The sequence below is a fragment of the Pannonibacter sp. SL95 genome, from assembly GCF_026672425.1.
Classification (GTDB): Bacteria; Pseudomonadota; Alphaproteobacteria; order Rhizobiales; family Stappiaceae; genus Pannonibacter.
This window is the reverse complement of sequence record NZ_JAPPRC010000003.1, coordinates 307523-363710: the sequence shown is the minus strand read 5'-3', so window position 1 is coordinate 363710 and position 56188 is coordinate 307523. Positions and strand designations below refer to the sequence as shown.

Annotated in this window: 54 protein-coding genes and 1 other RNA gene (2 of these 55 cut by a window edge); 23 read left to right on the top strand and 32 right to left on the bottom strand. The window is 63.9% G+C overall.

Going from position 1 to position 56188, the window contains the following annotated elements; translation table 11 throughout:
- The 17 genes from ybgF to OVA12_RS02200 all read right to left on the bottom strand — a co-directional run.
- A protein-coding gene (gene ybgF / locus OVA12_RS02280) for a tol-pal system protein YbgF (RefSeq protein WP_268134102.1) crosses the window boundary here: on the bottom strand, positions 1-726 show its 5' portion. It extends 294 nt beyond the left edge of the window; only the first 726 of its 1020 coding nucleotides appear in the window; the start codon lies at positions 724-726; its stop codon lies beyond the left edge, outside the window.
- A gap of 159 nt (positions 727-885) precedes the next feature.
- Complete coding sequence (gene pal, locus OVA12_RS02275; RefSeq protein ID WP_268134100.1) at positions 886-1377, bottom strand: peptidoglycan-associated lipoprotein Pal; 492 nt, start codon at positions 1375-1377, stop codon at positions 886-888.
- A gap of 192 nt (positions 1378-1569) precedes the next feature.
- Positions 1570-2919: a Tol-Pal system beta propeller repeat protein TolB gene (tolB, locus tag OVA12_RS02270; RefSeq protein WP_268134098.1), complete on the bottom strand. Its 1350-nt coding sequence runs from the start codon at positions 2917-2919 to the stop codon at positions 1570-1572.
- A gap of 32 nt (positions 2920-2951) precedes the next feature.
- Entirely contained in the window at positions 2952-3950 is a 999-nt protein-coding gene (locus OVA12_RS02265) for a cell envelope integrity protein TolA (RefSeq protein ID WP_268134096.1), read from the bottom strand.
- A 6-nt stretch (positions 3951-3956) separates the two neighbouring features.
- Positions 3957-4406, bottom strand: coding sequence for a protein TolR (gene tolR, locus OVA12_RS02260; RefSeq protein ID WP_268134094.1), 450 nt, complete (start codon positions 4404-4406; stop codon positions 3957-3959).
- A 3-nt stretch (positions 4407-4409) separates the two neighbouring features.
- Positions 4410-5117: a protein TolQ gene (gene tolQ / locus OVA12_RS02255; protein ID WP_268134092.1), complete on the bottom strand. Its 708-nt coding sequence runs from the start codon at positions 5115-5117 to the stop codon at positions 4410-4412.
- Between the two features lie 272 nt (positions 5118-5389).
- Positions 5390-5851: a tol-pal system-associated acyl-CoA thioesterase gene (ybgC, locus tag OVA12_RS02250; protein ID WP_268134090.1), complete on the bottom strand. Its 462-nt coding sequence runs from the start codon at positions 5849-5851 to the stop codon at positions 5390-5392.
- Positions 5852-5981: 130 nt separating this feature from the next.
- Positions 5982-8036 (bottom strand): methyl-accepting chemotaxis protein, encoded by a 2055-nt coding sequence (locus tag OVA12_RS02245; protein ID WP_268134088.1) that lies wholly within the window; start codon positions 8034-8036, stop codon positions 5982-5984.
- Positions 8037-8277: 241 nt separating this feature from the next.
- Entirely contained in the window at positions 8278-9324 is a 1047-nt protein-coding gene (gene ruvB / locus OVA12_RS02240; RefSeq protein ID WP_268134086.1) for a Holliday junction branch migration DNA helicase RuvB, read from the bottom strand.
- Positions 9325-9370: 46 nt separating this feature from the next.
- Positions 9371-9991 (bottom strand): Holliday junction branch migration protein RuvA, encoded by a 621-nt coding sequence (ruvA, locus tag OVA12_RS02235; protein ID WP_268134085.1) that lies wholly within the window; start codon positions 9989-9991, stop codon positions 9371-9373.
- A complete protein-coding gene (gene ruvC, locus OVA12_RS02230; protein ID WP_106751431.1) occupies positions 9988-10527 on the bottom strand; it encodes a crossover junction endodeoxyribonuclease RuvC in 540 nt (179 codons plus the stop codon). The genes ruvA and ruvC overlap by 4 nt, the downstream gene beginning before the upstream one ends.
- Before the next feature lie 351 nt (positions 10528-10878).
- Positions 10879-11625 carry a YebC/PmpR family DNA-binding transcriptional regulator gene (locus OVA12_RS02225; protein ID WP_268134083.1) on the bottom strand — a complete coding sequence of 249 codons (747 nt, stop codon included), beginning with the start codon at positions 11623-11625 and terminating at the stop codon, positions 10879-10881.
- A gap of 124 nt (positions 11626-11749) precedes the next feature.
- Positions 11750-12574, bottom strand: coding sequence for a TIGR00282 family metallophosphoesterase (locus OVA12_RS02220; RefSeq protein WP_268134081.1), 825 nt, complete (start codon positions 12572-12574; stop codon positions 11750-11752).
- Positions 12571-13149: a 5-formyltetrahydrofolate cyclo-ligase gene (locus tag OVA12_RS02215; protein ID WP_268134079.1), complete on the bottom strand. Its 579-nt coding sequence runs from the start codon at positions 13147-13149 to the stop codon at positions 12571-12573. Before OVA12_RS02215 ends, OVA12_RS02220 begins: the two co-directional genes overlap by 4 nt.
- A gap of 110 nt (positions 13150-13259) precedes the next feature.
- A non-coding RNA gene (ssrS, locus tag OVA12_RS02210) (6S RNA) lies at positions 13260-13416 on the bottom strand.
- Positions 13417-13489: 73 nt separating this feature from the next.
- Positions 13490-13861 (bottom strand): cell division protein ZapA, encoded by a 372-nt coding sequence (locus OVA12_RS02205; RefSeq protein ID WP_106751435.1) that lies wholly within the window; start codon positions 13859-13861, stop codon positions 13490-13492.
- Positions 13862-13870: 9 nt separating this feature from the next.
- Complete coding sequence (locus OVA12_RS02200; RefSeq protein ID WP_106751436.1) at positions 13871-14167, bottom strand: DUF4164 domain-containing protein; 297 nt, start codon at positions 14165-14167, stop codon at positions 13871-13873.
- Between the two features lie 579 nt (positions 14168-14746).
- Between OVA12_RS02200 and tkt the strand changes: the two genes are divergently transcribed.
- The 11 genes from tkt to OVA12_RS02145 all read left to right on the top strand — a co-directional run bounded on the left by tkt (position 14747) and on the right by OVA12_RS02145 (position 27560).
- Positions 14747-16735 (top strand): transketolase, encoded by a 1989-nt coding sequence (gene tkt / locus OVA12_RS02195; RefSeq protein WP_268134075.1) that lies wholly within the window; start codon positions 14747-14749, stop codon positions 16733-16735.
- A 160-nt stretch (positions 16736-16895) separates the two neighbouring features.
- A complete protein-coding gene (gene gap / locus OVA12_RS02190; RefSeq protein WP_268134073.1) occupies positions 16896-17906 on the top strand; it encodes a type I glyceraldehyde-3-phosphate dehydrogenase in 1011 nt (336 codons plus the stop codon).
- Positions 17907-17996: 90 nt separating this feature from the next.
- A complete protein-coding gene (locus OVA12_RS02185) occupies positions 17997-18620 on the top strand; it encodes a LysE family translocator (protein WP_268134071.1) in 624 nt (207 codons plus the stop codon).
- 23 nt (positions 18621-18643) lie between these two features.
- Complete coding sequence (locus OVA12_RS02180; RefSeq protein ID WP_268134069.1) at positions 18644-19837, top strand: phosphoglycerate kinase; 1194 nt, start codon at positions 18644-18646, stop codon at positions 19835-19837.
- 509 nt (positions 19838-20346) lie between these two features.
- Complete coding sequence (fba, locus tag OVA12_RS02175; protein ID WP_268134067.1) at positions 20347-21414, top strand: class II fructose-bisphosphate aldolase; 1068 nt, start codon at positions 20347-20349, stop codon at positions 21412-21414.
- Positions 21415-21868: 454 nt separating this feature from the next.
- Positions 21869-22510, top strand: a complete 642-nt coding sequence (locus tag OVA12_RS02170) for a thiamine phosphate synthase (protein ID WP_268134065.1) — start codon at positions 21869-21871, stop codon at positions 22508-22510.
- Between the two features lie 331 nt (positions 22511-22841).
- Positions 22842-23813 (top strand): tetratricopeptide repeat protein, encoded by a 972-nt coding sequence (locus OVA12_RS02165; RefSeq protein ID WP_268134063.1) that lies wholly within the window; start codon positions 22842-22844, stop codon positions 23811-23813.
- A gap of 138 nt (positions 23814-23951) precedes the next feature.
- Entirely contained in the window at positions 23952-24515 is a 564-nt protein-coding gene (gene efp, locus OVA12_RS02160) for an elongation factor P (protein WP_268134062.1), read from the top strand.
- 81 nt (positions 24516-24596) lie between these two features.
- The gene (locus OVA12_RS02155) at positions 24597-25391 is read left to right on the top strand and encodes an inositol monophosphatase family protein (protein WP_268134060.1); all 795 of its coding nucleotides are present in this window, start codon (positions 24597-24599) and stop codon (positions 25389-25391) included.
- Positions 25392-25528: 137 nt separating this feature from the next.
- Positions 25529-26524, top strand: coding sequence for a flagellar motor protein MotA (locus OVA12_RS02150; RefSeq protein ID WP_268134058.1), 996 nt, complete (start codon positions 25529-25531; stop codon positions 26522-26524).
- A 4-nt stretch (positions 26525-26528) separates the two neighbouring features.
- On the top strand, positions 26529-27560 hold the full coding sequence (locus OVA12_RS02145; RefSeq protein ID WP_268134056.1) for a peptidoglycan -binding protein: 1032 nt from the start codon (positions 26529-26531) through the stop codon (positions 27558-27560).
- Positions 27561-27833: 273 nt separating this feature from the next.
- Here the strand turns inward: OVA12_RS02145 and OVA12_RS02140 are convergent, their stop codons facing one another.
- Positions 27834-28568 carry a DUF1013 domain-containing protein gene (locus OVA12_RS02140; protein ID WP_268134054.1) on the bottom strand — a complete coding sequence of 245 codons (735 nt, stop codon included), beginning with the start codon at positions 28566-28568 and terminating at the stop codon, positions 27834-27836.
- A 207-nt stretch (positions 28569-28775) separates the two neighbouring features.
- Positions 28776-29789, bottom strand: coding sequence for an NAD(P)H-quinone oxidoreductase (locus tag OVA12_RS02135; RefSeq protein ID WP_268134052.1), 1014 nt, complete (start codon positions 29787-29789; stop codon positions 28776-28778).
- Between the two features lie 171 nt (positions 29790-29960).
- Between OVA12_RS02135 and OVA12_RS02130 the strand changes: the two genes are divergently transcribed.
- Positions 29961-30161: a DUF1192 domain-containing protein gene (locus OVA12_RS02130; protein ID WP_268134050.1), complete on the top strand. Its 201-nt coding sequence runs from the start codon at positions 29961-29963 to the stop codon at positions 30159-30161.
- Between the two features lie 401 nt (positions 30162-30562).
- Entirely contained in the window at positions 30563-31102 is a 540-nt protein-coding gene (gene rcdA / locus OVA12_RS02125) for a protease adaptor protein RcdA (protein WP_268134048.1), read from the top strand.
- Positions 31103-31210: 108 nt separating this feature from the next.
- Here the strand turns inward: rcdA and OVA12_RS02120 are convergent, their stop codons facing one another.
- On the bottom strand, positions 31211-32845 hold the full coding sequence (locus OVA12_RS02120; protein ID WP_268134046.1) for an acyl-CoA synthetase: 1635 nt from the start codon (positions 32843-32845) through the stop codon (positions 31211-31213).
- Positions 32846-32918: 73 nt separating this feature from the next.
- Positions 32919-33686, bottom strand: a complete 768-nt coding sequence (locus tag OVA12_RS02115; RefSeq protein ID WP_268134044.1) for a sulfite exporter TauE/SafE family protein — start codon at positions 33684-33686, stop codon at positions 32919-32921.
- A gap of 247 nt (positions 33687-33933) precedes the next feature.
- On the opposite strand from OVA12_RS02115, the gene OVA12_RS02110 reads away from it, so the two are divergent.
- Both OVA12_RS02110 and OVA12_RS02105 read left to right on the top strand, forming a co-directional pair.
- Positions 33934-35847, top strand: a complete 1914-nt coding sequence (locus OVA12_RS02110; protein WP_268134042.1) for a propionyl-CoA synthetase — start codon at positions 33934-33936, stop codon at positions 35845-35847.
- A 109-nt stretch (positions 35848-35956) separates the two neighbouring features.
- Positions 35957-36748, top strand: coding sequence for an SDR family NAD(P)-dependent oxidoreductase (locus OVA12_RS02105; protein ID WP_268134040.1), 792 nt, complete (start codon positions 35957-35959; stop codon positions 36746-36748).
- 89 nt (positions 36749-36837) lie between these two features.
- Here the strand turns inward: OVA12_RS02105 and OVA12_RS02100 are convergent, their stop codons facing one another.
- Positions 36838-38706: an ABC transporter transmembrane domain-containing protein gene (locus tag OVA12_RS02100; RefSeq protein ID WP_442793799.1), complete on the bottom strand. Its 1869-nt coding sequence runs from the start codon at positions 38704-38706 to the stop codon at positions 36838-36840.
- A 251-nt stretch (positions 38707-38957) separates the two neighbouring features.
- Between OVA12_RS02100 and rpmE the strand changes: the two genes are divergently transcribed.
- Complete coding sequence (gene rpmE / locus OVA12_RS02095; RefSeq protein ID WP_268134038.1) at positions 38958-39182, top strand: 50S ribosomal protein L31; 225 nt, start codon at positions 38958-38960, stop codon at positions 39180-39182.
- A 224-nt stretch (positions 39183-39406) separates the two neighbouring features.
- Here rpmE and OVA12_RS02090 read toward each other — a convergent pair whose 3' ends face one another.
- A complete protein-coding gene (locus OVA12_RS02090) occupies positions 39407-39586 on the bottom strand; it encodes a YdcH family protein (protein WP_268134036.1) in 180 nt (59 codons plus the stop codon).
- 379 nt (positions 39587-39965) lie between these two features.
- Here OVA12_RS02090 and OVA12_RS02085 point away from each other — a divergent pair, with 379 nt between their 5' ends.
- From OVA12_RS02085 to OVA12_RS02075, 3 genes are all read left to right on the top strand, one after another.
- Positions 39966-40172 carry a YdcH family protein gene (locus OVA12_RS02085; RefSeq protein ID WP_268134034.1) on the top strand — a complete coding sequence of 69 codons (207 nt, stop codon included), beginning with the start codon at positions 39966-39968 and terminating at the stop codon, positions 40170-40172.
- Between the two features lie 109 nt (positions 40173-40281).
- Positions 40282-40791, top strand: a complete 510-nt coding sequence (purE, locus tag OVA12_RS02080; protein WP_268134032.1) for a 5-(carboxyamino)imidazole ribonucleotide mutase — start codon at positions 40282-40284, stop codon at positions 40789-40791.
- A 7-nt stretch (positions 40792-40798) separates the two neighbouring features.
- Positions 40799-41896 (top strand): 5-(carboxyamino)imidazole ribonucleotide synthase, encoded by a 1098-nt coding sequence (locus OVA12_RS02075; protein ID WP_268134030.1) that lies wholly within the window; start codon positions 40799-40801, stop codon positions 41894-41896.
- Positions 41897-41918: 22 nt separating this feature from the next.
- Here OVA12_RS02075 and OVA12_RS02070 read toward each other — a convergent pair whose 3' ends face one another.
- On the bottom strand, positions 41919-43304 hold the full coding sequence (locus tag OVA12_RS02070; protein WP_268134028.1) for an MATE family efflux transporter: 1386 nt from the start codon (positions 43302-43304) through the stop codon (positions 41919-41921).
- Positions 43305-43719: 415 nt separating this feature from the next.
- On the opposite strand from OVA12_RS02070, the gene rpsU reads away from it, so the two are divergent.
- Both rpsU and OVA12_RS02060 read left to right on the top strand, forming a co-directional pair.
- Positions 43720-43938, top strand: a complete 219-nt coding sequence (rpsU, locus tag OVA12_RS02065; protein WP_268134026.1) for a 30S ribosomal protein S21 — start codon at positions 43720-43722, stop codon at positions 43936-43938.
- A 148-nt stretch (positions 43939-44086) separates the two neighbouring features.
- The gene (locus OVA12_RS02060) at positions 44087-44950 is read left to right on the top strand and encodes a tetratricopeptide repeat protein (protein ID WP_268134024.1); all 864 of its coding nucleotides are present in this window, start codon (positions 44087-44089) and stop codon (positions 44948-44950) included.
- Positions 44951-44962: 12 nt separating this feature from the next.
- Here OVA12_RS02060 and OVA12_RS02055 read toward each other — a convergent pair whose 3' ends face one another.
- Positions 44963-45631: an RluA family pseudouridine synthase gene (locus OVA12_RS02055; protein ID WP_268134022.1), complete on the bottom strand. Its 669-nt coding sequence runs from the start codon at positions 45629-45631 to the stop codon at positions 44963-44965.
- A 131-nt stretch (positions 45632-45762) separates the two neighbouring features.
- On the opposite strand from OVA12_RS02055, the gene OVA12_RS02050 reads away from it, so the two are divergent.
- The gene (locus OVA12_RS02050; RefSeq protein ID WP_268134021.1) at positions 45763-47577 is read left to right on the top strand and encodes a potassium/proton antiporter; all 1815 of its coding nucleotides are present in this window, start codon (positions 45763-45765) and stop codon (positions 47575-47577) included.
- A gap of 378 nt (positions 47578-47955) precedes the next feature.
- On the opposite strand, the gene OVA12_RS02045 is transcribed toward OVA12_RS02050, so the two are convergent.
- The 7 genes from OVA12_RS02045 to OVA12_RS02015 all read right to left on the bottom strand — a co-directional run bounded on the left by OVA12_RS02045 (position 47956) and on the right by OVA12_RS02015 (position 55668).
- The gene (locus OVA12_RS02045) at positions 47956-49353 is read right to left on the bottom strand and encodes an NAD(P)(+) transhydrogenase (Re/Si-specific) subunit beta (RefSeq protein WP_268134020.1); all 1398 of its coding nucleotides are present in this window, start codon (positions 49351-49353) and stop codon (positions 47956-47958) included.
- 13 nt (positions 49354-49366) lie between these two features.
- Positions 49367-49846, bottom strand: coding sequence for a proton-translocating transhydrogenase family protein (locus tag OVA12_RS02040; RefSeq protein ID WP_198646878.1), 480 nt, complete (start codon positions 49844-49846; stop codon positions 49367-49369).
- Positions 49847-49856: 10 nt separating this feature from the next.
- Entirely contained in the window at positions 49857-50996 is a 1140-nt protein-coding gene (locus OVA12_RS02035) for a Re/Si-specific NAD(P)(+) transhydrogenase subunit alpha (protein WP_268134018.1), read from the bottom strand.
- 75 nt (positions 50997-51071) lie between these two features.
- Positions 51072-51353 (bottom strand): aa3-type cytochrome c oxidase subunit IV, encoded by a 282-nt coding sequence (locus tag OVA12_RS02030; RefSeq protein ID WP_198646879.1) that lies wholly within the window; start codon positions 51351-51353, stop codon positions 51072-51074.
- A 125-nt stretch (positions 51354-51478) separates the two neighbouring features.
- Positions 51479-52870: an ABC1 kinase family protein gene (locus OVA12_RS02025; protein ID WP_268134015.1), complete on the bottom strand. Its 1392-nt coding sequence runs from the start codon at positions 52868-52870 to the stop codon at positions 51479-51481.
- A gap of 54 nt (positions 52871-52924) precedes the next feature.
- Complete coding sequence (locus tag OVA12_RS02020) at positions 52925-53848, bottom strand: heme-dependent oxidative N-demethylase family protein (RefSeq protein ID WP_268134013.1); 924 nt, start codon at positions 53846-53848, stop codon at positions 52925-52927.
- Positions 53848-55668 carry a M3 family oligoendopeptidase gene (locus tag OVA12_RS02015; protein WP_268134011.1) on the bottom strand — a complete coding sequence of 607 codons (1821 nt, stop codon included), beginning with the start codon at positions 55666-55668 and terminating at the stop codon, positions 53848-53850. Before OVA12_RS02015 ends, OVA12_RS02020 begins: the two co-directional genes overlap by 1 nt.
- Positions 55669-55893: 225 nt before the next feature.
- Here OVA12_RS02015 and OVA12_RS02010 point away from each other — a divergent pair, with 225 nt between their 5' ends.
- Positions 55894-56188 carry the 5' portion of a sigma-54-dependent transcriptional regulator gene (locus OVA12_RS02010; RefSeq protein ID WP_268134009.1) on the top strand. Its footprint extends 1229 nt past the window's final position, so the window shows 295 of its 1524 coding nt (coding positions 1-295); the start codon lies at positions 55894-55896; its stop codon lies beyond the right edge, outside the window.

Below are 56188 nucleotides of genomic sequence, written 5' to 3'. Positions count from 1 at the left end.
ATCGAGGAAGGCACGGAACGACTGTTCTGCCGCGACATAGTCACCGCTGAGGGCATGGGAATAGGCCGCGTCATAGTCGGTGCGCGGATCGCCGGTCAGACCAAGACTGGCCATCTGGCCTGCCATGGGATCCGGCCGCGAGGTTACTCCCGGGGGCGTCAGTGTTCTGGCGCCACCGGAGGTCGGGTCGACAATAGCGGTCTGGCCACGGGCAAGCGCCGACAGGTCGAGCGGGCCACCGGCACCGGGGAGCGTCGCCACCTCACCAGACTGACCTTCGGCACCCGGAAGCTGACCCAGCGTACCGGTTGCCGGTGCAAGACCGCCACCGGCGACGGCGCCTTGAGACTGGGACTGAGGCTGGCCGGGAACCGGAGCCGCCGGCAGACCGGCCGATGCGCCGGGGGCAGCGCCCTGCGGCTGAACCGCAGGGGCTGCGTCCGAACGCTTGCCGGACTTCGGCGCGGACTCAAGTTGCTGGAACCGGTACTCGTTGTCTTCCTGCATGCGGCGAAGCTGCTCCTGCAGTTCGCGCATCTGGAAGGTCAGCTGCTCGATCTGGCCGTTCAGGCGGCGCATCTGCTCTTCCATGTCGTTGAGGCGCACCTGCGCATCACCGCCACCGCCGCTGTTCCCGCCAAACAGCTGGGCATTTGCCTGGGGCGCAAAGGCGCTGACCATGCAAACGGCGGCCAGGGCCGCAACAAGCGTCTTCCATTTCACCATGCTTTACCTCCGGTCTGCCTAAGGCACCCGATGGATAGCACAGGGCGCGCGGACTTCGGCCAAAATTTGACGCGCTGCGCTGACGATGCACCGCAGATGCAAAAAGGGCGCAACCTTGCGGCTGCGCCCCCTTGCAAAAGACCGGAAGGCCTTGCCGGATCAGGAACCGGCGCTGTTCAGGACGGTCACAGCGCGGCGGTTCTGCGACCAGCAGCTGTTGTCGTTGCAGACGGCGACCGGACGCTCCTTGCCATAGGAAATGGTGCGCAGGCGCGAGCTGGCGACGCCGCGCGACACCAGGTAGTCGCGGGCGGCCGTGGCGCGGCGGGCACCCAGGGCGATGTTGTACTGGCGCGTGCCGCGCTCGTCAGCATGGCCTTCGATGGTGACCATGTACTTGCCATAGGTGCTCAGCCACTGGGCCTGCTTGTCCAGCGTGCCACGGGCCTGAACGTTGATCGTCGACTGGTCTTCTTCGAAGAAGATACGGTCGCCAACGTTGACAACGAAGTCCTGGCTGGAGCCCGGAGTGGCTGCGGCGTTGCCGTCCAGGCCGTCCGGCTTGGTCTGTGCGCAAGCGGCCAGCGTCAGGGCAAAACCGAAGACCGCTGCAATGCGCGCCCCGCGAGTCATGATACCCGAATTCAACATCTCTTCGCTCCTCGTCCCCACCGTCCCCCGACAGGGTGAACGCAATCTATATTGGGTTGGTTAACAGCCGGTACGCGATCAGGGTTAAGACTTGGTCAACGCCCCGTCCGCGCCCGGCATTTCTGCAGCATTTCTGCCGCGCTCAAGAGCTGCCGCCATGGCGGCAGTTTTCCATTTGTCCAGAACCGCCGCTCAGTCGATGAGCGGCGACCAGGACGGATCCGAGGCAAAGCCCGGGGTGTCGATGCGCTGCTCATTGTAGCCGGTCAGGTCCACGGTCCAGACCTGCGGACCGCCATTGGCGCCCGGAGCATCGCGGAAGAAGGTCAGCACGCGGCCGTTCGGTGCCCAGGCCGGGCCCTCGTTGTGATAGCCTTCGGTCAGGATACGCTCACCCTTGCCGTCCGGCTTCATCACACCGATCATGAACCGGCCCTGATGCTGTTTCGTGAAGGCGATCAGATCGCCGCGCGGCGACCAGACCGGCGTCGAGTATCGGCCAGGGCCGAAGCTGATGCGCTGCGGGTTGGAGCCGTCAGAGCCCATCACATAGAGCTGCTGGGTGCCACCACGGTCGGATTCGAAGACAATCTGCGAGCCATCCGGGGAATAGGACGGGCTGGTGTCGATGGCCGGCGTGTTGGTCAGGCGCGTGGTCGCGCGGGAGCGCAGGTCCATCAGGAAGATGTTGGCGTTGCCGCCCTGCTGCAGGCTCATTACGACGCGCTGGCCGTCCGGCGAGAAGCGCGGCGCAAAGGTCATGCCCGGGAAGTTGCCGACGATCTCGCGCTGTCCGGTCTCGATGTTGAGCAGGAACACGCTGGGATCATTGCCCGTATAGGCCATGTAGGTGATTTCCTGGGTCGTCGGCGAGAAGCGCGGCGTCAGCACCAGTTCATCCCCGCGGGTCAGGTAGCGCACATTGGCGCCATCCTGGTCCATGATGGCCAGACGCTTGACGCGCTTGTTCTTCGGACCGTTCTCGTCAACGAAGACGATGCGCGTGTCGAAGTAGCCCTTTTCACCGGTCAGACGCTCATAGATGGCATCGGCGATGATATGCGCCAGACGACGCCAGTTTTCCTGGGTGGTGAAGAACTGCTGGCCCAGCATCTGCTCGCCGGCGAAGACGTCCCAAAGGCGGAACTCGGCGCGCAGACGGCCATCTGCCTGGCGGGCCAGCGAACCGGCCACGAGTGCCTGCGCACCAATGGTGCGCCAGTCACCGAAGCGCGGCGAGGAATTGGCGGTGATGCCCTTCTCGATGAAGCTGGCCGGATCGAGCGGCTTGAACAGGCCCGAACGGCGCAGGTCATTGGCGATCACGGCGGTCAGTTCACGGGCGAGCTGCGCATCGGCACCTTCCGGAGCAAAGTCCGGCAGCGCAATCGGCAAAGGTTCGACGGTGCCCTGGGTAATGTCGATCTCGATCAGGGCCTGTGCCGGGGCAACAGGGGCAAGGCTGGCGAGGGCAAAGAGACAGCCGGCCGCAGCTGCCTTGATCCAGGCAACACACCCGGTCTTGGTGCGAAGGTTTCTCATGGGCAACAGGGCTCCAGGTTCACGTTTCATGCTCAACCTCCCAGCATTTCGCGGGGGTCGAAATTGATGATGACTTCCTTCCAGGCGTCGTATTTGTCGACCGGCAAGGAATAAGGCGCGCAACGCATGACGGCGCGGATGGCGCTGTCCGACGCGGCGCGGAACGACGGGTTGCCGCTGGAATTGAGGATCTTCGGCATGCCCTGCACCTCACCGGTCTCGTTGAGGTTGAACTGCAGGCGCACCTTGAGATCCTCCGCTCCGACAGCGCCGGACGGCGGGTTCCAGCAGCGCGAGATCTGGCCGCGCAGCGCATCAAGCTCCGACACCGTCATCTTGACGTTGTTGTTGCCATTCTTGCTGCCAAGCGAGGCGCTTTCCTTGTTCGCGGCAGATCCGCCACCGGACGGATCGACCTTGTTGAGCAAGGCGCTGATCTGGTTCGGATTGAAATCCTGTTCCTTGGTCGGCTGCGCCTGCGCGGTCTGGGTCGGCTTCACCGGTTTGGGCGGCGTCGGCTTCGACTTCGGCGTCACCTTGACGGGCTCGAACGGCTCGGCTTTCGGCGCTTCCTCGACCGGCTTGGCCTCGGCAACCTTCGGCTTTTCCGGTGCCGGCGTCGGCGGAGGCGGCGTCTCGGCCGGCTTCGGCGGTTCCGGCTTGGGCGGCGTCGGCTCCGGGGGTGTCGGTGCCGGCGGCGGGGCAGCCGTCGGTTCGGGTGCCTTTACGGCCTGGTTTGTCGGACGCGGCGTCGGCGGTGTCGGCAGCTCAACCTTGGACTCACCCGGCGCCTTGTCAGGCTCAGCCTTGGTGTTCTTGGTTTCCTTCGACGTCGACTCGCTCGGCTTTTCCTTCAGTTCGGCCGTCTTCTCGCCCTTGTTGAGCTGAGTGAACTCGCCGATCGGCACCAGATCCACCGGCAGCGACTCCACCGGCTTGGTCTCAAAACCTTCCACGGCCGGGAGCCCGACGAGCGCCCAGATGCAGATGGCCACGTGACCAGTCAGCGATGCAATCAGGCCGGCACGCATGAGGCGTCAGGACCCTTCTTCAATGGTCACAAGTCCGAGGCGCTTGAACCCGGCCGCATTGATGCGCGCCATGAGCTTCATCATGGTGCCGTAGTCAGCATCCTTGTCGCCGCGCACATAGATGCGCTCTTCGTAGCCGTTGGCCGCGATGGCGGTCAGTTTCGGCACGATTTCCTCGATCGGGATCTCGGTGTTCTGGATGTAGATCTGTCCAGTCGAGTTTACGGAGATCGTGATCGGTTCCTTGTCACCCTCAAGCGGCTTTGCCGCCGTTTCAGGCAGGTCGATCGGCACGCCGACCGTCAGAAGCGGCGCGGCGACCATGAAAATGATCAGAAGCACAAGCATCACGTCCACGAAGGGCGTGATGTTGATTTCGGCGATCGGGGCGGCCCGTCGTCCGCGGCGTCTGCGGCCACCGCCGCCTCCACCGCCCTTGCCCATACTCATCCCCATGGCTTACATCCGCTCGTCGATCTGCCGCGACAGGATCGCGGAGAATTCGTCGGCGAAGCCTTCCATGCGCGAGGCCAGCTTGCCTGCGTCTGTCTGCAGCTTGTTGTAGGCGATAACCGCCGGGATAGCCGCGACGAGACCAATGGCCGTTGCGAACAGCGCTTCGGCGATGCCGGGCGCCACGACAGCCAGGGAGGTGTTTTCGGACTGGGCGATGGCCTGGAAGGCCGTCATGATGCCCCAGACCGTGCCGAACAGGCCGATGAATGGGGCTGCGGCACCCACGGTCGCCAGAACCAGAAGCTGGGATTCCAGCCGCTCGCTCTCGCGCTGGATCGTCACGTCCATGACCCGGTCGATGCGCTGCTGCAGGCTGTGCAGCGCCGGGCGCGCGCCTTCGTGGCTGCGCTTCCATTCCCGCATCGCAGCAACGAACAGCGCCGCCATGGAATGGTTGGCCCGGTTGGACAGGGTCTTGTACAGCTCCTCCAGCGACTGGCCAGACCAGAACACGGTTTCAAACCGCGACATCTGGCGCTTGGTGCGCGTGTAGAGAAGCGTCTTGTCGACGATGATCGCCCAGGTCCAGACCGACGAGGCCAGCAGGCCGATCATCACGAGTTTGACGACGAAGTGCGCCTGCAGGAACAGGCCGATAAACGACACGTCGCCATGCTGCGCCGCCATGGTCGTCTGGGCAATTTCATTCATCGATAGTGGACCTCTCGGCCGTGAAGTTGTCGTAGGCGGTCAATTGCGCCGGCAAGACCGTCACTCCGGCGTTTGGGGACAAGTTCCCGGACCGTGGCCTTCCTGACGGCTGAATTTGGCAAAACTGGGACTGCGCAGTGCGCGCAGACGGTTTTAAGTGCGATGATTAAGGTTACCACCTTGTTAAAATCACCGCATTGCAACAGCAAAAACGGAAAATCGCAGGAAATAGTCCATAAGCAGGCAAGCGATGACGAGGGAAGCCGTTGAAACTACTCGCCGTCTGGCGAGATCGCAGCCAGCCTTGCAGCCAGTGCAGAGGGGAGCCGCGTTGGCCGGCCATCGGTTGAAATAACAGCGACGGTGACGTCTGCCTCGGCCAGAATCTCGCCCTTGCGCAGGGCTTTTTGCTGCAGCGCGATGCGCGCACCGCGGGCTTCGACCAGAGTGGTCACAATTTCGAGAACGTCATCGATCCGGGCCGGCCGGAGATAGGACAGGTTCAGCTGTCGGACCGCGAAGGCGAGTGCCGCGCCATGGGTACCATCAGCCAGCTCCGCGTGATGAACGCCGCAGAGCCGAAGAAAATCAGAACGGCCGCGCTCGAAGAACCGCACATAGGAGCCGTGATAGACGAGGCCAGTGAAGTCCGTGTCCTCATAATAGACGCGAACGGGAAGCACGTGGCTTCCCGCAACAAGACGACCGGCGAGGTCATTCCAGTGCTGTGGCATGTCGGCCCCTTCCAGCGAGTGCATTCGCATTAAGCGCCGCAGGGCAGACATGCAAGACCCCGCCGCAGCGGGGTCTTCAGATGTCTTGGGCGAACCAGCGCAGCGCCGGATCCCGTTGTCCGGGTCAGGCTCAGGCCGCAGCGACCTGCGACAGGAAGCGCTCGACCGACTGGCGCAGCGTGTCCGCCTGCCGCTTCATGGCAAGGGTTGCCTCGCGCATGGTGTCGGCTGCAGTGGAGTTGTCGGTGATGTCGGCGTTCAGCGTCGCGATTGCACCGGTTACCGCCATCGTGCCACGGGCAGCCTCGGCAACGTTGCGGGAAATTTCGCCGGTTGCAGAGCCCTGTTCGCGGACGGCGCCAGCGATGGAGGCGGTGTAGGTGTTCACCTCTTCCATGGACTGGGTGACTTCGCCGATCTCGTCCACGGCGTCGGAAGTCGAGGCCTGGATCGCTGCGATCTGGGCCGAGATTTCCTCGGTCGCCTTGGAGGTCTGGTTGGCCAGTTCCTTCACTTCGGCGGCAACGACCGCGAAGCCACGGCCAGCCTCGCCAGCGCGGGCCGCCTCGATGGTGGCGTTCAGGGCCAGGAGGTTGGTCTGCTCGGCGATCGCACGGATGAGGTCGACAACCTCACCGATCTTGTTCGCCGCCTGGGCAAGGCCGGCGATCTTCACGTTGGACGACTGGGCACTGGCCGTGGTGCGACCCACGACATCGGCAGTGGTGGCAACCTGACGGGCGATCTCGGCGATCGACGCATTCAGCTCTTCGGTCGCAGAGGCCACGGCCTGCACGTTGCCAGATGCGTTTTCGGAGTCCATCACAGCCTGCGAGCCACGGCCGGCAGCAGAGGCGGCACGGGACGTGAGGACGCTCGACAGTTCCTCGACGTGGACGAGGTTTTCCTCGACTGCGCTCAGCACCGACTGGGCCTCGTGACGGAACTCGTTGATCATCGCGTCGATAGCCTGCTCGCGCTGCTCACGGGCGATGTGGCCGGCACGACGCTCCTCAGCAAGGCGTTCACGCTCGATCGAGTTGTCCTTGAAGACCTCGACGCAGCGGGCCATCTCGCCGATCTCGTCCTTGCGGTCGAGAGCATTGACCATAACGGTAAGATCCCCATCGGCGATCTTGCGCGCGGCACCCGACAAGGTCTGCAGCGGTGCAAACATGCGGGCCGTCAGGAACCAGATGACCGCTACAATCGGCAGCAGCGCCAGCACACCTGTAAGGATCGCGCCAACCGTGATTTCATGGGCTGCTTCAGCCAGCTCCGCTTCGGAAACCGCCGAGCCGACCGCGTAGGACGTGCCCATCAGATCGCTGGTCTCGGTCGAGAACTGGAACGACGTGTCGTCGATGGTGATGGTATCGCCGCCCGTGGAGATATTCGCGAGCGGAGCAGCCATGCCCGTCACTTCACCGCTGTCGAAGATCGCAACAGTACCGTTCGGATCGACCAGCAGCGCATGTTCGGTCTCGCCAACGCCGCTCGCCTTGACGATCAGCGGGATCAGCTTGTCCATGGCAATCTGGTAGCCGATGATGCCGAAGAAGCGGTCATGCGAGAAGACAGGCGTCGCGAACAGCAGCTCGACCTTGCCTTCCGCGTTCACGCGGAAGCCAGAGGTGGTAATGGCAGGCATACCCGCGGACGAACGGTCGGTGGCAGCCAGCAGCGGTGCCACAGCAGCCTTCAGTGCAGACTCCGACAGTTCCGGTGCGCTGAGATTGCGCGCGAACTCCTCGCCCTTCTGGTAGGTGTAGATGACGTTGCCATCCACATCGACCAGCATCAGGTCGCTGAACAGGCCCTGACCAATCAGGTTGCTCATCGCCATGTGGATCGGCTTGTGATTGTTGGCATAGAAGTTCGAAACCTGCGGCTCGATCAGCTTGTGGCGTTCGCCGGCCGGGTTCGGATTGTCATCGACGAAGATCTTGCGCAGCTGCTCGGTGTGGTTCTCCTTGAGCACCTTCCAGCCTGCGGTCATTTTCATCATCGCATCCTTGGCATCGGACACCGATGCAAAGAAGCGGGCGCTGTCCTGGCGCTGAGCCAATGCCAGCGAAAGGGTCTGGCTCTTGCCAAGCGTCGCGCTATTCAGCGCGCGCTGTGCCTGTTCGTCGGCGACGCGGCCAGCAAGTTGAGAGGTGACCAGCACAGTGGCCGCACACATGACGGATGCTCCGATGAAGAACATCAGAGCCATCTTGTTAGACAAGCGATTTAAGATCATAGCAGCGTTCCCGCCCTCCGGTTTTGTTAGACGGTGGCGGAAAGTCACAAAAAAAGGCTTAATTGGACCCAACTGTATCCGGATTTCTGACTAGCATTTGAAACAGTTAGACTGACAGTGCCGCAGGTCCCGGCGAAAAAACGTCTACTTTCCGAACGTTATCGCATATCGCAATGCAAGATCAGACGTCCGCCTCATCAGAAAAAAGTCCGAGTTGAGGCGCATCCGGCCGTGGCGGAACCGCCAAACCAAGATGTCGGAAGGACTGTGGCGTCAAAATTCGTCCACGTGGTGTACGTTGTATGAATCCATTCTGGATCAGATAGGGTTCAACGATTTCCTCGATCGCATCGCGCGGCTCAGAGAGAGCGGCCGCAATTGTCTCGATCCCGACAGGGCCGCCACCGAAGTTTACGGCAATCTGGGTGAGGTAACGGCGGTCAAGACTGTCGAGACCGGCGCTGTCGACTTCCAGTTGGGACAGGGCTCTGTCGGCCATGGCCCGGTCGACCGTTTCCATGCCGGCATAGACAGTAAAGTCGCGCACCCGCCGCAGCAGACGGCCGGCAATACGCGGTGTGCCGCGCGCGCGCATGGCGATCTCGCGGGCGCCGTCCGGTGCCATGCCGATGCCCAGCAGGCGGGCGCCGCGGTTGACGATGTGCTCCAGTTCCTCGACCGTGTAGAATTCCAGCCGGACGGGAATGCCGAAGCGATCCCGCAACGGTGTGGTCAGCAAGCCGAGACGCGTTGTGGCGGCGACGAGCGTGAACTTCGCCAGATCAATCTTCACCGAGCGTGCGGCCGGGCCTTCACCGATGATGAGGTCCAGCTGGAAGTCCTCCATCGCCGGATAGAGTACTTCTTCCACCGCCGGGCTGAGGCGATGGATTTCGTCGATGAACAGCACGTCGCGTTCTTCAAGATTGGTCAGGAGCGCAGCAAGATCGCCCGCCTTGGCGATGACGGGACCAGACGTCGCACGGAAGTTGACGCCAAGCTCGCGCGCCATGATCTGGGCCAATGTCGTCTTGCCGAGACCGGGAGGCCCGACGAACAGCACATGATCCAGCGCTTCACCACGCGCCTTGGCCGCACCGATGAACACCTTGAGATTGGCGCGCGCCTGTGCCTGGCCGACAAACTCGTCCAGCGACTGCGGCCGCATGGTGGTGTCGATCTCGTCGCCCCGGATCTGCGGGCTGACCAGCCGTTCGCTGTCGTCCATACGCCTTCACTCTCCACGCCGCGGCAGCACGCCGGCGGCAAACCGGTTACTGGACTGCCAGTTCCTTGAGGCCAAGGCGGATGAGGGTTTCCGTGGTTGCCCCCTCCCCGGCCGATTTCACGGCCTTGGCCACCGCCGCGCTCGCCTGCGCCGGGGCATAGCCCAGATTGCTCAGCGCCGATACCGCCTCGGCCACCGGACGGGCGGCAACATTCTCGCTGACCGTCTGGGCGACGGCCAGCGTATCAGCGTCCAGCGCCGAATATCCCGGCGCCTTGTCCTTCAGCTCGATGACGAGACGCTCGGCAACACGCTTGCCCACGCCTGGCGCGCGGGACAGCGCGGTCTTGTCGCCGAGAGCAATCGCGGTCGCCACATCGCTCGCCTTCATCACACCGAGGACGGCCAGGGCGACTTTTGCGCCAACGCCTTGCACCGTCATGAGAAGCCGGAACCATTCGCGCTCCACCTCGGAGGCAAAGCCGTAGAGACGGATCATGTCCTCGCGAACGATGGTCTCGATGAACAGCACGGCCGCCTCGCCCGCACGCGGCAACTGTTGCAGCACGCGCGAGGGGCAGAAGACCTGATAGCCAACACCATGGACATCGAGGATCAGGTGGTCCTCGCCGAAACTGTCGATGGTGCCCTTGAGCTTGCCGATCATGCTGCACCTCTCGTCGCTGCGGCGATCTTTGCCGCCACTTTCGATTCCATGCTGGCCGCTCCGCGGTGATGGGCGTGACAGACGGCAATCGCCAGCGCGTCCGCCGCATCGTCGCTGTCGAACCTCGCCTTGGGAAGCAGGATCTTCACCATGTGACGGATCTGGTCCTTTTCCGCGTGGCCGGTGCCGACCACGGTCTTCTTCACGAGGTTCGGCGCGTATTCCGAAACCGCGAGCCCATGCAACGAGGGCACCAGAAGGGCGATGCCGCGCGCCTGACCAAGCTTCAAGGTCGCGCCGGCATCCTTGTTGACGAAGGTCAGCTCGACGGCGGCCTCATGCGGTGACTGGGCATGGATCACCTGCTGTAGGCCGTTGTGAAGCTGAACCAGCCGCTCGGCCAGATCGTTCTTCTCGCTGGAGGTCACGGTGCCGGCCGCCACGAAGGTGAGCTTGTTGCCCAGCGCCTCAATGAGACCCCAGCCGGTGCGGCGCAGACCGGGATCAATCCCGAGGATTCGAATCGGATGTATCATAGAACAAAGCGGTAACAAAACTCGCGCCCCGACGCCAGCACAGACGGTCAGAGGGGAGGAAGACGGCTTGTTTTTCGAGGATGGGCGCTGCGGAGACCGGCACACCCACAGCCGTGCAGACAACCTCGACAGACATCCCCGCCTTGTGCGGGGATCGATGCAGCCTCGGGTATCAGCTTCAATCTTTGGCGGGGGCGGGCGCGGTGTGGATCCCCGCACAAGGCGGGGATGACCGCGGGGAACGTGTTGGGGGCAACACGCGCGCAATCAATGTGATCGGCGAGCTTGCGCTATAGACCCAAAAGGAATGGCGCCGGTTGGACCGGCGCCATCAAAAGCATGAAAAGGCCGTCAGCCGGCGAGGCTGGCCATGGTCTCTTCGTCGATGTCGAAGTTGGCGTAGACGTTCTGGACGTCGTCATCATCTTCGAGGAGACCAACGAGCTTCATCAGGGTCTGGGCCTTTTCGGCATCGACCGGGATGAGGTTCTGCGGCTTCCAGATGATCTTGACGGACTCAGGCTCGCCCAGCGTCGCTTCGAGCGCCTTGGACACATCGCCCAGATCCTCGAAAGCGCAGATGATGGTGTGGTTTTCGGCATCCGACTGAACGTCTTCCGCTCCGGCCTCGATGGCCGCTTCCAGCACGGCTTCCGCAGCACCGGCCTTGGCCGGGTAGATGATCTCGCCGACCTTGTCGAACATGAACGACACCGAACCGGTTTCGCCCATCGCTCCGCCGCACTTGGCGAAATAGGAGCGCACGTTGGGAGCGGTGCGGTTGCGGTTGTCCGTCATCGCCTCGACGATGATCGCAACGCCTCCGGGGCCATAGCCCTCGTAGCGGATTTCGTCATACGATTCGGCATCACCGCCCTGCGACTTGTTGATGGCCCGCTGGATGTTGTCCTTGGGCATCGACTGGGCCTTGGCGTTCTGGATGGCCAGACGCAGGCGCGGGTTGGCAGCCGGATCGGGATCACCATGCTTGGCGGCAACGGTGATTTCCTTGGAAAGCTTTGAAAACAGCTTCGACCGGACCGCATCCTGGCGGCCCTTGCGATGCATGATGTTCTTGAACTGTGAATGTCCGGCCATGATCTTCCCGGCAGTTGTGCTTGGCTCACATATGGAGAATGCGCAGCTTATAGGGAAACCGCGCAAGAAAATCCAGCCACCCCACCCACGCCCGTAGAGCACAGGGGCGGTGGTGCGCTATCGGTCAGGACAGCCAGAACGAAGGGAACACCGGATCCAGACGTCCGCCGATGCGCAGGGGCGAAATGGCGGTGGCAAGCCCCGTGCGGTCGTCCGTCTCCACGGCAACACCGCAAATCGTCGCCTCGCCCAGGGCGGGAGTGAAGCGGGCACCCGGCACCTTGCGCAGGAAACGGTTCAGCGGCTCGTCCTTTTCCATGCCGAGCACGCTGTCATAGTCGCCGCACATGCCGGCGTCGGACAGATAGGCAGTGCCGCCGGGCAGGATCTGGTGATCGGCCGTGGGCACATGGGTGTGCGTGCCGACAACAAGGCTGACACGACCGTCCAGGAAATGCCCCATCGCCTGCTTTTCGCTGGTGGCTTCCGCATGCATGTCGATGACGATGGCATCGGCGACAAGGCCGAGCGGGCAGTCGGCGATGGCCTTCTCGACGCCGGCGAAGGGATCGTCGAGCGCATCCATGTACACCCGGCCCATCACATTGACGACGGCAACACGGGCACCATTGCGGGCGGTGAAGAGATTGACGCCCCGGCCCGGCGTGCCGGCGGGATAGTTGACCGGGCGCAGGAGGCGCGGCTGGCGCTCGATGTAGACGAGGGTTTCGCGCTGGTCCCAGATGTGGTTGCCGGTGGTGACCACATCAGCCCCGGCATCCAGCACGTCCTGCAGGATTTCCTCGGTAATGCCAAAGCCGGAGGCGGAGTTCTCGCCATTGACGATGACGAAATCGAGATGGTGGTCCGACACCAGGCCCGGCAGGGCATCAATGACCGCATTGCGTCCGGCGCGGCCAACCAGATCCCCCAGGAAAAGCAGTCTCATGCGCCCTCGCGCTCGTTGAACCAGGTGAGGCCACGCTCCGTCAGGATCGCCTCAAGCTTCTGGTCATGCGGTTCAGTCGGCACGTGATCCACCTCCTGCGCGGAAAACGCAAGTCCGATCCTGCGCACGGCGTGGCCCGCAGCCTCGAAATCGGCGATCGCCGTGTCATAGAAGCCGCGGCCATAACCAAGACGCCAGCCATTGGCGTCATAGGCCGACAGCGGCATCAACAGCACATCCGGGCGCAGTTCGGGCGAAGCTTCATCGGGAACGATGGTGCCGAAACCGGCCTTGACCAGCGTCGTCTCCCGGTCAAGCCGGCGGAAGACAAGGCGCGGGCCGACGACGACCGGCAGGCAGAGCGCGTGACCGCGCTGGCCGAGCGCATGCATCAGCGGGCGCGGATCGATCTCGTCACGGATGGGCCAGAAGCCGGCGACAATCGCGCCGGGCTGAAGCTGCAGCGCATCCACCTTGTCGCAGAGTGCAAGGGAGGCCTCGATGCGATCGGCAACGGCGAGGGCGCTGCGCCGGTCCAGGGCAAGTTTGCGCACGGCGGCCTTGCGCGCGGCCATTTCGGTTTCAGCCCGGGTTTGGGACGTAGAAACGGGAGCCAAGCAGCCTCCAAGAGGGCAGAGCGACAGGGCCGGCAAAGCGACAGGGTGTGACGCAGGACTATGGAAAGTGCGTAGCCACAACATCCGTTGGAAGTCGCAATCCCGGGAAACCTACTAAGTAGGTGGGCGCCGTGTGCCCAGGCCCACGAGCCTGGACAAGTACAGCTCCCTAAGGAGTGCGTAAGGCCCCGGGGATATGGTTCCTGACGAGAAGCGCAGCCACGCCGATCAGATATAGACCCAGCCTGCCGCCATTACCAGCCCGGCTGCTGCCAAGCCGGTGAAGCATCTGGATAAGTCACTCTTCCCGCAGGCTGCGGGTCAGGCCGTCGGCAAGGTTTTCGATCCGCCGGGCGGCCTCATCGATCCGCGCCACCACGCTGGCCTCGCTGCGGTTGAGATGCTCCAGCGCCTGCATGCGGGCCTCGCGCGCGCTCGCCAGTTCCTGCTCCAGATGGCGGATCTTCTTTTCCATCTCGGAGAGTTCATCGACCACCATGATGCCAGCCATGACGGTCAGGCGCTGGTCGCCGATCTCGCCGAAGCTGCGGCGCAGGTCCTCGATGCAGCTGTCGAAACGCCCCGCAAGGCCGATCAGGCGTTCTTCCTCGCCGTCGTCGCAGGCCATTCGAAAGGCCCGGCCGTTGATGGTGACTGATATCTGCGCCATGCCTGCCGCTCAGCCTCCGTGCGCTTCAAGAACGGAGCGGATGGACTCCATAGCCGAAACCAGCCGGCGCGACACATCGCGGTTGGCTTCCTCAAGACCGTTGGCCCGGCCCTCGGCGCGGTCCAGCGCGGCGGCAAGTTCCGAGCGGTCCTCGCCGAGCCTCTGCAAATCTTCCTGCAGCGCATTCAGCGAGCGGTCACTGTCGAGCCGACGACCAACCGCCGTCTCCAGGTGTCCCAGAGCCGTCGTCAGGCGCGCCAAGGCCGCTTCCAGTGAATGGCTCTGCCCCGAGCCGTAATCCGCCATCCGCTTGTATCCACCTTCACAGCCAGTCGGGAGGGCCCGGCTGCGCAACGCCCAAAATCACGGCCTTCGGTTCCTGGTGGTCTTCATGCCATGCATGGCACTCGTCATTTTCGACGGATGTCAGGCGCATAAACTGACCGTCCCGAATCCGGGGTGTAACCCGGGAGGGGGCCGATCGCCACCAAGCGCACAAAAACTAAAGCAAACTGCGAGCGCACCGCAATAAGGTCATGAACGAACTTAACGGTTTTGAAATGCCTCCCTGTCGCTCCTGTAACTTTACGCAAGGCGCGAATCCGCCGTCAATGGCGCATTCGCGGGGTTTTTGGGGTTCTCCCCTGCACTTGCCCCGGCGTTAGGGTTTTGTTCGCCTTTGTTGACACGAACAAGGTTCCTGTTATTTGTCGGGCTCCCTCGACCGGCCTCCCCAAGGCTGCCCGGACAAGTCAGGCCGCCAGGCGTGCTCCGTCCTCCCGGACCGGCCCATGGCAGCAGGGCTGTGAGTCGCGCGCCGTGGCCGGAAGGACGCGAACCTCTCAAGCCGGCGTGATGCGCCGCTTCCTAAGCAACGGGATGAACATGACCGATCTCGAAAAGCACCACCGGATGGCCAACGCGATCCGCTTCTTGGCCATGGATGCGGTGGAAAAGGCCAAGTCCGGTCACCCCGGCCTGCCCATGGGTGCGGCCGATATCGCAACGGTGCTTTTCACCCAGGTGCTGAAGTTTGATCCGACGGCGCCGAACTGGGCTGACCGTGACCGCTTCGTGCTGTCGGCCGGCCATGGCTCGATGCTCCTCTATGCCACGCTGTACCTGCTCGGCTACGAGGACTTCCCGCTCGACCAGATCAAGAAGTTCCGCCAGATCGGTGCCCGCACCGCCGGTCACCCGGAATTCGGCCACGGCGCCGGCATCGAGACGACCACCGGTCCGCTCGGCCAGGGCCTTGCCAATGCCGTCGGCATGGCCATCGCCGAGAAGCTGCAGGCTGCCCGCTTCGGCGAAGCGCTGGTCGATCATTACACCTACGTTCTGGCCGGTGACGGCTGCCTGATGGAAGGCATCAGCCAGGAAGCCCTGACGCTGGCCGGCCACCTCAAGCTGAACAAGCTGATCGTGATCTGGGACGACAACGGCATCTCCATCGACGGCAAGATCGATGTGACCGATTCCACCGACCAGATCGCCCGCTTCGAAGCCTCAAAGTGGAACACCATCCGCGTTGACGGCCATGATCCGGTTGCCCTCGCCGCCGCCTTCCGCAAGGCGCAGGACAGCGACCGCCCGACCCTGATCGCCGCCAAGACCGTGATCGGCTTCGGCTCGCCGACCAAGGCCGGCACCGCCAAGGTGCACGGCTCGCCGCTCGGCGCCGACGAGATCGCGGCCACCCGCAAGGCCCTGAACTGGCCGCACGAACCGTTCGAGATCCCGAGCGACGTGCTGGACGCCTGGCGCATTGCCGGCCTGCGCTCCGCCCACGCCCACAAGGACTGGGAAAAGCGCTTTGCCGCCGCGGACGCAGAAACCCGCGCCGAATTCGAGCGCCGCAACCGCGGTGACCTGCCGGCTGCCCTGAAGCCGGCGCTGATGGCCTACAAGCAGAAGCTGGCCGACGAGCGCCCGACGCTCGCAACCCGCCAGGCGTCTGAAAACGTACTGACCGTCATCAACGAGGTGGTTCCGGAGACCATCGGCGGCTCCGCCGACCTAACCGGTTCGAACAACACCAAGACGGCCCAGACCAAGCCGGTCACTCCGGACGACTTCTCCGGCCGCTACATTCACTGGGGCATCCGCGAGCACGGCATGGCCGCCGCGATGAACGGCATGGCGCTGCATGGCGGCATGATCCCCTACTCCGGCACGTTCCTCGTGTTCGCCGACTACTGCCGCCCGTCGCTGCGCCTCGCTGCGCTGATGGAACAGCGCGTCATCCACGTGATGACCCACGATTCCATCGGCCTCGGTGAAGATGGCCCGACCCATCAGCCGGTCGAGCACTATGCCTCACTGCGCGCCATCCCGAACCTGAACTTCTTCCGCCCGGCCGATGTGACCGAGACGCTGGAGTGCTGGCAGCTGGCCCTTGGCGCAAAGAAGACGCCGTCGGTGCTTGCCCTGACACGCCAGGGTCTGGTTGCCCAGCGCAAGACCTTCGAGGAAGAGAACCTCTGCGCCCGCGGCGCCTATGTTCTGGCCGACACGGAAGAGACCGCAGACGTCACGATCTTCGCCTCCGGCTCGGAAGTCGAGATCGCCATGGACGCCCGCGCCAAGCTGGAAGCCGAAGGCGTTTCCGCCCGTGTCGTCTCGGTGCCGTGCTTCGAGCTGTTCGAAGCCCAGTCGACCGACTATCAGGCGGCCGTCATTGGCACGTCCAAGGTCAAGATCGCGGTCGAAGCCGGCATCCGCATGGGCTGGGATCGCTTCATCGGCAATGACGGCGTGTTCGTCGGCATGACCGGCTTCGGCGCCTCCGGCCCGTACAAGGAACTCTACGCCCACTTCGGCATCACGGCGGACGCCGTGGCGGCTGCGGCAAAAAAGCGGCTGGCCGCCTGAGGCTGACTGCATCACAGGTTGACTGACGTGCCCGCCCTGCGTGGGCACGTCCCTCATGCGGGATGGAGCCCTTCCATCCCTCGGACGGCCGGGACCCCATGGTGGGACCGGTGACTGAGCGCCTGACAGAATGGCGCCACGCTTGCTCGGGGAGTGTCTCATGGTGACGAAGGTTTCTATCAATGGCTTTGGCCGCATCGGCCGCAACGTGCTGCGCGCGATCGTCGAATCCGGCCGCACCGACATTGAAGTCGTGCACATCAACGACCTGGGCCCGGTTGAGACCAACGCACATCTGCTGCGTCACGATTCGGTCCATGGCAAGTTCCCGGCGACCGTCACGGTCGAAGGTGACAGCATCCGCATCAACGGCGGCAATCCGATCAAGGTGACCGCGATCCGCGATCCGAAGGACCTGCCGCACGCAGCCCTCGGCGTCGACATCGCCATGGAATGCACCGGCATCTTCACCGACAAGCCGAAGGCCGAGGCGCACCTGGCCGCCGGTGCCAAGCGCGTGCTGGTCTCCGCTCCGTCCAACGGTGCAGACAAGACCATCGTGTTCGGCGTCAACCATGACGCGCTGACCGCCGCTGATCTGGTCGTGTCCAACGCCTCCTGCACCACCAACTGCCTGGCTCCTGTTGCCTATGTCCTCAATGCCGCCATCGGCATCGAGAAGGGCTTCATGACCACCATCCACTCCTACACCGGTGACCAGCCGACCCTGGACACCATGCACAAGGACCTGTACCGCGCCCGCGCTGCCGCGATGTCGATGATCCCGACCTCGACCGGTGCCGCCAAGGCCGTCGGCCTCGTGCTGCCGGAACTGAACGGCAAGCTGGACGGCGTGTCCGTTCGCGTGCCGACCCCGAATGTCTCGGTCGTGGACTTCAAGTTCATCGCCAAGCGCGCCACCACTGTCGAAGAGATCAACAGCGCCATCCGCGATGCCGCCAACGGCAAGCTGAAGGGCATCCTCGGCTTCACCGACGAGCCGCTGGTCTCCATCGACTTCAACCATGACAGCCACTCGTCCATCTTCCACATGGACCAGACCAAGGTCATGGATGGCACCCTGGTGCGCGTCATGAGCTGGTACGACAACGAGTGGGGCTTCTCCAACCGCATGTCCGACACGGCGGTGGCGCTGGCCAAGCACATCTGAGGATGACGGCCGTCATGGCCCATCTGATGTGATGCGAGGGCGGGTGCCGGTTGCGGCACCCGCCCTTTTTGCGCGATGCGGGGGCATTTGATGATTGAACTTCTTGCCGTGATTTCGCTGACCATTGTGGTCGCTGTCGTTCCCGGCCCCGACTTTGCCGTGGTGCTGCGCAACGCGCTGATCGGCGGGCGCCTCGCCGGCATCATGACCGCGCTTGGCATTGGCCTGGCGCTTGGCGTGCATGTGACCTATGCGCTGGCCGGCATCGGCCTGCTGGTGTCCCAGTCGATCCTGTTGTTCAACCTGCTGAAACTGATCGGCGCCGGCTATCTGGTGTTCCTCGGCATCAGCATGTACCGCAGTGCCTCGCCAGATGTTCCCACGAGCGGGGCAAAGGCCGGCATGGCGCCGCTGACCGCGCTGCGCTGGGGCTTCCTCACCAACGTGACCAATCCGAAGGCGACCATGTTCGCCTTGAGCGTCTTCCTGCAGGTGACCTCGCCGGAGACCCCGCTCTGGACCCAGATCGGCTACGGCGTGATCATGGCGAGCGGCGTGTTCGCCTGGTTCGTGCTGGTCACCCTGTTCTTCACCCTTGCCCCGGTCCGGGCCCGCTTCCTGAGCATGAAGCTCTGGATGGAGCGGTCCTTCGGCGTCCTCCTGACGCTGTTCGGCATCGGGCTTGCCGTTTCCACCAATTCCTCCCGGCCGTGATGGCCCCGCAACAGGAGTTTTCCATGTCTTTCAAGACCATCGACGACATCAAGGATGCCGCCGGCAAGCGCGTTCTCGTCCGTGTTGACCTCAACGTCCCGATGAAGGACGGCAAGATCACCGACGACACCCGCATCCGCGCCGTTGCTCCGACGATCCGTGACCTGTCGGCCATGGGCGCCAAGGTGATCCTGCTCGCCCATTTCGGACGTCCGAACGGCGAAGTCGTGGCCGACATGAGCCTTGCGCCGGTTGCCCCCGCTGTTGCCGCCGTCGTCGGCCGTCCGGTCGCCTTCGCCAGCGACTGCATCGGCGCCGCTGCTGCTGACGCCGTTGCAAAGCTGGGCAACGGCGACATCCTGCTGCTGGAAAACACCCGCTTCCACAAGGCAGAAGAAAAGAACGGCGCGGACTTCGCCAAGGCGCTGGCCGAAAACGGTGACGCATACGTCAATGACGCCTTCTCCGCAGCCCACCGCGCCCACGCCTCGACCGAAGGTTTGGCCCACCTGCTTCCGGCCTTCGCCGGCCGCTCCATGCAGGCAGAACTGACCGCTTTGGGCGCCGCGCTCGGCCAGCCGAAGCGTCCGGTTCTGGCGGTTGTTGGCGGCGCAAAGGTGTCCTCCAAGATCGACCTTCTCGAAAACCTCGTCGGCAAGGTTGACCTGCTCGTCATCGGCGGTGGCATGGCCAACACGTTCCTCGCCGCCAAGGGCGTCAACGTCGGCAAGTCCCTGTGCGAGCATGACCTCGCCGAGACCGCGCGCAAGATCATGGCCGCTGCCGAAAAGGCCGGCTGCGAGATCGTGCTGCCGGTGGATGCGGTCGTTGCCCGTGAGTTCAAGGCAGGCGCTGCCAACGAGACCGTCGGCCTTAACGCGATCCCGGCGGATGCAATGATGCTGGACGTTGGTGCTGCCTCGATCGAGACGGTCAAGACCAAGATCGACGGCGCTGCCACGCTGGTCTGGAACGGCCCACTCGGTGCGTTCGAGATCGAGCCCTTCGACCGCGCCACGGTTGCCGCCGCCCAGCACGCGGCCGCCCGCACCAAAGACGGCAAGCTGCTGTCCGTCGCCGGTGGCGGCGACACGGTGGCAGCGCTGAACCACGCAGGGGCAGCGGGCGACTTCTCCTACGTCTCGACGGCAGGCGGCGCCTTCCTGGAATGGCTGGAAGGCAAGGAACTGCCGGGCGTCAAGGCACTCGGCGCCTGAGCGGGACTATTCGAGAGGCGGTCCATCGGGCCGCCTCTTTTTTTGGGGGGACTGCTCAAGTCTCGATCGGCACTTTCGATCCCTTTGGGCAGCCTGACGGTTCGGATTCCTGTGAAGAAAACCCACGCCCTGAGGTCATCCCCGCCTTGTGCGGGGATCCAGGTCACGAGCTCTGGCGCAACGGCAACATCCGAGGGCTCTGCAAGTGTAGATCCCCGCACAAGGCGGGGATGACCACCGAGGGGACATTGGGTCCAGCCGCCTCCCAAATGAGCCGAACCGCGTCACTTTTTCGCCTTGGCTGACCCATATATTTCAAACATCAAATTAAATCTGTTGCCAAAAATCGCTCAAGTTTCAGCATTTTAATTGATTTATGTCTCCGGGGGCCATCTTCCAAATCCGGAGTGTTTTGTTAGAACCACGCAGGGCTTTGACGCAGAGCGACATCAGGATGGTGGGCAGGCTTACTGCAGACACCATCAGTCGCCGGACGACGGGAGTTAATCATGGCACGTATTACGCTTCGCCAGCTGCTCGATCATGCTGCAGAGCATGACTATGGTGTACCGGCCTTCAACATCAACAACATGGAACAGGCGCTTTCGATCATGGAAGCGGCTGATGCCCTTGACGCGCCGGTGATCATCCAGGCTTCGCGCGGGGCCCGCTCCTACGCCCATGACGTGATGCTGAAGCACATGATGGACGCGGTCACGGAAATCTACCCGCACATCCCGGTCTGCGTGCATCTGGACCACGGCAACGAACCGGCGACCTGCATGACCGCGATCCAGGCCGGCTTCACCTCGGTGATGATGGATGGCTCGCTGAAGGCTGACGGGAAGACCCCGGCTGACTGGACCTACAATGTCGGCGTGACCAAGACCGTTACCGACATGGCGCATCTGGGCGGCATCTCCGTCGAGGGCGAACTGGGCGTGCTTGGCAGCCTGGAAAGCGGCATGGGCGAGGCCGAAGACGGCCATGGCGCCGAAGGCCAGCTCAGCCACGACCAGCTCCTGACCGATCCGGAAGAAGCGGTGAAGTTCGTGCGCGAGACCCGCGTTGACGCGCTGGCCATCGCCATGGGCACCAGCCACGGCGCCTACAAGTTCACCCGCAAGCCGGACGGCGCGATCCTTGCCATGCATGTGATCGAGGAAATCCACCGCCGCCTGCCGGAAACCCACCTGGTTATGCACGGCTCGTCCTCGGTTCCGCAGGACCTGCAGGACATCATCAACCAGTACGGCGGCAAGATGCCCCAGACCTGGGGTGTGCCGATCGAGGAAATCCAGCGCGGCATCAAGAACGGCGTGCGCAAGATCAACATCGACACCGACAACCGCATGGCGATGACCGGCCAGATCCGCAAGATCCTGGCCGAGAACCCGGGCGAGTTCGATCCGCGCAAGTATCTGAAGCCGGCCCGCGACGCCATGACCAAGCTGTGCAAGCTGCGCCTCGAAGCCTTCAACACCGCCGGCCAGGCCTCCAAGATCAAGAAGGTCCTGACCCTCTCGGAAATGGCCACCCGCTACAAGAGCGGCGCGCTCGACGCCAAGATCGCGTAAGCGGTCAGCGCGAAGGTCAGACAGTCATGAAGGCCGGGGCAGTGCTCCGGCCTTTTTTGTTTTCTATGTCACTGCAGCCATTCTATCGTCATTCCGGACAAGGTGAGCGACAGCGAACCGCAGATCCGGTATCCAGCGCTTCTGTGCGAGCGTGAGCGAGCGCATATCGGATTTGGCGTTTCTGCAGCTACCGGGTCTTTTTTGTCGCGCTCCGCGCGGCTGATCTATGGATTCCGGATCTGCGGTTCGCTCGCGCTCACCTTGTCCGGAATGACGGCTGGAGGTTCCGCGATTGGCCGCCAGTTGCAATGCGAGGACTTGCCCTCACAGACGCTTTTCGCCCGTCCACCGGTTCAAACGCAGAACACGTGCTTGCGTCGTGCTTTTGCCGTCTTTAGGGACATAGGTATGATCCCTGCGCCCCGATGAGGGGTGCCAACTGACGGATGACGCCGTGAACCGCCCTCGCCTTTATCTCATCACTCCGCCGCAGTTTGACGTCGCCGAGTTCCTGCCGCGCCTTGAAGACGCGCTCAGCGGCGGTGATGTCGCCTGCGTGCTCATCTACCAGCCGGAAGCCAACAGCCGTGACCTGCAGGAGACGGCAGCCAAGCTGGTTCCGGTGATCCAGAAGGCAGGCGCGGCCGCCCTCGTCTACCGCGACACCCAGGTGGCCGGGCGCACGGGCGCCGATGGCGCACATGTCGACACCACCTTCGAGGACATCAAGCTGGCGCTGGAAAGCCTGCAGCCGGCCCGGATCGTCGGCGCGGGCGGCACCAAGCTGAAGCATGAGGAAATGGAGATCGCCGAAGCCGGGGTCGACTATCTGATGCTCGGGCGCCTGGACCTTGAGGAAAAGCCGGAAGCCCATGCCAAGACGCTGGAGCGGGCCGAATGGTGGGCCGAGCTGTTCTCCACGCCCTGCGTCGCCCTTGGCGGCAACGACCTTGCAACGCTCGGTGAAACCGCCGCAACCGGCGCGGACTTCGTTGCCCTCAAGGATGCCGTCTGGCACCATCCGGACGGGCCGGCGGCCGCTGTTCGCGCGGCCAATGTGATTCTCGAGCAGCATCCCTTCGAAGAGGAAAGCTGATGCCTGAGGCTTTTGCGCAAATGGGCAAGGCACGTGCGGCAACGCCCGCGCGCCGGCTGGCAGGCAGGCCAAAACGGCCCGGCTTGCCCTTGCAGGGACTGCTTGCCCTGACCCTGCTGGCAGGAACCGCCCTGCCCGCCCTCGCGCAAACCGCCGTTCCCACACCCAAGGCACAGGCAGAAACGCCGACAGCCGCCCCAGCGACCAGCACTGACGCCGGGGCCACTCCGGCAAACGCGCCCACCGCTGCGCCTGAGAGTGCACCCGCAGCCGCGCCTAGGCAGCGGGACCCGAGGCGCAAGGCCAGCCCGCCGCGACGGAGGCTGCACCAGTGGCCGAAGGCCCCGGCAGTTCTGCCGAGCCCACAGCGCCGATCCCGCCGCTGCCGACCCTGATCGATGCCGGGGCTCCGCTGATGGAACCCGGTGAACCGGCCACGGCCGATTTTGCCTATGGCGTGTTCCAGCGCGGTCTCTATCTCACGAGCCTCGCCGTTGCCACGCCGCTGGCCGAACAGGGCGACAGGGCAGCTCAGACGCTGCTCGGCGTGCTGCACGAGACCGGCCTTGGCATTGCACAGGACAAGAAGAAGGCGGCCGAGTGGTATGAACTCGCCGCCAATGCCGGAGATGTTGCCGCAACCTACCGCCTCGGCCAGATGTATCTGATCGGCGACGGCGTGACCGCCGACAAGAAGAAGGCGGCCGACCTGTTCGAGAAGGCAGCTGCCGCCGGCAACCCGGGCGCGATGTACAATCTGGCCATCCTCTATCAGGAAGGCGAAGGCCGCCCCTACAACGAGGCGGAAGCCAACCGGCTGCTGCAGAAGGCCGCCGAACTGGAGGACGTCGAGGCGCAATACGCCCTCGGCCTGCAGTTCCTGGAAGGCAACGAGACCGTGCGCGATCCGATCAAGGGCGCGAACTGGCTTGGCCGTGCCGCCCGGCGTGGTCATCTGTCGGCACAGGTCTATTACGGCATCCTGCGGTTCCAGGGACGGGGCGTCGAGCCGGACGAAAAGGAGGCTGCCGACTGGTTCGAGCGCGCCGCCATCGCCGGCAACCCTGTCGGCATGAACCGCCTGGCGCGGATCTATGCCTTTGGCCGGGGCCGCGATGTCGACCCGGTCGAGGCAACGGCGTGGCACTACGTGGCCCGCGCCATCGGCCTGTCGGATCTCGAACTCGACGGCTATGTCGGCTCGCTCGACAAGGAAACCGTCGACAAGGCGATGAAGCGCGCCGAAGAACTGAGCAGCTCGCTGATCCCCAAACAGCAGGATCCGGCGGCAGCCTCGCCTTAATCCGGTTCCGTCGCGGCTTTTTTCCTTGAATCCGGGCCCGTTTTGTGGTGGACAGGCGGCTCGTCGGCACCGGCGTGGCTGAATGGCCATCGCATGCGGCAGCCGCCCGTATTCACGCCCCAAGCAATCGGTCGTCAAATGAAGATCAACGGTAACGAGATCAAGCCCGGCAACGTTCTGCAGCACCAAGAAACGCTGTGGGCTGTGGTCAAGGTGGACCACGTCAAGCCCGGCAAGGGTGGCGCGTTCGCCCAGGTTGAGATGAAGAACCTCATCGACGGCCGCAAGCTCAACGAGCGCTTCCGTTCGGAAGACAAGGTCGAGCGCGTTCGCCTGGAACAGAAGGACTTCCAGTTCCTGTTCGTCCAGGAAGACATGCTGATCTTCATGGACACCGAAACCTACGAGCAGCTCGAGCTGCAGAAGGATTTCGTTGGCGACCGCGCAGCCTTCCTGCAGGACGGCATGATGGTCACCGTGGAAATGCACGAAGACCGTCCGATCGGCATCAACCTGCCGCAGTTCGTGACCCTGTCCATCACCGAGGCCGATGCCGTGGTGAAGGGCCAGACCCAGTCGTCGTCCTACAAGCCGGCCATCCTTGAAAACGGCGTGCGCGTGCTCGTCCCGCCGTTCATCACCGCCGGAGAAAAGATCATCGTCGACACCACCACCGTGGAGTATGTGCGCCGCGCCGACTGACGCTGCGCCTGTTCCAGTTTCAATTTGTTCAGGGTTCAGCGCCATTCTGGCGCTGAACCAATTTTTATCCGGCAGAATCCCATGGCGCGTACAGCTCTTCTCAACGTGATGGTCCAGGCAGCAATGAAGGCTGGCCGATCCCTCGTGCGCGACTTCGGTGAAGTCGAAAACCTGCAGGTCTCGCGCAAGGGCCCGAGCGACTTCGTCTCCGCCGCCGACCGGCGCGCCGAAGAAATCATCCGCAACGAGCTGACCAAGGCACGGCCCGGCTACGGCCTGCTGATGGAAGAAAGCGGCGAAGTGGAAGGCGATGACGGCCAGCACCGCTGGATCGTCGACCCGCTCGACGGCACCACCAACTTCCTGCACGGCATTCCGCTGTTTGCCATTTCCATCGCGCTGGAACGTCAGGGACAGATCGTCGCCGGCGTCATCTTCAATCCGGTGATGGACGAGCTTTACACCTGCGAACGCGGCCGCGGCGTGTTCATGAACGACCGCCGCCTGCGCGTGGCCACCCGCAACGCCCTGCCCGACTGCCTGATCGGCACCGGCCTGCCGTTCCTTGGCCGGGGCGACCATGGCCGCGCGCTGAAGGAACTGCGCCACGTCATGCCGGAAGTCGCCGGCATCCGCCGCTGCGGCGCCGCCGCGCTTGACCTTGCCTTCGTCGCCTCCGGCCGCCTCGATGGCTTCTGGGAACACGGCCTCAATGCCTGGGATATGGCAGCCGGCCTCCTGATGGTGCGCGAGGCCGGCGGCTTCGTCTGCGACGTCAACGGCAAGGACACGATGCTCGAAAGCGGCTCGATTGTCGCGGGCAACGAGTTCGTCCGGGCACAGCTTTTGAAGCTGCTCAAGAACGCCGCAGACTGAGCGGCCAGCCCGCCCTCAGCCAGGGCGGGCATTTACCCGTGATTAACCTTTTGTCAGATCGCGATTAACGGTTTTCAAGCGCTTGGAAATCGCGCTATCACATGGGCCATCCGCAACAGGCGAAAGCTTGGCAGCTCATGGCCCGTGATTTCGACCCTTACAGCCTGTCCAGCCCGAAGGCATACCTGTCGATCATGATCATCTTCCTGGTGATCATCGCCTTCATCGCCTTCATTCTGAACCAGCAGATCGCCGTCGCCTTCATGAGCAGCCCGGGCCTCAACGGCCTGATCGTGCTCACCGGCGTGTTCGGCATTTTCCTCACCTTCGGCCGCGTCATCCGCCTGTTCCCGGAAATCCACTGGGTCAACGGCTTCCGGATCGGCGATCCGGGCATCGAAGTGCGCCGCCCGCCCGTTCTGCTTGCTCCGATGGCGACGCTGCTGGGCAACAAGGTCGGCGAAATGGCGCTGACACCGGCGACGGCCCGCTCGATCCTCGATTCCATCGGCATGCGTCTCGACGAGGCGCGCGAGATCGCCCGCTACATGACCGGGCTTCTGGTGTTCCTGGGACTGCTCGGCACCTTCTGGGGCCTGTTGCAGACCGTGGGCTCCGTCAGCGCGACGATCCAGTCGCTGGATGTGGGCTCGGGCGATGCCAACACGATCTTCAGCGACCTTAAGGCGGGCCTCGAAGCGCCGCTGTCGGGCATGGGCACCGCGTTCTCGTCCTCGCTGTTCGGCCTCACCGGCTCCCTGGTGCTTGGCTTCCTCGATCTGCAGGCCGGCCAGGCGCAGAACCGCTTCTACACCGAGCTGGAAGACTGGCTGTCGACGGTCACCGCCATCGAGCCCGAGGACCGGACCGTTCCGGCCAGCGGCGCACCGGCCGATCTCGACAAGCTGCAGCTCACCCTCGAGCGGCTCAACCGGGCCATCGAGGAAGGTGGCGGCAAGGCGGCAAACCAGGCCATGGCGAACCTCGCCGAAGGCATCCAGGGTCTCGTCAAGCACGTGCGCTCGGAACAGCAGATGATGCGGGAATGGGCTGAGACACAATCGGCGCAGCAGAAGCGCATCGAAACCCTGCTGACCTCGATTTCCGCCGCCTTCGACCGGGCCAAGGAGTAAACCGATGGCCTCGTCGCGCGGGCGCCGGCGCGTCCAGGAGATGGACTACTGGCCGAGCTTCGTGGACGCCCTGACCACGCTGCTTCTGGTGCTGATCTTCCTGTTGTCCATCTTCATGGTGGCGCAGTTCTTCCTCAGCCAGCAGCTCTCCGGCCGCGACAGCGTCCTCGCCCGGCTGAACGCCCAGATCAGCGAGCTGACCGAATTGCTCGCGCTGGAACGCGCGTCCAGCGCCGAGCTGGAAACCACCATCGCCACCCTGCAGAACAGCCTTGGCGATCTCACGGCAGACCGTGACCGCCTGTCCAGCCTGCTGGAAGCGCGGGACGGCGCTGCGGCCAGTGCGGGTGGCCAGCTGGCAACGCTGGAAGGCGCATTGGACGAAGAGCGTCAGATCAGCCAGCGCGCGATGGCCCAGGTTGAGCTGCTGAACCAGCAGATTGCTGCGCTGCGCCGGCAACTGGCCGCAGCCAATGCCGCACTGGAAGCCTCCGAGGCCAAGGAAACGGAAAGCCAGGCCAAGATCGCCAGCCTCGGCCGCCGCCTCAACGCGGCCCTGGTGCAGCGGGTGCAGGAGCTGAACCGCTACCGCTCCGACTTCTTCGGCCGCCTTCGCGAGATTCTGTCGCAGCGCTCCGACATCCGCGTTGTCGGTGACCGGTTCGTGTTCCAGTCGGAAGTGCTGTTCCCGTCCGGCTCCGAAGAAATCAACCCGAACGGCCGCGGGGAACTCGACAAGCTGGCCGCAGCCATTCTTGAGCTGGAAAGCCAGATCCCGTCGGAGATCACCTGGGTCCTGCGCGTTGACGGCCACACAGATGCCGTGCCGCTGTCGGGCACCGGACGGCTGCGCAACAACTGGGAACTGTCCGCCGCGCGCGCCATCTCGGTGGTTCGCTACCTGATCGAGAAGGGCGTCAGCCCGAAGCGCCTGGTGGCCGCCGGCTTTGGCGAGTTCCAGCCGCTGGAGCCTGGTGACACGCCGGACATCAACGCCCGCAACCGCCGTATCGAGCTGAAGCTGACCGAGCGCTGAGCGCGTCCAGGACTGATCGAGAGCCGGTTCTGCGTTGCAACCGCGCACTGGCGTCATCCCCGCCTCGTGCGGGAATGACCGCTGCGGAGTGCGATTGGCGCTTTTTGACAGCGACCTTTACGCAAACGAGTGTGCCCTGCTCGCGTGGATATGGTTCCGGGTCACCCCGGACGAGCAACGCAAGATCCGGGGTGACATCGGAGGGGATGTCAAAGACAACAAAAAAGGCCGCCGGAAACCGGCGGCCTTTTGCATGTCGCGCGTCTGATCTGCTCAGAAGCGGAAGTCGTCCTCGTCCTCGTCTTCGTCCTTGCGGGACTTCTTGAGGGAGTTGAGCTTGGCGAAGACGGCATCGGCGTCGATCGCCTCTTCCTCTTCACGCGGGCGACGGTCGCGGGTGAAGGCGGCAGCGATTGCCTCGTCGCTGGTGGTCTCTTCGACCGGAGCCAGCAGTTCGCTGTAATCGGTCTCGGGACGCGGCGGGGCGTTCTTGGCGGCCTTCTCGACTTCCATGTCCAGCTCAAGCTGGGAGCACAGGCCAAGCGTCACCGGGTCGGACGGCGTCAGGCTGCTGGAGTTCCAGTGGGTCCGGTCGCGGATCGCGGCGATGGTCGGCTTGGTCGTGCCGACCAGACGCATGATCTGCGCGTCCTTCAGTTCCGGATGGTTGCGCACCAGCCAGAGAATGGCATTGGGGCGATCCTGACGGCGCGACACCGGCGTGTAGCGCGGGCCACGGCGCTTGTTCTCCGGCACCACGACCTTGGAACCCTGCAGCTTCAACTGGTAGTTCGGATCGCGCTGCGCGCGTTCGATTTCCTCACGGCCGAGCTGACCGGTGATGATCGGATCGAGACCCTTAATGCCCTGGGCGGCCTCGCCGTCGGCGATGGCTTTCACTTCCAGCGGATGCAGTTTGCAGAAAGCTGCAATCTGCGTGAAGCTCAGCGACGTGTTGTCTACGAGCCAGACGGCCGTCGCCTTCGGCATGAGCGGCGTGTTCGACATCGGCTAAAGTCCTCCGGGCGGCTTCCTCGCCTGGCCGGGCGAAAAAGCGATAGTCCTATCGAATTGATGGGGATTGAGCACAATATACCGGCTGGCGCAGGGAAACGCAAATCCCTGAGCCAGGCATCCGGCCGATTTGTTACCGTCCAGTCATCTTTTTCTGCATCTTCCCCGGCGCAAGCGGCGGGTGGACATGAGTGGGCCGGTTCAGGACACCGTCAGGACGATCTTGCCGATATGGCCGGAATCTTCCATCCGCTGATGCGCTTCACTGGCCTTCTCGAAGGGGAAGGTCGAATCCATCACCGGCCGGATCGCACCCGATTCGAGCAGCGGCCAGACGTTTGCCTTCAGCGCCTCGGCAATTGCAGCCTTGAAGGCCCCGTCGCGCGGACGCAAGGTCGAGCCAGTGTGCACCAGGCGCTTGATCATCAGCCGGTTGAAGTTGATTTGCTCGGCCGGGCCGTTGAGATTGGCGATCTGGCAGATGCGCCCCTCGACGGCAGCCGCCTGCCAGTTTCGCTCGACATAGTCACCGCCGACCATATCGAGAATGACATGAACACCCTCCCCGCCGGTGATCCGGGCGATCTCGGCAACGAAGTCGTGGGTGTTGTAGTTGATCGCATGGTCCGCACCGAGCGCGCGGCACGCCTCCGCCTTGGCGTCATTGCCGACTGTGGTGAACACCTCGGCCCCGAAGGCCTTGGCCAGCTGGATGGCCGTGGTGCCGATCCCGGATGTGCCGCCATGGACGAGGAAGCGTTCGCCGGCCTTCAGGCCGACCCGGTCAAAGACGTTGCTCCAGACCGTGAAGAAGGTCTCCGGCAGGGCAGCAGCCTCGACCATGCCGAGGCCGGCGGGAATAGGCAGCGCATGGCGGGCGTCGACCGTCACATATTGCGCATAGCCACCGCCAGCGACGAGCGCCGTGACCGCATCCCCGATGCTGTGACCGGTGACACCCGGACCGATGTCTGCAATCCAACCGGAAACCTCGAGCCCGGGCAGGTCCGATGCCCCTTTCGGTGCCGGATAGAGACCCATGCGCTGGAGCACATCGGGACGGTTGACCCCAGCGGCGGCGACCTTGATCAGGATCTCGCCAGCCTGGGCGACCGGAAGGCGGCGCTGTTCGGGGGCGAGCACATGCGGGCCACCGGGCGCGGTGATGGCAATTGCGGTCATCATCTCAGGCAGAGTGGCCGGAATGCTGGTCATGCGTCATCTCCGCAAGTCGTGAGTGAGCCCCATCTAGCCTTCCGTCAGCGGCCGGGGCAAGCTTGTGCCATGCCAAGATCCCTCAGGCTTTGGGCGCAGCTCACGAACTCGTGAATGCAGGACGACCGGAACCGGGACAACACGGATCAGGATGACGGCAGGAGGAGCGACATGGAAGACCTGGAACCAAGGCAGAGCCTGTCAACGGAACGCCCGCGCGCGGGCGATGATCTCGCGCGTCTGTCTGAGACCGAACTGACTGAAAGAATTGAGATATTTACGGCAGAGATTGCCAGGCTGCGCAGCGAACTGGAGCGCCGGGGCGGGGTCCGGTCAGCAGCGGAAGCACTCTTCTCCAAGAAATCTAGTTAAATCTGCGAATGATGAAGATGACGAAGCAATTGTGAGCCATTTTGGGTCAGTTTTTGCTTAGAATTTTAGTTATTTACTTATTATTAAGCTTTCCAAGAGATAACTATGGGTATCCAGTCATCTGGATTTTGAGTGGCTCCTGTCCACTCTGTTTGACGCCTCCCTGTTAACGACTTTGAGCCGCGGGTTCCGCGGCTCTTTTTTTTGCGCTACTGGCAAGGTAAGGTTAAGCGACGATCCTGAGCCGGCAGCCACATGACCGGCGACGTTTCGCGGCATCTGGCACGACAACTGGCACGGCAGTTGCAATTCATGAGCCGATAGGTCCATCCGTCCCATATCAGGACAAGGTGGCAGAAGGTTCCGAAAGGAGCCGGGTTTCAGTAGAAGGCGTTAAACCCATGACCGACGACTCGAAGAAGCTTTTTCCCGTGCCGGAAACAGTCAGCTTTGCCGACAGGCTTGCCGCATCGCAGAAGTTCCAGGCCCTGTTCCAGGAAGGCATGGCTCTCGTTGAAGAGACCGCGAGCTACCTCGACGGTGATGGCCGTTCCGAATCCAAATCGCTCGACCGGCCGGCCTCGCTCGCCTATGCGACCGAATCCATGCGCCTGACCACCCGTCTGATGCAGCTGGCCTCCTGGCTGCTGTTGCAGCGCGCCGTCAACGAAGGCGAAATGACCTCCGACCAGGCCGGCAGCGAAAAGAACAAGGTTCGCCTTGATCGCCTCAGCTCCTCGACGGGCGGCACTGCTTTCAATGACTTGCCGGAGCGTCTGCAGGATCTCGTCGTGCGTTCCGTGCGCCTGCAGGAACGTGTCCAGCATCTGGACGCCATGCTGTACCCGCGTGAAGACGCCGTGGTGCAGGATGCGCCGGCGGAAAACCCGGTCGCCCAGCAGATCGACAAGCTGTTCGCCGCCTTCGGCCGCGCCGGCTAAACGAACGCCCGACAGCCGGCCCCGCCGGTGCGAATGGTCGACGCCTTCCCATTCGCGCCGGGCCAGCTGACGAGGCTGCCGCCTGAGTGGCAGCCGGTCAGAAGGCTCTCAGAGCCCCCTCGCGCGTTCCCGCAAGGCGTATTTCTGGATCTTGCCCGTGGATGTCTTCGGAAGATCGCAGAACACGACGGTGCGCGGTGCCTTGAAATGGGCCATGCGCTCGCGGCAGAAGGCAATCAGCTCCGCTTCGCTGACACTCGCCGACCCTTTCAGTTCCACAAAGGCACAGGGTGTCTCACCCCATTTCTCGTCCGGGCGCGCCACGACTGCAGCGGCCTGGACGGCTGGATGCTTGTACAGAACGTCCTCGACCTCGATCGAGGAGATGTTCTCGCCGCCCGAGATGATGATGTCCTTTGAGCGGTCCTTGAGCTGGATGTAGCCGTCCGGGTGCATGACGCCAAGATCGCCGCTGTGGAACCAGCCGCCTTCAAAGGCCTCTGCGGTTGCCTCGGGGTTCTTCAGGTAGCCCTTCATCACCACATTGCCGCGGAACATGACTTCGCCCAGCGTCTGGCCGTCGCGCGGAACCTCAGCCATCGTCACCGGATCCATGACCGTCAAACCCTCGAGCGCGACATAGCGCACACCCTGCCTTGCCTTCAGCGCTGCGCGAGCATCCGGGGCGAGATCCTCCCATTCGCCCTTCCAGTCATTGACCACGGCCGGTCCGTAGACCTCGGTGAGGCCATAGAGATGCGTGACGTTGAAGCCGGCGTCCTGCATGGCAGCCAGCACCGACTCCGGCGGCGGCGCGGCGGCCGTGAAGAACTCGACCACGCGCGGCAGCGGCCGCTTGTCGCTCTCCGGTGTTCCCAGCAGCGTCGACATGATGATCGGCGCGCCGCACAGATGCGTCACCCCTTCGTCGGCAATCAGGTCCCAGATCGCCTTAGCCCGCACCCAGCGCAGGCAGACATGGGTGCCGGCCACCACCGACAGGGACCAGGGGAAACACCAGCCGTTGCAGTGGAACATCGGCAGGGTCCAGAGATAGACCGGATGCCGCCCCATCGCCGCCGTGAGGATGTTGGCCTGGGCCAGCAGATAGGCGCCGCGATGATGATAGACGACGCCCTTCGGGTTGCCGGTGGTGCCCGATGTGTAATTGAGCGCGATGGCGTCCCATTCGTCACCCGGCAAGGACCAGGCGAAATCCGGGTCGCCGGTTGCCAGCAGCTCGTCATAGTCCAGCGAGCCAAGCCTTTCGCCGGTCTGCGGATAGACCGGATCGGAATAATCGATGACGACGGGCTTCACCCGGGCAAGTGCCAGCGCCTGCTTCATCACCGGGGCAAACTCCCGGTCAGTGATCAGAACCTTCGTCTCGGCGTGATCGAGCTGGAAGGCGAGAACGGCTGCGTCCAAGCGTGTGTTGAGCGAATGCAGCACACCGCCCGCCATCGGCACGCCGTAGTGGGCCTCCAGCATCGGCGGCACATTGGGCAGCATCACCGTGACAGTGTCGTTCTTGCCGATGCCGAGGCGTGCCAGCACGGACGCAAGACGGCGGCTGCGTGCAAGGAACTCGGCATAGGTCAGGCGCTGGTGCCCATGCACAACGGCAATGCGATCGGGATAGACATCGACGGCACGGGCGAGAAAGCTGAGCGGGCTGAGGGGCGTGTAGTTGGCCGGCGTCCTGTCGAGGTCGTGGTCATAGGGGCTGCCAGTGGCATGCATGGTTGTTCCTCCCGGGTGTTGACGCCATCAAAGCGCCCCCGGGCCGACCGCGCAATCCGCCATCAGGCTGATGTCATCCAATCAGCTGACGGATCCCGTCGTAAACCAGCTTGCATCCGATCACGGTCATGGCGGCATAGATGACGCCGTAGAAGGTTTGCGGCTTGACGCGTTTGACGAGCCAGACGCCTGCGAGCGTCGACAGGGGCGCAAGGGGTAGCAGCACGGCAGCAGTGGCGAGATTGCGCGCGTCGAACTGGCCGAGATAAAAATAGGGCACCAGCTTCACCGCATTGATCGCGGAAAAGAAAATGACGGCCGTGCCGGCAAACAGCATCGGCGCCAGGCGCAGCGGCACCATGTAGAGCTGGAACGGCGGACCGCCGGTGTGACTGACGAAGCTGGTGAAACCGGACACCGCGCCCCAGAAGGCACCGGCCAGCGGGCGATGGCCCCGCGCCACCTGCGCAGCTTCTGGCTTGGGCCGGAAGCGTTCGGCCACAAAGACGAGGCAGAGCACGCCGACAAGCAGGGTCACATGGGCATCCTCGACCAGCGAGGCGGTGGCCCAACCAAACGCGACCCCGGCGACCCCGGCGGGCAACAGCAGGGCGAGGGAGCGGCGGTCATAGACACCGCGATAGGCAAACAGACCGATCAGGTCCATCACGACCAGGATCGGCAGCAGGATCCCCGCCGCCTGCACCGGCGGGATGGCGAGCGCCATCAGCGGAACCGCAAGCATGCCGATGGATCCGCCGAAGCCCCCCTTCGACAGGCCGGCCAGAACAACCGCAGGAACGGCGACGGCATAGAACAGGGGATCGGCAAGGGGCAGCATCAACGGGGTCCGGGAAAGCACGCCAGGCGGAGAAAAGGGCCATGAGGGCCCTGATCCTTGCAGCATATCCAAAGGGGCTACGTAAAGGCCCGCCCCTGCGAATGTCTTAGGGCATCACCCTTTTTTGCCCCTTGCGCCTGATCGCGGGCAGGCACACTCTTGCCTAAATACAAGCATGCCGCTTCGGCAGGTCGCAACATGTGCCAGCCGGTGCAGGCCCGGAAAGTCCGGGGAGGACACGAGGGACATGAGCAGCCGTTACCATGCGACCTATGCAGCCTGGCAGGCAGACCCGGAAGGTTTCTGGGCGGACGCTGCCAGGGGCATCGACTGGTTTCGTCCCCATGACAAGGTGTTCGACCCGGAACTTGGCGTCTACGGCCGCTGGTTCCCCGGAGCCACGACCAACACATGCCACAACTGCCTCGACCGACACGTCGAACAAGGACGGGCGGATCAGGCCGCATTGATTTACGACAGCCCCATCACCCAGACCCGGCGCACCTACACTTATGAAGAACTGCTTGACCACGTTCAGGCCATGGCTGCGGCCTTGGCCGACCGTGGAATCGGCAAGGGCGACCGGGTCATTCTCTACATGCCCATGATCCCCGAGGCCGTGATGGCGATGCTCGCCTGCGCGCGCCTCGGGGCGATCCATTCGGTCGTGTTCGGCGGCTTTGCCGCAAACGAGCTGGCCACCCGCATCGACGATGCGACCCCGAAGGCGATCATCTGCGCCTCCTGCGGTCTCGAGCCTGGCCGCACCATTGCCTACAAGCCGCTGGTCGACGCAGCCATCGACCAGGCCACCCACAAGCCGGACCATGTTCTGGTCATCCAGCGCCCGCAGCTCGCCGCAAGCCTTGACCGGCCCGGTGACGTTGATCTCGGCGTTGAAATGGGCAAGGCGCTGGCTGAAGGACGCAAGGTGCCCTGCACCCTCGTCGAGGCGACTGACCCGCTTTACATCCTCTATACCTCCGGCACCACCGGCCAGCCCAAGGGCGTGGTGCGCGACACGGGCGGCCACATGGTGGCGCTGAAATGGTCGATGGAGAACCTCTACGGCGTCGCCCCCGGAGAGGTGTTCTGGGCCGCGTCGGATGTTGGCTGGGTCGTCGGGCACTCCTACATTGTTTACGCCCCGCTGCTGCACGGCTGCACGACGGTGGTCTTCGAAGGAAAGCCGGTAGGAACGCCGGACGCCGGCGTTTTCTGGCGGGTGATCTCGGACCACAAGGTCGTCGCCCTGTTCACCGCACCAACCGCCTTCCGCGCCATCAAGAAGGAAGATCCCAACGGCAAGCTGATCGGCGACTATGACCTCAGCCGTTTCCGCACCCTGTTCCTGGCCGGTGAACGCGCCGACCCCGACACGATCCGCTGGGCGGAGGAAAAGCTGCAGGTGCCGGTGATTGACCACTGGTGGCAGACCGAGACCGGCTGGGCCATCGTGGGCAATCCCGTCGGGCTCGGCCAACTGCCGGTCAAGCATGGCTCGCCGACGGTCGCCATGCCCGGCTATGACGTGCGCGTGCTGGACGATGCCGGACATCCCCTCCCCGCCGGCACCCTCGGCAACATCGTCGTCAAGCTGCCGCTGCCACCTGGATGCCTGCCGACCTTGTGGAACGCGGATGCCCGGTTCCGCTCGGCCTATCTCGAGGAATTCCCCGGCTACTACAAGACGGCAGACGCAGGGCTGATCGATGACGAGGGATACCTGTCGATCATGGCGCGGACCGATGACATCATCAATGTCGCCGGACACCGCCTGTCGACGGGCGCCATGGAAGAGGTCCTGTCCGGCCATCCGGACGTGGCCGAATGCGCCGTCATCGGCATTGCGGACCAGCTCAAGGGCCAGCTGCCCTGCGGCTTTGTCGTGCTCAAGTCCGGTGTCCATCGCAGCCATACAGAGATCGAGGCGGAACTGGTCAAGCGCGTGCGCGATCTCATCGGACCGGTGGCCGCGTTCAAGATCGCCATCACCGTCGACCGGCTGCCCAAGACCCGGTCCGGCAAGATCCTGCGCGGAACCATGCGCCAGATCGCCGATGGTCAGGATTACCGCATGCCGGCGACCATCGACGATCCGGCGATCCTGACCGAAATCGAAGCGGCCCTGAATGCCCATGGGGTCCGCACGAAGGCCTGAGGACACTGCACGGCGGGCCATCGACAGGCCCGCCGCTTGACCCTATTGTTCCGGCAAAGCTGCCTTGCAGCTCCCGCCCCGAACCCTGGTCAACTACGAGGAAATCCCCTTGTCCCTCACCAACAAGGTCGCCATCATCACCGGCGCAGCCCGCGGCATCGGCTTTGCCATTGCCAAACGCTTCCTGCACGACGGCGCCAAGGTCGTGATTGCCGATGTGGACGATGACGCGGGCGAGGCCGCAGTCGAGGAACTGAAGGGCCTTGGCGACATCATCTATGTCAGCTGCAACGTTGCCGAAAAGCTGGACGTGCGGAACCTTGTTGCCGAGACCCTGAATGCCTTCGGTGACATCGACATCCTCGTCAACAACGCCGGCATCGCCATCGGCTCCGACTTCCTGACGCTGGAAGAGGCTGATTTTGACCGCGTGCTGCAGGTGAACCTGAAAGGCGCTTTCCTGGTGTCGCAGGCCGTCGCCCGCCACATGGTCGAGAAGGTCCAGGCCGGCGGCACCGCGGGCGCCATCGTCAACATGTCCTCGGTCAATGCGGTTCTCGCGATCCCCTCGCAGATCCCCTATTGCGTCTCCAAGGGCGGCATGTCGCAGCTGACCAAGGCGACCGCGCTCGCGCTTGCTCCGCATGGCATCCGCGTCAACGCCATCGGCCCTGGCTCGATCATGACCGACATGCTGGCCTCGGTGAACTCCGACAAGGCGGCGCGCAACCGCATCCTGTCGCGCACGCCGCTGAGCCGCGTCGGCGAGCCCTCGGAAATCGCGTCGGTTGCCGCGTTCCTTGCTTCTGACGATGCGTCCTACATCACCGGCCAGACAATCTTTGTCGATGGTGGCCGTCTGCCGCTCAACTACACGGTCGCAGTGCCGGACGCCGACTGATCCGGCGTCCCGTCTTGCTGTCCCCTGCGCGATGCGCAGGGGTTAAGCAACTGACCTTCATGGCAGTCGATGGTCAGTAGGTTTCCGGCTTAGTAGGTTTCCTGCAGGGCGCGTGCGCCCGTTTCAAACTGGAGACGGGCGAGCCGCGCATACAGGCCATCTTGCGCCACCAGATCGGCGTGGCTGCCGCTCTCGACGATTTTGCCCTGATCCATGACAATTATCCGGTCGGCCTTCAGCACGGTGGCGAGCCGGTGCGCGATGACAAGCGTCGTGCGGCCCTGCATGAGCTGCTCCAGCGCCTGCTGCACCAGGGTCTCGCTTTCCGCGTCCAGGGCGCTGGTGGCCTCGTCCAGCAGCAGCACGGGCGCGTCCTTCAGGACGGCGCGTGCGATGGCGATCCGCTGACGCTGGCCACCGGAAAGCGTGATGCCGCGCTCCCCCAGGACCGTGTCATAGTCCTGCGGCAGCGCCGCGATGAAGTCATGTGCCAGGGCGAGGCGAGCGGCTGCTTCGATCTCTGCCCGTGACGCCCCGGGACGGCCGTAGGCGATGTTGTCGGCAGCGCTGGCACCAAAGACCACCGTGTCCTGCGGCACCAGCGCAATGCGCGCCCGCACGGCCTCGGGGTCCGTTTCTCGCAGATCCACGCCGTCCAGCAGGATGCGGCCGCCGGTCGGATCGTAGAAACGCATCAGAAGGTGGAACAGGGTCGACTTGCCAGCCCCGGACGGTCCCACGACGGCAACCGTTTCGCCGCGGCGGATGTCGAGATCGATCTGGCGCAGCACCGGAATGGCCGTGGGCGTGCCCAGATCCTCAGCGGCCGGGTCCTGCCGGTTATAGGCAAAGGCCACGGCTTCAAAGCGGATCTCCCCACGCGGCGGCACCGGCAGCGGCAAAGGCCGCGCCGGAGCGGCGATGGCCGGCTGGATGCGCAGCAGCTCGGCCAGACGCTCGGCTGCCCCGGCAGCCTGGGAGATTTCTCCCCAGACCTGCGACAGTTCCCCGAGCGCGCCGGCAGCCAGGATCGAATACAGCAGGAATTGCCCCAGCTGACCGCCCGTCATCCGGCCGGAGAAGACGTCACCCGCTCCGATCCAGAGCACGGCGACGACGCTGGAGGAAATGACGAGAATGGCAAAGCCGGTGAGGAAAGCCCGCGCTCCGAGCGCGCCGCGTGCCGCCCGGAAGGCGGTATCAATGGCCGATCCATATCGAGCAGCCACCAGACGCTCGGCCGTGAAGGCCTGCAGCGTGCGGACGGAGCCCAGCATCTCGGAGGCAAAGGCCGAGGCATCGGCCAGCGAGTCCTGTGCCAAACGCGAGCGCTTGCGCACCATGCGGCCAAAGCCGATCAGGGGCAGCACGATGATCGGGATCACCGCCAGCACGATCACCGACAGGCGCGGGCTGGTGTAGACCATCAGCGATACCGCCCCGACGAACATGACGAAGTTGCGCAGCGCAATGGAGGCGCTTGACCCGAATGCGGCCTTGATCTGCGTCGTGTCCGCCGTCAAGCGCGACAGGATCTCACCGGACCGGGCGCTGTCATAGAACGCCGGGCTGAGCCGCGTGAGATGGGCAAAGACATCGGCTCGAACGTCGGAGACGATCCGCTCGCCGACCCACATCACCAGGAAGAACCGGCTGGCGCTGGCCAGCGCCAGCGTGGCCGCAACGCCGATCAGAACAAGAAAATAGGTGTTCACCAGCTGCGGATCATCCGCACCAAACCCGTGGTCGATCATCTGGCGCACGGCCATCGGCAGCACCAGGGTCGTCGCTGCAGCGCCGACAAGGGCAACGAGCGCACCCGCGACCATCAGCCGGTAGCGGCCAAGATAGGGCAGCAACTGGGCCAGAGGACGCAGGGACCGGCTGCGATTTTCGGTCTTCGGATCAGACTTCTGATCTGGCTTCGCCGTCGCGGCTGCGGGGTCTGCGGTGGCCAAGACGGGACACTCCACTGAACGCTGTTTGTCTCTGGCTGGAGAGGTGGCGCATCGGCCGCAGAATTCCAAGCGGAAAAAGGCCGAATTGCGCAAACACGCGCCCTTGTTTTGCCAGCCGTCTTACGATATAGCAGCGCCTCATGTTTCAAAGGGCTGCCCTTGCGCACGCGCGCGGTCAGCTCAGCACTCAAGACACGCATCTCGCCGGCCGGCCGTTCGGGGCTAAGGGCAGGTGCTGGAAAGGACCGGCGATGAAAGCGAACATCCATCCCGACTACCACTCCATCAAGGTCGTCATGACCGATGGTACGGAGTACATGACCCGCTCGACCTACGGCAAGGAAGGCGACACCCTGGCTCTCGACATCGATCCGATCTCCCACCCGGCCTGGACCGGTGGCGAGCGTCAGATCATGGACCGTGGCGGCCGCGTCTCGCGCTTCAAGAACAAGTTTGCGGGCTTCCTCGGCTCGTAAGCCTGTTGCCGGCGGCATCGCCAGCGCAGTTTCAAAAACCCTCGCAACAGTGTTGCGGGGGTTTTTGTTGTCTGCGGAGGAGCCCGACGTGGCACCAGACCAGACGCCTGGGATGGAAAAACCCCGCCTGTGGCCAGACGGGGTTTTCGGAAAGCGACTGTGAGTGAAAGCTTGGCGCGCTCGACCAGCATGATCGGCGGCGCCGGGATCGGCAGAGGTGCACCTCAGTGCACCGTATCATCGCCTCGCAGTTTCTGAATTTCGTCCTTGAGCCGGAGCTTGCGGCGTTTCATATCGGCCACTTCGAGATTATCGACACTCGGGTGCAGAAGGGCCGTCGCGATTTCCCGCTCGAGAGCGGCGTGACGGCGTTCCAGTTCTGCGATGTGCGACTGCATTGACATGGATGATGCTCCTTGTCTTATTGGCTCTAACAACAAGATGGTGCCACATATTTTGCCGGCTTGTCGAATGCATTAATGAGGGACAGCCCCGCATTTGCTGCATATCGCACTGCAAAACGAACCGAACGATTACGTAAGGTTTACGATCACGCGATGATTTTGACCTTGTACATGACGCAACGCTCAAGCGCGTTGCGCCGCCTTGTGTTCAATAACCATGTGTTAGCCGCAGGTTCGACAAATTGGGCTCGCCCGATGTCGGCCTGCGGTGTACGGTTTCGCTGTGAATGGCAGCACAGCCACGTGTAATTCGCCGGAGAAGGACTTCAGTCCGGCCGGCACTGACTGCGCGGCACGTGAATTGTGTCTGGGGAGTGCAATGTCGGAAGCCAATGAAAAAGCCTTGCGGGTGGAACTCGCCCAGCTGCGCCAGGAACATCGCGACCTCGACATGGCTGTCCAGGCGCTGGCGGCGACCGGCAGCGCCGACGCCCTGCAACTCCAGCGGCTTAAGAAAAAGAAGCTGATGATTCGCGACCGGATCGCGGCCATCGAGGACCAGCTGTTCCCGGACATCATCGCCTGAGACGACTGGCAGCTTTTTGCAGCGCAGCAGCGCCCCTGCCCTTGCGCCACGCCAGCCACTCCCTATAATCCGCGCCTTTCCGGAACCCGCGTCAAGCGAAGGAGATGCAATGGCAAACGGGAGCGCCGAGGCCGCCGCGCCAGTCGCGATCATCATGGGCAGCCAGTCCGACTGGCCCACCATGAAACATGCCGCCGAAACCCTCGACCGGCTTGGCGTCGCCTATGTGGCCCGCATCGTTTCCGCCCATCGCACGCCGGAGCGCATGTTCGATTTCGCCAAGGCCGCGCGCGGCAATGGCGTGAAGGTGATTATCGCAGGCGCCGGCGGTGCCGCGCACCTTCCCGGCATGACCGCCGCCCTGACACCGCTGCCGGTGTTTGGCGTACCGATCGAGTCGCGCACCCTGAAGGGCGAGGACAGCCTTCTGTCCATCGTGCAGATGCCAGCCGGCATTCCCGTCGGCACCCTCGCCATCGGCAAGGCCGGAGCCGTCAATGCCGCCCTGATGGCCGCATCTGTCCTGGCTCTGACGGACATGGGCCTTGCTGACAGGCTCGATGCCTTCCGCACCGCCCAGACCGAGGCAGTCGCCGACTTCCCGACCGACGAGGAATGATCCGACCATGACTGACAGTGCAGCGCGCATCCTCGCCCCGGGTGACACCATCGGCATTCTCGGCGGCGGGCAGCTCGGCCGCATGCTGGCGGAAGCTGCCTCTGCTCTCGGCCTGAAGGTGCATGTCTTCTGCCCGGAAGCAGGCAGCCCCGCCTTCGACGTTGCAGCTGCCCACACGCTTGGCGCCTATGAGGACACCGCAGCGCTCGACGCCTTCGCCGCTCAGGTCGATGTGGTGACCTACGAGTTCGAGAACGTGCCCGGCCCCACAGCTGCACATCTTGCGGCGCGCCTGCCGGTCCGCCCCGGTCCGAAGGCCCTCGCCGTGGCACAGGATCGCCTCAGCGAGAAGGACTTCCTGTCGGCGGCCGGCATCGCGCTGGCTGGCTATGCCCGCATCGACAACCTTGCTGATCTGGACGCAGCGCTCGCCCGCTTTGGCGGCCAGGGCGTGCTGAAGACCCGGCGGTTCGGCTATGACGGCAAGGGACAGGCGATGATCCGCGATGCCGCCAAGGCCGGTGAGGCATTCGCGGCACTGGGCGGCAAGGACCTGATTCTCGAGGCGCTGATCCCCTTCGTGCGCGAAGTGTCCGTGGTAGCCGCGCGCAGCGTGTTGGGTGAGGTCGTTGCCTATGACATCACGGAAAACCACCACGAGCACCACATTCTGAAGACCTCCACCGTGCCGGCAAACGTGGGCTCGGCAACGGGCAATGCGGCGCGTGCCATTGCCGGAACGATCCTGACCGCCCTCGACTATGTCGGCATCATCGGTGTGGAAATGTTTGTCGTGGGCACGGGCGCCGACGAGCACCTGCTGGTCAACGAGATCGCCCCGCGCGTGCACAATTCAGGTCACTGGACACAGGACGCCTGCCTGGTCTCGCAGTTCGAGCAGCACATCCGCGCCGTTGCCGGCTGGCCACTCGGCAAGGCGGAGCGGCACAGCGACGTGGTGATGGAGAACCTCATCGGCGCGGAAGCGGACGACTGGGCCAAAATCCTGGCCGAACCCAATGCGCGCCTGCACCTCTACGGCAAGGCGGAGAGCCGCCCGGGCCGCAAGATGGGCCACGTCAACCGCATCACGCCGAAGCGCTGAGACTGGTCTTGCTGCCGGCCGCTCAGACGGCCGGCAGCAACCCCGCTTCCTTGCGGCGGGCAAAGCGCCAGATCGCCATGATCGCGGTCGAGGCCAGCCCGCCAGCCAGACCCCACCAGATGCCGACGCCGCCAAGACCAAGCGGAAACGCCAGGACGTATGACAGCGTCATGCCAATGGCCATGTAGCCAACCAGCGCGTAGAGCAGCGGCGTCATCGTGTCGCCCAGACCGCGCAGGATGCTGCCGCCGGCCACCTGGGCCCCGTCAGCAATCTGGAATACGGCCGCGACCCCGAGCAGGCTGACGGCAATGGCGAGGACTTCAGCCGAAGCCGGATTGTCGAAGTCGAGGAACAGCGAGACGATGGGACCAGGAATGGTCCAGAAGGCGATGGCCGCCAGCGTCATGAAGCCCAGGGTCAGCCATAGGGCCGTCCAGCCGGCGCGGGCAATCCCGTCCAGATCCCGCTGCCCCGCTGCCAGACCCACCCGTGTCATGCCGGCCTGCGAAATGCCGAGCGGCACCATGAAGGTGATCGAGGCGATCTGCAGGGCGATGCCATGGGCGGCCAGCGGCAGGGTGCCGACCCAGCCCATCATCATCGTCGAGCCGGTGAACAGGAAGCCCTCGGCCACGATGGTCAGGCCGATCGGCGACCCCATGCGCAGGATCTGGAAGAACACTGGCCAGTCACTGCGCCAGAGCCGCCCGAAGACATTGAACCGGCGCAGGCGCGGCTGGGTGACCACATAGGCGGCGAGGATCGAGAACGCCAGCATCTGCGTGCAGAAGGAGGCAATCGCAGCGCCTTGCAGCTCAAGCCGCGGGAAGCCGAAATGGCCGAAGATCAGCACGTAGTTGAGGATCGCATTGAGCACGGCGCCGCCGATCGTTGCCCACAGCACGATCTGCGGCCGGTTCATGACGGTCACAAAGGCGCGCGTCGCCATGATCGCCAGTGAGGGCAGCATGGTCCACTGCATGATCCGCATGTAGCCAGCAGCGAGGTCCGCCAGTTCCGGTGTCTGGCCAAGCAGGATCAGGATGTCGCGCGTGAACCACAGCACGGTCCAGACAGGAAGGCAGTAGAGCGCCACTGCCCAGAGGCCCATGCGTACCGTTCGGCGGAGGTCCCGCGGGGCCTTGCGGCCAAGCGCCTGGGCGGCAAGCGGAATGATGGCCTGGGTCATGCCCATGCCGAAGAACCAGAACAGGATGTAAAGGTTGTTGGCCAGCACCACAGCGCCAAGCTCGACCGGGCCGAGCCAGCCGACCATGATGATGTCAGTCGTGTTGATGGCCATCTGGGCGAGCTGCGCGCCCGCAAGGGGCAGACCGAGGGCAAGCGTCGGGGCAATGTCGCTGCGCCAGAGCGAAGACAGGGTGAGGGCGGGCTTTGTCGACACGCGCGGGCTCCAGGGTCGGACGGATGCGCGGCACCGCTCGTCCCGAGCGGGCAGACAGCAGCGTCTGACCGGCGGAAACAGGCAGTGGGTCCGGCATTTGCCGAGGGCGGGGCAAGCGGACAGCACACCAAAAAGAAACGGAAAAACAATCCGGGCGATCAGAGGTAGATCGTTTGGCGATCCCTGTCCAGCCTGCCGAGCCTCTGACTGCTGCTGAAAAAGACAGGGGTGCCCGGCGGCAACGTGGTTCATGGCGCAGCGGGCTGGCGTCGTTAGATAGACAAATCTGCCGTTTTCTGGTAGTGACGCGCGCGTGAGCTTGAGGGGCCATCAGCGGCAAGTCCTCTTGCTTTCAATCATGTTCGACAACACGCGGGCACGAGGATGCCGGCTGCGGTAGGATGGGATTACACGCGTGCAGGTTCTGGTTCGCGACAACAACGTTGATCAGGCGCTCCGGGCGCTGAAGAAAAAGCTGCAGCGCGAAGGCGTCTTCCGGGAGATGAAGCTTCGCGGCCATTATGAGAAGCCTTCGGTCAAGAAGGCGCGCGAGAAGGCGGAGGCCATCCGCCGGGCGCGCAAGCTGGCCCGCAAGCGCGCACAGCGCGAAGGGCTGCTTCCCGGTCGCAGCTGAGGGCTTGCTCTCCAACGTCATCTTGCACCATGACGTACCGACCGGTCGGGCTGCCGACCGGTCTTTTCGTATCTCGATTCGGGACAGCCATTGCCAAACGGACGGCGACGCGGCACCGTCCTTCTGATTTCTCCCGTGTGGATGACAAATGACCCAGACGCTGTGCCTTCCTCGCTCCCATCGTGCCCCGGCCCTTCGCCGGTCTGGCCTGTTCGCGCTCGCCCTTGGCGCTGCCCTGTCCCTGGCGGGCTGCCAGACCTCGGACATCTACAACGGTGTGCCGATTGACACCGCCGCTGGATCAAGCGCGAACATTGCTTCGCTGACGGAAGTGATCAAGGTGAGCCCGGGCGACGCCAATGCCTACAACACGCGTGGCGTGGCCTATGGCAAGGCCGGCAAGCTGGATCAGGCCATGCAGGACTTCAACACCGCGCTGAAGCTCGATCCCAACAGCTATCAGGCCTATGCCAACCGTGCGCTTGTCGAGCGCCGGCGCGGCAACATGGCCAATGCCGTTGCCGACTACGACCGTGCCCTGCGCATCAAGCCGGATTATGACGCCGCTCTCGTCGGCCGTGGCAACACCTATCGTCTGGCCGGCCGGTATCCGGAAGCCCTGCGCGACTTCGACGCGGTTATCCGGCGCAATTCCAATGACGCGCGCGCGTTCCACAACCGCGGCCTGATCTATCAGGCACAGGGCCAGCACAACTTCGCAATCGAGGACTTCTCGACCGCGATCGTGCTGAACCCGAAGGCCTCCGAGCCCTATATCGCCCGTGGCATTTCATACCTGAAGGCCAATGACCCGCAGGCAGCACTGGCGGATCTGTCGGAAGCGGTGAACTTTGACAAGAACTCGTCCATCGCCTGGGCCAATCGCGGTGTCGCGCTGGAAATGACCGGCCAGAAGAGCGATGCAGTGCGCAACTACAACCGCGCCCTCGGGCTCGACGCCAACAACCAGGTGGCCCGCGACGGGCTTGCCCGGGTCAACCGCGGCAGCTGAGCCTTCCGTGTGTCAGAAGGGCGCCTCGGCAGTGAACTGCAGGCGCTCGCCCGTCAGCGGATGGGTGAAGGCCAGATCCCTGGCGTGCAATTCGAGGCGCGGGCTGAAAGCCCGTGCCGCTGCATGGGCATAGAGGCTGTCGCCGACGATCGGATGGCCAAGGCTCAGCATGTGAACCCGCAACTGATGTGAGCGTCCGGTGATCGGCTCCAGCTGCATCAGCGTGGTGTCTTCCTCATGCCGCAAGACGCGCCATAGGGTGCGGGCGGGACGGCCCTCCTCGAAACAGATCTTCTGCTTGGGCCGGTTGGGCCAGTCGACGATCAGCGGCAAGTTGACCTCGCCGCTCTCCTCCTGCACATGGCCCCAGACGCGCGCCACGTAGGCCTTGCCGGTCTCGCGCCGTTCAAACTGCATCGACAGACGCCTGTGCGCCTCGGCGTTGCGCGCCAGGACCATGACGCCGGACGTGTCGAGATCGAGACGATGCACGATCCGCGCGCCGGAAATTTGCGCCGCCAGCCGTGTCACGAGGCTGTCCTGACGGTCCTCGCCGCGTCCCGTGACACTCAGCAAACCGCAGGGCTTCACGACCACAATGACATCGGCATCGACATGCAGCACCTGAAGCGGGCCTTCGGGCGGGGTGTAGTCAAAAGGGATCGGCTGTGTGTCATGCATGCCACGCGTATCGCCTTTCGCCCCCCAAAACGCAATGGGCGAGCAAGCTGCGGTTTCTTAAGGCTGTTGGACTACCTAGTTTAGAAGACTGACAACACCGACACAAACCGCGGGGCAACGAGGACCATCGCATGCTGGATCTGCTGTTTCCCGTCACGATGATCGGTGCCGGTCTGGTGCTGATCTCGGTCATGACCAGCGCGCTGGCCTTCCGCTTTGGCGCGCCGCTGCTGCTCGTGTTCCTGTGTATCGGCCTGCTGGCTGGCGAGGACGGTCTTGGCATCCGCTACAATGACGCCGGTTCGGCCTATTTTGTTGGCAGCCTGGCGCTTGCCATCATCCTGTTCGACAGTGGTTTCAACACCAAGCTGAGGTCCGTCCGGCAAGCGTCCGTTCCTGCGCTGCTGCTGGCCACCGTCGGCGTCGTGCTCACATCCGGCATGGTTGGCCTGATTGCCAGGCTGCTGTTCAATCTGCCGTGGCTGGAAGCCTTCCTGCTTGGGGCCATCGTCGGCTCGACGGATGCGGCCGCCGTGTTCTTCCTGCTGCGCGTTGGCGGCATCACGATCCGCGACCAGGTCCGCTCGCTGCTGGAAGTGGAATCCGGCTCGAACGATCCGATGGCGATCTTCCTGACCATTGTCCTGGTCGAACTGATCCTGAGCGGCGGCAGTGTTGGAGAGGCCTGGGTCGAGGTTCTCAAGGGCTTCGGCATCCAGATGGGCCTCGGCCTTGGCCTTGGTGTCGTCGGCGGCTATCTGATCCTGGCCGGCGCAAAGGTGATCCGTCTCGAAGGAACGCTCTATCCGATCAGCATCCTGTCCTTTGCCCTGCTGCTGTTCGGCTTCACGGGCCTCGTTGGCGGAAGCGGCTTTCTGGCCGTCTATGTGGCCGGGATCGTGGCCAGCAACAATGCGATCCAGGGACAGGTCGGCCTGCGCCGGTTCCTCGAAGGCCTGACCTGGATGGCGCAAATCGCGATGTTCCTGACCCTCGGCCTGCTGGCGACGCCGTCGCAGTTCCTCGACCTCGCCCTGCCGGCCATCATTCTTGCGCTGGCGCTGACCTTTGTCTGCCGGCCGCTGGCAGTGTGGCTCTGCCTTCTGCCTTTCGGCTACAAGCGCAACGAGACCGCGTTCATCTCCTGGGTGGGCCTGCGCGGTTCGGTCTCGATCCTGCTCGGCATCATCCCGCTCGCGGCTGGCATGGAGAGCGGCCAGCTGCTGTTCAACACCGCCTATATCGTCGTGCTGGTCTCGCTGCTGCTGCAGGGTTGGACCATTGCGCCGATGGCCCGCTGGCTGGGCCTGATCGTGCCCGCACGCATCGGGCCGGTGGACCGTCTGGAGCTTGAACTGCCGGGCGGCGGCGATCACGAGCTGCTGGTCTACAAGGTCGCCGCCGACAGTCCCGTGGCACTCGGCGATGAACGCCTGCCCCGCTGGGCGCGGCCGTCGCTCGTGGTCCGTGATGGCCATTCGATGCGGTACCAGTATGCCGGACGGCTGCAGGTCGACGATCTGGTCTACATGTTCGTCGCCCCGCAATACATCCGCCTGCTCGACCGGCTGTTCGCAAGCCCCGTACGCCTGACGCTGGATGACGAGGACTTCTACGGCAAGTTCCTTATCGACCCGCGCCAGCCGATGGCGGCCCTTGCCGAGGCCTACGGGCTGTCCGGCATTGTCGATCCGTCACAGCCGCCCCAGTCGATCCGGGACCACATCACCGAGCGCCTTGGTGGCACCGCGGAAGTGGGCGACCGGGTCCGGTGCGGCGAAGTGGAGCTGATCGTGCGCGATCTCGATTCGGATGGCGCAATCTCGGAAGTCGGCCTGTCCATCGACGAACCCGAGAGCATTCCGCAACTGCCGCTGTTCCAGAGCGGCGGCGAACTGTGGCAGCTGCTGCGGGCAAAGCTGGCAAGCCAGGGCAAGCAAGCTTAGTCCGCGCATTGCGGAACGCGAGCCGGGGCCGGTTTCGGGGGCGTCCCGGCGGCTGGCAAACTTAGGGATTCGTCAGCTTGCCGTCATTCCGGACAAGGTGAGCCTCGAGCGAACCGCAGATCCGGGGCCTGTCCCGGGCCTGACCCAGGATCCAGCGCGTCTGTGCGAGCGCAAGCGAGCTCATAAACAATTATGCGCGATGGGACGCGCAACAGACGGCTTTGTCGCGCTTCGCGCGCCCGATGTCTGGATCCCGGCTCGGCGCTTCGCTATCGCTCAGCTGGGCCGGGATGACGATAGCGGGCCTTTCACAAAACAGAACGGCCCCGTTTCCGGGGCCGTCCATTGTTTCATCGAGAGGATTCGTCTGTCTGGCGCTCAGAGGGCCTTGACGATCTCTTCGGTCATCTTCTTGGCATCGCCGAACAGCATCATCGTCTTGTCGAGGAAGAACAGTTCGTTCTCGATGCCGGCATAACCGGAGCCCATGCCGCGCTTGATGAAGAGCACGGTGCCGGCCTTGTCCACGTCCAGGATCGGCATGCCGTAAATCGGCGACTGCGGATCATCACGGGCGGCCGGGTTGGTCACGTCGTTCGCGCCGATGACATAGGCAACGTCAGCCTGCGAGAATTCCGAGTTGATGTCTTCCAGCTCGAACACTTCGTCGTAAGGCACGTTGGCTTCTGCCAGGAGTACGTTCATGTGACCCGGCATGCGGCCTGCGACCGGATGGATCGCATACTTCACCTCGACGCCTTCGGCCTTCAGCTTGTCGACCATCTCGCGCAGGGAGTGCTGGGCCTGGGCAACCGCCATGCCGTACCCCGGCACGATGATGACCTTGGACGCGTTCTTCATGATGAAGGCTGCATCTTCCGCCGAGCCCTGCTTCACCGGGCGCTGCTCGCCGCCACCGGATGCGCCGGCCGAAGCCGTCTCGCCGCCGAAGCCGCCGAGGATCACCGAGATGAACGAGCGGTTCATGCCCTTGCACATGATGTAGGACAGGATCGCACCGGACGAACCGACGAGGGCACCGGTCACGATCAGGGCCATGTTGCCGAGCGTGAAGCCGATGCCAGCCGCGGCCCAGCCCGAGTAGGAGTTCAGCATCGACACGACCACCGGCATGTCCGCGCCGCCGATCGGGATGATGATCAGCACGCCGAACACGAAGGCAACGAGCACCACCAGCCAGAAGGCCAGAGCGCTTTCCGTCGCCACCAGAATGCCGACCAGAACCACCAGCGCAACGGCAAGGCCGATGTTGATGGCATGGCGGCCCGGCAGCATGATCGGCTTGCCGGACATGCGGCCATCGAGCTTCAGGAAGGCGATGACCGAACCGGTGAAGGTGATCGCGCCGATGGCGGCACCGACGGAGGCCTCGATCAGGGCCTGTGCGTGGATGTGCCCCGGTTCACCGATGCCGAAGGCTTCCGGTGCGTAGAGCGCAGAGGCGGCCACGAACACGGCAGCCAGACCGACCAGCGAGTGGAAGGCGGCGACGAGCTGCGGCATTGCCGTCATCGGAATGCGGCGAGCGATGATCGCACCGGCACCACCACCGATGCCGACGCCGGCAAGGATGATCAGCGCGGAGCTGAAGGTGACACCGGTCGCCAGCAGCGTGGTCACCACGGCGAGGGTCATGCCGACCATGCCATAGGTGTTGCCCGTGCGGGACGTTTCCGGATGCGACAGGCCGCGCAGGGCCATGATGAAGAGAACGGCGGAGATCAGGTAGAGAACGGCCGTGATGTTGGCAGACATGGATACGGCCTCCTCAGCGCTGCTTCTTCTTGTACATGGCGAGCATTCGGCTGGTTACGAGGAACCCGCCGAAAATGTTGACGCTGGCAAGGACCAGGGCGATGAAGCCGAAGATCCGCGCCATCAGCGCTCCGTCGCCATGCGACAGGTCAACGCCCACAGCCAGCAGCGCACCGACGACGATCACCGAGGAGATCGCGTTGGTCACGGCCATCAGCGGCGTGTGCAGGGCCGGGGTAACCGACCAGACAACGTAATAGCCGACGAAGATCGCCATCACGAACACGGAGAGCAGGAACACGAAGGGCTCGATTGCCCCTGCCCCGATGCTTTCGCTGGCGCGCATGGCCAGATCCACGGCGCCGCCTGCGATCTGGTCCGCATAGGACTGCGCCGCGGCGGCGGCTTCCTTGGCCGTTTCTGCAGCTTCAGCCGCAGCCTCGGCAGCAGCGCGGGCCTTTTCCAGCGCTTCGGCTTGATTGACTTCGCTCATCTCGTCCCCCTTACGACTTCGCCGGCGCAAAGGCAGGGTGAACCACTGCCCCATCGCGCGTCAGCACGGTCGCCTTGACCAGTTCATCGTCCCAGTTCGGCTTCAGCACCTTGTTCGTCTTGTCGACCATGGTCTCCAGGAAGGCGATCAGGTTCTTGGCATAGAGCGAGGACGCGGAGGCGGCGATGCGCCCCGGCACGTTCAGGTGACCGACGATCTTCACGCCGGAAACGGTCGCGACTTCGCCAGCCTTGGCACCCTCGACGTTGCCGCCGCGCTCGACGGCGAGGTCGATGACGACCGAACCCGGCTTCATGCTGGCCAGCATCGCGGCCGTGATGAGGCGCGGAGCCGGGCGGCCCGGGATCAGCGCCGTGGTGATGACGATGTCCTGCTTGGTCAGGTGAGCAGCGACGAGCTCGGCCTGCTTGGCCTGATAGGCCTCCGACATCGGCTTGGCGTAGCCGCCTGCCGTCTCGGCCTGCTTGAACTCATCGTCCTCGACGGCGATGAACTTGGCGCCGAGCGATTCGACCTGTTCTTTCGAGGCCGGACGCACGTCCGTTGCGGTCACGACCGCACCAAGGCGGCGGGCCGTTGCGATCGCCTGAAGACCGGCAACGCCTGCACCCATGACGAAGACGCGGGCCGCCGGAACGGTGCCGGCAGCCGTCATCATCATCGGGAAGGCGCGGTCATACTCGGCGGCCGCGTCGATCACGGCGCGATAGCCGGCAAGGTTGGCCTGGGACGACAGGACGTCCATGACCTGCGCACGGGTGATGCGCGGCATGAATTCCATGGCGAAGGCAGCGATGCCGGCCTCGGCCATGGCCTGAACCTCGGCTTCCTTGCCATAGGGGTCCATGGTGGCGATGACGAGGGCACCGGCCTTCATCAGCTTCAGCTCGTCCGCATTGGGACGGCGAACCTTCAGCACCACGTCGGCATCGGCGAACGTCGAGGCAGCGTCCTTGGCGATGACGGCACCAGCCGCCTCGTATTCAGTGTCCAGGATGCGAGAAGTTGTGCCCGCTCCCGTTTCGATGGTCACCTCAAAGCCGAGAGTTTTCAGCTTCTTGACGGTCTCCGGCGTGGCGGCGACACGGGTTTCCACCGCGTCGCTTTCGCGCGGCACAGCTATCCTCATTCCAGACCCTCCCAGGGAAGATTAAGCGGTAAACGAGATGGCGAGACGAAAACGCCGCCCGGAGGCGGCGCTCGGTCAGATGGTCACCAGAGCCAGAAGCCCTGCGAGAACAAACACGCCAGCAGCGGGGATCCAGCCCTTTTCGCCCAGCGCCATGCCGGCAGCGATGGCAACGAGGTTGGCGATGGTCAGGATCCAGCCGAACACGACAGCGGCGGTGCCGCCGAAGGCAAACATGGCCAGGGTGATGACAATGGTCAGAACCGCGATGGTGCCGATCTTCGAGAAGTTGATGAACCCCTCGTAAGTGCGCTCGTGCTCGGCATAGTCCATGCTGGTAGAAGAGTTGCTAGACATCGATAGTACCCCGACTGTTTCTCACAAGTGGTGAAGGGCTGCCCCATACAACGGAAGCGCCCCGCACGGCAATGTGATCCGGCCCGGAAGTCTCCATCTGGAAGACTGCCGCTCCGAACCTGTCCTTACGCTGCCACAACAGGGCTGACTAGCCCAGTTTTGGCCAAAACAGTTCTCTGGCTATCTGAGATTTTTTTCACCTCGAAGCCGTCGATCTGTTCGTTGAACAGACGATAGAAGTTCAATTCCGCGCGCAGGTGAAGAAAAACACCACCAAGACCTATGGCCGCCCGGTCCATGAACACGAATTCCCGGGGAACCGTGACCGGACCAAGCTCTTTGAGAGCCTTTTGCACTCGGAACGCCTCCTGACGTCCATACTCGGCCGGGCTCACACCATCGGCGATGGCGCGCACCCGATCTGTCAGCAAAGGACCATAAATGAATCTCGCCCAGATGTTGAGGACATTGATGAGATCCCTGCTCAGACTTTTGAAGCCCCAGCTTTCGTAGGCATGGACAATTCGCGCGTCATCGTCATGCAGCAGCCCCTTGTAGAGATCGACGACGCCGCCGACGAAGGTCGCGGGGAAGATTCGGATGCAGCCATAGTCGAGCAGATTGATGCCGCCCGGTTCGCCTGCCTCGCTGAACACCGTGTAATTGCCCAGGTGCGGATCGCCATGAATGACGCCAAAATGGCTGAACGGATGCCACCAGGCATGGAACATCGTCTCGGCAAGCCGGTTGCGGACGGTCAGGTCCGCGTCCTTCCAGCTCAGCATCGGCGAGCCTTCCAGCCAGCCCATGGTCAGAAGCCGCTGTGTTGACAGCTCGTCCACCACATCGGGCACCCGGATTCGCGGCTCATCGGCCAGCACATGCCGGTAGATCGCCATCTGCCGTGCCTCGCGGGTGTAGTCGAGTTCCTCGCGCACCCGCTCCGAAATCTCCTTTGCAATCTCGCGGGTATCGATCGCGGACTGCATGCGCCTGTGAACGGAGAAGAGCAGCGCCAGCTGCTTGAGATCCGCCTCCACCGCCGAAGACATGTCGGGGTACTGCAGCTTGCAGGCCAGCGCCCGTCCATCGTGCCCGGTCGCCTTATGCACCTGACCGAGGGATGCGGCAGCCGACGGTTCCTTGTCGAAGGACGCAAAGCGGCCTTGCCAGCCGTCACCCAGTTCCGCCCGCATCCGGCGCTTGACGAAGGCCCAACCCATCGGCGGGGCATTGGACTGCAGCTTTGCCAGTTCCGCCGCATATTCGGGCGGCAGCACGTCCGGGATGGTCGACAGGAGCTGCGCCACTTTCATCAACGGCCCCTTGAGGCCGCCCAGCGCCGCCGCCAGCTCCGCCGCGCCTTTCTGATTGTCGAGGTCCAGCCCGAACAGGCGCGCCCCGGCGAGCTTGGCGGCGATGCCGCCCATGTTGGTGCCCACCTTGGCGTAGCGCCCCACGCGGGCGCTGAAGCGGTTGGCTTCCTGGTCCTGTCCGTTGTTGTCTGTCCCGGCCATGTCCTGTCCTTCGGCTCGCTCTGCCTCGTGGCAACGCGTCTGTCGTCGGCGGTCTTACGAGTGGGCCAGCGCCTCCAGATCGGCCGCCAACCTGTCCCGATGACCTGTCAGCCCCTTATAGGCCAGTTGGGCCGGTTCCATCGCACGCAGCTGGCGCGCCAGGCCTGCGGCCAATTCACGCCCCCCGGGATGGCGGGCGAGCAAAGCGAGCGGATCCCGATGGATCTTGATCGTGAAGAGGATGTCACCGGACGCGGGAAGCCGGCGCAGGGTCTGGCGTTCGACGCGGACAAACAGCGCCGCCAGCAGCGATCCATCCACATCCCCGACCTGCGGTGTCAGCTGCTTGGCCTCCGGGTGATGCAGCTCGGCGTCATCATAAACGGACCAGTTAAACCGCTCGATGATCTGACCATCGCGCAGGTTGTCGAAGATCCGGTCCACGGTCTGCCCCATGCGCCCGGCAAAACCCGGCACCTTGGCGTGGATTTCGCTCATCGGCTGGCGGAACTTTTCGGCCAGGGACCAGGACGAGGGGAAGCAAAGCGCGGCGGCGGCAATCCTGTACCCGCCCTCGCCCTTGCGCATCAGGACCAGATCGTCCTGCACCAGACGGGCCGCAGACAAAAGACCGGGCGTGTCCGTTCCGGAAAGCCCGACGACCGCGCCGGACGCACGCACGAGAACACCGCCGTCCACCTCGCCATAAAGCGCCGGGTGGACGACCGGCAAATGCGCAGCCATGAGACGGAAGGTTTCCGCCTGCGCTGCTTCTGTGCCTGGCTCTGCCCGGAACACACGGTCCAGATGGTCACGGAACAGTGCATCCTTGAGCTGCAGATGCTGCGCCAGCAGCGGATCCGGATCGAACCAGCGCGCGTCCTCCACCGGAGCCAGGCCAATGGTGAAGGGCTGTTTCGATCCGTCATAGGGCGTGTGGCGGAACGGGTCCGCCGGGCCCGGTTCCACCGTCTGCATCAGTCGTCCATCGCCTCGAGTTCGTCGATGATGCGTTCGATCACCGACAGGCCGCGCTTCCAGAAGCCCGGATCCGTCGCATCAAGGCCGAAGGGCGCCAGCAGCTCGCTGTGATGCTTCGTGCCGCCCGCCTTCAGGAGATCGAAGTACTTCTGCTGGAAGCCCTCCTCGGCGTCCTCGTAGACCGCATAGAGCGAGTTCACCAGGCAATCGCCGAAAGCGTAGGCATAGACGTAGAAGGGCGAATGGATGAAGTGCGGGATATAGGTCCAGAAAGTCTCGTAGCCTTCGCCCAGCCGGATAGCCGGCCCAAGGCTCTCGCGCTGTACCTCGAGCCAGATCTCGCCCAGGCGCTCGGCCGTCAGTTCGCCGTCCTTGCGTTCGGTGTGCACCTTGCGTTCGAAGGTATAGAAGGCGATCTGGCGCACGACCGTGTTGATCATGTCCTCGGCCTTGCCGGCGAGCAGGATCTTGCGCGCCTTCGGGCTTTCGGCCTTGTCGAGCAGCGAGCGGAACGTGAGCATTTCGCCAAAGACGCTGGCGGTCTCGGCCAGTGTCAGCGGCGTGGGCGCCATCAAGGGTCCGTTCGGCCCAGCCAGAACCTGATGCACGCCGTGACCCAGCTCATGCGCCAGCGTCATCACGTCCCGCGTCTTGCCGAGGTAGTTCACCAGAACATAAGGATGCGCGCTCGGCACGGTCGGATGGGCGAAGGCCCCGGGGGCCTTGCCTTCACGGGCCGGGGCATCGATCCAGCCGCGCTCGAAGAACCGGCCCGCGATTTCCGCCATATCGGGCGAAAAACCGGCGTAGGCGGCAAGCACCGTGCCGCGCGCCTCGTCCCAGGAGATGACCCGGTTGTCCGACTGCGGCAGGGGCGCGTTGCGGTCCCAGTGGTTGAGCTGGTCCATGCCGAGCCAGCGCGCCTTCAGTGCGTAATAGCGGTGCGACAGGCGCGGATAGGCCTCACGCACGGCCGCTACCATCGCATCGACCACTTCGCGCTCGACCCGGTTGGCCAGATGCCGGCTGTCGGCAATGTCCTCGAACTTGCGCCAGCGGTCGGAGATTTCCTTGTCCTTGGCCAGCGTGTTGGTGATCAAGGTGAAGACGCGCAGGTTCGCCTTGAAGGTCTCGGCTAGAGCATCAGACGCCGCCTTACGCTTGGCCGGATCGCTGTCCTGCAGGAAGTTCAGCGTCGCCTCGATCGGCAGCGACTGGCCGTCGACCGTGAAACGGAGTGAAGCGATGGTCTCGTCGAACAGACGGTTCCAGGCGCCGCGGCCGCTGATCGACTTTTCGTGGAACAGCTGCTCGACCCGGTCTTCCAGCTGGTACGGCTTTTCCTTGCGCAGATCCTCGAACCAGGGGCGATAGTGCCGGAGCCCCGGGTCCTGCAGTGCCGTCTCGATGACCTTGTCATCAATGCCGTTCAGTTCCAGCGTGAAGAACAGGAGGTGGGAACTCGCCGTGGTGATCTTTTCCTGGATGTCACCATAGAACTTCTGCCGCGCCGGATCGGTGGTGTTGCCGGCATAGAGCAGACCCGCATAGGAAATCAGCCGGCCCAACAGATCTTCCAGATCCTCGAAGGACTGCACAGCCGCCAGAAGAGCCTCGACATCCTCCGCCGCCAGCCGCGCGAGTTGCCCCTTGTAGGCACTTTCGAAACTGCGCGAGCGCTCGAGCGCGGCTGTCAGGTCGGACTGGACCTGCGGCGCATCTGGTGCCGGATAAAGATCGCTCAGATCCCACTCAGGCAGATCGCCAAGGGCGGCGCCGGAGGTTGCTGGAGAGCGGGCGATTTCGATGCGGTTCATGACTCCTCCGGTTGGAACCGGCCTGCGCCGGGCGGTTCCCTGTCCTGCAGACGGGCCAACCCGCCCGTCTCGTTCCGTTCATTCTTCCTGTTTAGGGCGGAAGACCGGTGTCCGGCAATCGCCCTTATCCCCGGGACGTTCAGAACCATGGACGATTTGTTTACCCGTTACCGATCAAGATGACCCGAATTGAGACAATCACGACCACACCCAGGCAGTAAAGTCATGCAGTCAGCCAGCGGGCGCATTCTCATTGTCGATGATGATCCGATCCAGCGCCGGTTGTTGCAGGAAGCCGTGACGCGTTTCGGCTATCGCGCCCGCACCGCCGAGGATGGAGCTGAGGCCGTTCGCATCATGACCGGGCCGGAAGGGGCCGACATCGATCTCATCATCATGGACATGGTGATGCCGGAGCTCGACGGGCTCGGCGCGCTGCGGAAGATCCGGGCCGAGCGCATCGCCGTGCCAGTGATCATGCAGACCGCCCATGGCGGCATCGACACGGTCGTCAACGCCA

Excerpts from the sequence above, each read along its gene's own strand:
- OVA12_RS02225 (WP_268134083.1), bottom strand. The coding sequence starts at position 11,625 with ATGGCCGGACATTCACAGTTCAAGAACATCATGCATCGCAAGGGCCGC.
- OVA12_RS02135 (WP_268134052.1), bottom strand. The coding sequence starts at position 29,789 with ATGACCAGCATTCCGGCCACTCTGCCTGAGATGATGACCGCAATTGCC.
- OVA12_RS02185 (WP_268134071.1), top strand. The coding sequence starts at position 17,997 with ATGATTGAACTTCTTGCCGTGATTTCGCTGACCATTGTGGTCGCTGTC.
- tolB (WP_268134098.1), bottom strand. The coding sequence starts at position 2,919 with ATGAGAAACCTTCGCACCAAGACCGGGTGTGTTGCCTGGATCAAGGCA.
- OVA12_RS02130 (WP_268134050.1), top strand. The coding sequence starts at position 29,961 with ATGGAAGACCTGGAACCAAGGCAGAGCCTGTCAACGGAACGCCCGCGC.
- OVA12_RS02150 (WP_268134058.1), top strand. The coding sequence starts at position 25,529 with ATGGCCCGTGATTTCGACCCTTACAGCCTGTCCAGCCCGAAGGCATAC.
- ybgC (WP_268134090.1), bottom strand. The coding sequence starts at position 5,851 with ATGCCACAGCACTGGAATGACCTCGCCGGTCGTCTTGTTGCGGGAAGC.
- OVA12_RS02055 (WP_268134022.1), bottom strand. The coding sequence starts at position 45,631 with ATGCATGACACACAGCCGATCCCTTTTGACTACACCCCGCCCGAAGGC.
- tolQ (WP_268134092.1), bottom strand. The coding sequence starts at position 5,117 with ATGAATGAAATTGCCCAGACGACCATGGCGGCGCAGCATGGCGACGTG.
- OVA12_RS02120 (WP_268134046.1), bottom strand. The coding sequence starts at position 32,845 with ATGCATGCCACTGGCAGCCCCTATGACCACGACCTCGACAGGACGCCG.
- OVA12_RS02015 (WP_268134011.1), bottom strand. The coding sequence starts at position 55,668 with ATGAACCGCATCGAAATCGCCCGCTCTCCAGCAACCTCCGGCGCCGCC.
- OVA12_RS02030 (WP_198646879.1), bottom strand. The coding sequence starts at position 51,353 with ATGTCTAGCAACTCTTCTACCAGCATGGACTATGCCGAGCACGAGCGC.
- OVA12_RS02140 (WP_268134054.1), bottom strand. The coding sequence starts at position 28,568 with ATGTCGAACACGCCGCTCATGCCGAAGGCGACGGCCGTCTGGCTCGTA.
- OVA12_RS02085 (WP_268134034.1), top strand. The coding sequence starts at position 39,966 with ATGTCGGAAGCCAATGAAAAAGCCTTGCGGGTGGAACTCGCCCAGCTG.
- efp (WP_268134062.1), top strand. The coding sequence starts at position 23,952 with ATGAAGATCAACGGTAACGAGATCAAGCCCGGCAACGTTCTGCAGCAC.
- OVA12_RS02090 (WP_268134036.1), bottom strand. The coding sequence starts at position 39,586 with ATGTCAATGCAGTCGCACATCGCAGAACTGGAACGCCGTCACGCCGCT.
- OVA12_RS02245 (WP_268134088.1), bottom strand. The coding sequence starts at position 8,036 with ATGTGTGCGGCCACTGTGCTGGTCACCTCTCAACTTGCTGGCCGCGTC.
- purE (WP_268134032.1), top strand. The coding sequence starts at position 40,282 with ATGGCAAACGGGAGCGCCGAGGCCGCCGCGCCAGTCGCGATCATCATG.
- tkt (WP_268134075.1), top strand. The coding sequence starts at position 14,747 with ATGACCGATCTCGAAAAGCACCACCGGATGGCCAACGCGATCCGCTTC.
- fba (WP_268134067.1), top strand. The coding sequence starts at position 20,347 with ATGGCACGTATTACGCTTCGCCAGCTGCTCGATCATGCTGCAGAGCAT.
- OVA12_RS02205 (WP_106751435.1), bottom strand. The coding sequence starts at position 13,861 with ATGGCGCAGATATCAGTCACCATCAACGGCCGGGCCTTTCGAATGGCC.
- rpmE (WP_268134038.1), top strand. The coding sequence starts at position 38,958 with ATGAAAGCGAACATCCATCCCGACTACCACTCCATCAAGGTCGTCATG.
- ruvA (WP_268134085.1), bottom strand. The coding sequence starts at position 9,991 with ATGATCGGCAAGCTCAAGGGCACCATCGACAGTTTCGGCGAGGACCAC.
- OVA12_RS02220 (WP_268134081.1), bottom strand. The coding sequence starts at position 12,574 with ATGAGACTGCTTTTCCTGGGGGATCTGGTTGGCCGCGCCGGACGCAAT.
- OVA12_RS02155 (WP_268134060.1), top strand. The coding sequence starts at position 24,597 with ATGGCGCGTACAGCTCTTCTCAACGTGATGGTCCAGGCAGCAATGAAG.
- tolR (WP_268134094.1), bottom strand. The coding sequence starts at position 4,406 with ATGGGGATGAGTATGGGCAAGGGCGGTGGAGGCGGCGGTGGCCGCAGA.
- ruvC (WP_106751431.1), bottom strand. The coding sequence starts at position 10,527 with ATGATACATCCGATTCGAATCCTCGGGATTGATCCCGGTCTGCGCCGC.
- pal (WP_268134100.1), bottom strand. The coding sequence starts at position 1,377 with ATGTTGAATTCGGGTATCATGACTCGCGGGGCGCGCATTGCAGCGGTC.
- OVA12_RS02215 (WP_268134079.1), bottom strand. The coding sequence starts at position 13,149 with ATGGCCGCGCGCAAGGCCGCCGTGCGCAAACTTGCCCTGGACCGGCGC.
- OVA12_RS02110 (WP_268134042.1), top strand. The coding sequence starts at position 33,934 with ATGAGCAGCCGTTACCATGCGACCTATGCAGCCTGGCAGGCAGACCCG.
- OVA12_RS02265 (WP_268134096.1), bottom strand. The coding sequence starts at position 3,950 with ATGCGTGCCGGCCTGATTGCATCGCTGACTGGTCACGTGGCCATCTGC.
- OVA12_RS02115 (WP_268134044.1), bottom strand. The coding sequence starts at position 33,686 with ATGCTGCCCCTTGCCGATCCCCTGTTCTATGCCGTCGCCGTTCCTGCG.
- OVA12_RS02075 (WP_268134030.1), top strand. The coding sequence starts at position 40,799 with ATGACTGACAGTGCAGCGCGCATCCTCGCCCCGGGTGACACCATCGGC.
- OVA12_RS02035 (WP_268134018.1), bottom strand. The coding sequence starts at position 50,996 with ATGAGGATAGCTGTGCCGCGCGAAAGCGACGCGGTGGAAACCCGTGTC.
- OVA12_RS02020 (WP_268134013.1), bottom strand. The coding sequence starts at position 53,848 with ATGCAGACGGTGGAACCGGGCCCGGCGGACCCGTTCCGCCACACGCCC.
- OVA12_RS02045 (WP_268134020.1), bottom strand. The coding sequence starts at position 49,353 with ATGTCTGCCAACATCACGGCCGTTCTCTACCTGATCTCCGCCGTTCTC.
- OVA12_RS02040 (WP_198646878.1), bottom strand. The coding sequence starts at position 49,846 with ATGAGCGAAGTCAATCAAGCCGAAGCGCTGGAAAAGGCCCGCGCTGCT.
- gap (WP_268134073.1), top strand. The coding sequence starts at position 16,896 with ATGGTGACGAAGGTTTCTATCAATGGCTTTGGCCGCATCGGCCGCAAC.
- OVA12_RS02180 (WP_268134069.1), top strand. The coding sequence starts at position 18,644 with ATGTCTTTCAAGACCATCGACGACATCAAGGATGCCGCCGGCAAGCGC.
- rcdA (WP_268134048.1), top strand. The coding sequence starts at position 30,563 with ATGACCGACGACTCGAAGAAGCTTTTTCCCGTGCCGGAAACAGTCAGC.
- OVA12_RS02145 (WP_268134056.1), top strand. The coding sequence starts at position 26,529 with ATGGCCTCGTCGCGCGGGCGCCGGCGCGTCCAGGAGATGGACTACTGG.
- OVA12_RS02060 (WP_268134024.1), top strand. The coding sequence starts at position 44,087 with ATGACCCAGACGCTGTGCCTTCCTCGCTCCCATCGTGCCCCGGCCCTT.
- OVA12_RS02025 (WP_268134015.1), bottom strand. The coding sequence starts at position 52,870 with ATGGCCGGGACAGACAACAACGGACAGGACCAGGAAGCCAACCGCTTC.
- ruvB (WP_268134086.1), bottom strand. The coding sequence starts at position 9,324 with ATGGACGACAGCGAACGGCTGGTCAGCCCGCAGATCCGGGGCGACGAG.
- OVA12_RS02050 (WP_268134021.1), top strand. The coding sequence starts at position 45,763 with ATGCTGGATCTGCTGTTTCCCGTCACGATGATCGGTGCCGGTCTGGTG.
- OVA12_RS02200 (WP_106751436.1), bottom strand. The coding sequence starts at position 14,167 with ATGGCGGATTACGGCTCGGGGCAGAGCCATTCACTGGAAGCGGCCTTG.